Annotated in this window: 36 protein-coding genes; 22 read left to right on the top strand and 14 right to left on the bottom strand. The window is 73.4% G+C overall.

Translation table 11 applies throughout. The annotated features are described in order from the left end of the window. Positions 1-124: 124 nt before the first annotated feature. On the bottom strand, positions 125-1,009 hold the full coding sequence (locus ACFY2L_RS14995) for an alpha/beta fold hydrolase (RefSeq protein ID WP_390822533.1): 885 nt from the start codon (positions 1,007-1,009) through the stop codon (positions 125-127). A gap of 152 nt (positions 1,010-1,161) precedes the next feature. After that, a complete protein-coding gene (locus ACFY2L_RS14990; protein ID WP_390822532.1) occupies positions 1,162-3,921 on the bottom strand; it encodes a DEAD/DEAH box helicase in 2,760 nt (919 codons plus the stop codon). 520 nt (positions 3,922-4,441) lie between these two features. Here ACFY2L_RS14990 and ACFY2L_RS14985 point away from each other — a divergent pair. Next, positions 4,442-5,230 (top strand): ferritin-like fold-containing protein, encoded by a 789-nt coding sequence (locus ACFY2L_RS14985; protein ID WP_390661175.1) that lies wholly within the window; start codon positions 4,442-4,444, stop codon positions 5,228-5,230. A 53-nt stretch (positions 5,231-5,283) separates the two neighbouring features. On the opposite strand, the gene ACFY2L_RS14980 is transcribed toward ACFY2L_RS14985, so the two are convergent. The 4 genes from ACFY2L_RS14980 to ACFY2L_RS14965 form a co-directional block, all read right to left on the bottom strand. Continuing rightward, the gene (locus ACFY2L_RS14980) at positions 5,284-5,553 is read right to left on the bottom strand and encodes a hypothetical protein (RefSeq protein ID WP_390661174.1); all 270 of its coding nucleotides are present in this window, start codon (positions 5,551-5,553) and stop codon (positions 5,284-5,286) included. Between the two features lie 176 nt (positions 5,554-5,729). Further along, the gene (locus ACFY2L_RS14975; protein ID WP_067248221.1) at positions 5,730-5,957 is read right to left on the bottom strand and encodes a DUF3107 domain-containing protein; all 228 of its coding nucleotides are present in this window, start codon (positions 5,955-5,957) and stop codon (positions 5,730-5,732) included. Positions 5,958-6,102: 145 nt separating this feature from the next. Further along, positions 6,103-6,744, bottom strand: a complete 642-nt coding sequence (locus ACFY2L_RS14970) for a TetR/AcrR family transcriptional regulator (protein WP_385061927.1) — start codon at positions 6,742-6,744, stop codon at positions 6,103-6,105. Positions 6,745-6,934: 190 nt separating this feature from the next. Then, the gene (locus ACFY2L_RS14965) at positions 6,935-7,156 is read right to left on the bottom strand and encodes a hypothetical protein (RefSeq protein ID WP_390661173.1); all 222 of its coding nucleotides are present in this window, start codon (positions 7,154-7,156) and stop codon (positions 6,935-6,937) included. A 199-nt stretch (positions 7,157-7,355) separates the two neighbouring features. Here ACFY2L_RS14965 and ACFY2L_RS14960 point away from each other — a divergent pair, with 199 nt between their 5' ends. The 7 genes from ACFY2L_RS14960 to moeZ all read left to right on the top strand — a co-directional run bounded on the left by ACFY2L_RS14960 (position 7,356) and on the right by moeZ (position 16,952). Beyond that, a complete protein-coding gene (locus ACFY2L_RS14960; protein WP_390661172.1) occupies positions 7,356-8,327 on the top strand; it encodes an alpha/beta fold hydrolase in 972 nt (323 codons plus the stop codon). A 7-nt stretch (positions 8,328-8,334) separates the two neighbouring features. Further along, entirely contained in the window at positions 8,335-9,774 is a 1,440-nt protein-coding gene (locus tag ACFY2L_RS14955) for a DUF3152 domain-containing protein (RefSeq protein ID WP_390822531.1), read from the top strand. 238 nt (positions 9,775-10,012) lie between these two features. After that, a complete protein-coding gene (locus tag ACFY2L_RS14950; RefSeq protein WP_390661170.1) occupies positions 10,013-11,749 on the top strand; it encodes a DUF3492 domain-containing protein in 1,737 nt (578 codons plus the stop codon). Then, complete coding sequence (locus ACFY2L_RS14945) at positions 11,746-12,951, top strand: hypothetical protein (protein WP_390822530.1); 1,206 nt, start codon at positions 11,746-11,748, stop codon at positions 12,949-12,951. Before ACFY2L_RS14950 ends, ACFY2L_RS14945 begins: the two co-directional genes overlap by 4 nt. A 1,050-nt stretch (positions 12,952-14,001) precedes the next feature. Then, positions 14,002-14,964 (top strand): NAD-dependent epimerase/dehydratase family protein, encoded by a 963-nt coding sequence (locus tag ACFY2L_RS14940; protein ID WP_390661168.1) that lies wholly within the window; start codon positions 14,002-14,004, stop codon positions 14,962-14,964. Further along, complete coding sequence (locus tag ACFY2L_RS14935; protein ID WP_390822529.1) at positions 14,952-15,710, top strand: spherulation-specific family 4 protein; 759 nt, start codon at positions 14,952-14,954, stop codon at positions 15,708-15,710. The genes ACFY2L_RS14940 and ACFY2L_RS14935 overlap by 13 nt, the downstream gene beginning before the upstream one ends. Before the next feature lie 63 nt (positions 15,711-15,773). Next, on the top strand, positions 15,774-16,952 hold the full coding sequence (gene moeZ / locus ACFY2L_RS14930; protein ID WP_390661166.1) for an adenylyltransferase/sulfurtransferase MoeZ: 1,179 nt from the start codon (positions 15,774-15,776) through the stop codon (positions 16,950-16,952). A gap of 65 nt (positions 16,953-17,017) precedes the next feature. Here the strand turns inward: moeZ and ACFY2L_RS14925 are convergent, their stop codons facing one another. The 3 genes from ACFY2L_RS14925 to ACFY2L_RS14915 form a co-directional block, all read right to left on the bottom strand. Continuing rightward, on the bottom strand, positions 17,018-18,601 hold the full coding sequence (locus tag ACFY2L_RS14925; RefSeq protein WP_390822528.1) for an alpha/beta hydrolase: 1,584 nt from the start codon (positions 18,599-18,601) through the stop codon (positions 17,018-17,020). Positions 18,602-18,740: 139 nt separating this feature from the next. After that, on the bottom strand, positions 18,741-20,285 hold the full coding sequence (locus ACFY2L_RS14920; protein WP_390822527.1) for an alpha/beta hydrolase: 1,545 nt from the start codon (positions 20,283-20,285) through the stop codon (positions 18,741-18,743). Positions 20,286-20,397: 112 nt separating this feature from the next. After that, a complete protein-coding gene (locus ACFY2L_RS14915) occupies positions 20,398-23,115 on the bottom strand; it encodes a lysylphosphatidylglycerol synthase domain-containing protein (protein WP_390822526.1) in 2,718 nt (905 codons plus the stop codon). 185 nt (positions 23,116-23,300) lie between these two features. Between ACFY2L_RS14915 and ACFY2L_RS14910 the strand changes: the two genes are divergently transcribed. The 5 genes from ACFY2L_RS14910 to nudC all read left to right on the top strand — a co-directional run bounded on the left by ACFY2L_RS14910 (position 23,301) and on the right by nudC (position 33,638). Continuing rightward, positions 23,301-23,690 carry an MGMT family protein gene (locus ACFY2L_RS14910; protein ID WP_390661162.1) on the top strand — a complete coding sequence of 130 codons (390 nt, stop codon included), beginning with the start codon at positions 23,301-23,303 and terminating at the stop codon, positions 23,688-23,690. Positions 23,691-23,849: 159 nt separating this feature from the next. Next, positions 23,850-27,410, top strand: a complete 3,561-nt coding sequence (locus ACFY2L_RS14905) for an ATP-dependent helicase (protein ID WP_390822525.1) — start codon at positions 23,850-23,852, stop codon at positions 27,408-27,410. Positions 27,411-27,532: 122 nt separating this feature from the next. Continuing rightward, positions 27,533-31,120 (top strand): UvrD-helicase domain-containing protein, encoded by a 3,588-nt coding sequence (locus ACFY2L_RS14900; protein ID WP_390822524.1) that lies wholly within the window; start codon positions 27,533-27,535, stop codon positions 31,118-31,120. A 10-nt stretch (positions 31,121-31,130) separates the two neighbouring features. Further along, on the top strand, positions 31,131-32,543 hold the full coding sequence (locus tag ACFY2L_RS14895; RefSeq protein WP_390822523.1) for a dipeptidase: 1,413 nt from the start codon (positions 31,131-31,133) through the stop codon (positions 32,541-32,543). Positions 32,544-32,693: 150 nt separating this feature from the next. Next, on the top strand, positions 32,694-33,638 hold the full coding sequence (gene nudC, locus ACFY2L_RS14890; RefSeq protein ID WP_390661158.1) for an NAD(+) diphosphatase: 945 nt from the start codon (positions 32,694-32,696) through the stop codon (positions 33,636-33,638). Positions 33,639-33,708: 70 nt separating this feature from the next. Here the strand turns inward: nudC and ACFY2L_RS14885 are convergent, their stop codons facing one another. Next, positions 33,709-33,951, bottom strand: coding sequence for a mycoredoxin (locus ACFY2L_RS14885; protein WP_382784432.1), 243 nt, complete (start codon positions 33,949-33,951; stop codon positions 33,709-33,711). A gap of 184 nt (positions 33,952-34,135) precedes the next feature. On the opposite strand from ACFY2L_RS14885, the gene ACFY2L_RS14880 reads away from it, so the two are divergent. From ACFY2L_RS14880 to ACFY2L_RS14865, 4 genes are all read left to right on the top strand, one after another. Further along, the gene (locus tag ACFY2L_RS14880) at positions 34,136-36,370 is read left to right on the top strand and encodes an ATP-dependent DNA helicase UvrD2 (protein ID WP_390822522.1); all 2,235 of its coding nucleotides are present in this window, start codon (positions 34,136-34,138) and stop codon (positions 36,368-36,370) included. A gap of 145 nt (positions 36,371-36,515) precedes the next feature. Beyond that, a complete protein-coding gene (locus tag ACFY2L_RS14875; protein WP_390822521.1) occupies positions 36,516-36,839 on the top strand; it encodes a hypothetical protein in 324 nt (107 codons plus the stop codon). Positions 36,840-37,001: 162 nt separating this feature from the next. After that, the gene (locus ACFY2L_RS14870; protein ID WP_005480495.1) at positions 37,002-37,370 is read left to right on the top strand and encodes a WhiB family transcriptional regulator; all 369 of its coding nucleotides are present in this window, start codon (positions 37,002-37,004) and stop codon (positions 37,368-37,370) included. After that, complete coding sequence (locus ACFY2L_RS14865) at positions 37,367-37,690, top strand: hypothetical protein (protein ID WP_390661155.1); 324 nt, start codon at positions 37,367-37,369, stop codon at positions 37,688-37,690. The genes ACFY2L_RS14870 and ACFY2L_RS14865 overlap by 4 nt, the downstream gene beginning before the upstream one ends. 118 nt (positions 37,691-37,808) lie before the next feature. On the opposite strand, the gene ACFY2L_RS14860 is transcribed toward ACFY2L_RS14865, so the two are convergent. Both ACFY2L_RS14860 and ACFY2L_RS14855 read right to left on the bottom strand, forming a co-directional pair. Then, a complete protein-coding gene (locus tag ACFY2L_RS14860; protein WP_390822520.1) occupies positions 37,809-39,188 on the bottom strand; it encodes an ABC1 kinase family protein in 1,380 nt (459 codons plus the stop codon). Next, positions 39,181-40,407, bottom strand: a complete 1,227-nt coding sequence (locus ACFY2L_RS14855; RefSeq protein WP_390822519.1) for a TOMM precursor leader peptide-binding protein — start codon at positions 40,405-40,407, stop codon at positions 39,181-39,183. The genes ACFY2L_RS14860 and ACFY2L_RS14855 overlap by 8 nt, the downstream gene beginning before the upstream one ends. 240 nt (positions 40,408-40,647) lie before the next feature. On the opposite strand from ACFY2L_RS14855, the gene ACFY2L_RS14850 reads away from it, so the two are divergent. The 4 genes from ACFY2L_RS14850 (at position 40,648) to ACFY2L_RS14835 (ending at position 44,531) form a co-directional block, all read left to right on the top strand. After that, the gene (locus ACFY2L_RS14850) at positions 40,648-41,244 is read left to right on the top strand and encodes a M48 family metallopeptidase (RefSeq protein ID WP_390661152.1); all 597 of its coding nucleotides are present in this window, start codon (positions 40,648-40,650) and stop codon (positions 41,242-41,244) included. A 144-nt stretch (positions 41,245-41,388) separates the two neighbouring features. Beyond that, positions 41,389-43,065, top strand: a complete 1,677-nt coding sequence (locus ACFY2L_RS14845) for a TerD family protein (protein ID WP_390661151.1) — start codon at positions 41,389-41,391, stop codon at positions 43,063-43,065. Positions 43,066-43,076: 11 nt separating this feature from the next. Next, complete coding sequence (locus ACFY2L_RS14840; RefSeq protein WP_390661150.1) at positions 43,077-43,757, top strand: AIM24 family protein; 681 nt, start codon at positions 43,077-43,079, stop codon at positions 43,755-43,757. 18 nt (positions 43,758-43,775) lie between these two features. Beyond that, the gene (locus ACFY2L_RS14835) at positions 43,776-44,531 is read left to right on the top strand and encodes an AIM24 family protein (protein ID WP_390822518.1); all 756 of its coding nucleotides are present in this window, start codon (positions 43,776-43,778) and stop codon (positions 44,529-44,531) included. 76 nt (positions 44,532-44,607) lie between these two features. Here the strand turns inward: ACFY2L_RS14835 and ACFY2L_RS14830 are convergent, their stop codons facing one another. Further along, on the bottom strand, positions 44,608-45,123 hold the full coding sequence (locus ACFY2L_RS14830; RefSeq protein WP_390661148.1) for an NUDIX hydrolase: 516 nt from the start codon (positions 45,121-45,123) through the stop codon (positions 44,608-44,610). Then, complete coding sequence (locus ACFY2L_RS14825) at positions 45,120-46,583, bottom strand: zinc-dependent metalloprotease (RefSeq protein WP_390822517.1); 1,464 nt, start codon at positions 46,581-46,583, stop codon at positions 45,120-45,122. Before ACFY2L_RS14825 ends, ACFY2L_RS14830 begins: the two co-directional genes overlap by 4 nt. A gap of 196 nt (positions 46,584-46,779) precedes the next feature. Here ACFY2L_RS14825 and ACFY2L_RS14820 point away from each other — a divergent pair, with 196 nt between their 5' ends. Then, the gene (locus tag ACFY2L_RS14820) at positions 46,780-47,892 is read left to right on the top strand and encodes an SDR family oxidoreductase (protein WP_390822516.1); all 1,113 of its coding nucleotides are present in this window, start codon (positions 46,780-46,782) and stop codon (positions 47,890-47,892) included. The last annotated feature ends 224 nt before the right edge of the window (positions 47,893-48,116 follow it).

The following is a 48,116-nucleotide window of genomic DNA, read 5'->3' as shown; positions in this document are numbered from 1 at the left end:
GGCCGGCCCGCCCGCGGGCGGGCGCGGGGGGCCGTGTTCGGGGACCCCGCCCCCCCCCACTTGGGGGGCCCCCCCCCCCCCCCCCGGGCCCCCGGGGGGGGGGGGGGGCGGGGCCCCCCACGACCTAGCGACGCGGGTGCCGGTCCCAGAAGTCCGCGAGAGCGTGGGCCGTCGGTCCGGGCTGCTCCAGGTTCGGCGAGTGTTCCGCGCCCGGGATGACGGTCCGGGCGGCACGCAGCCGTACGGCCATCTCGTCCAGCAGGGGCACCGGCCAGGTGTCGTCGCGCGCGCCGGACAGGACGTGCAGGGGCAGCGGGACGGCGGCGAGCTCGTCGACGCGGTTCGGCTCCGCGCACAACTGGCGTCCGGTGGCGAGGAGCTGGGCGGGCTTGTGGTTCGTCCAGCGCAGCCGCAGCTGCTCCGGTGCGCCGAAGCCGCGCGCCGGACCGCCGACCTCCTCCGGCGGACCCATCGCCAGGATCGCCTCCCACACCTGCGGCATCGTCATCACGGCGAGCGCGTCGTGCAGCAGCTTCACACGCTGCTTCTGCGACTCCGAGATCTCGGCCGGGCCCGAGGCGACCAGTGTGAACGAGACGAAGGGGGAGTGGTCGAGCAGGACGGCGGCGCGGGCGATCTGGCCGCCCAGGGAGTGCCCGACGAGATGCAGCGGCGTGCCGAGCGCGGCCGCCTGCGCCAGCACGTCCCGTGCCAGCTCCTCCCGGGCGTAGGGGGATTCGTCGTCGGCCGGCCCGTCCGACTCGTTCTGTCCGCGTCCGTCCACGGCGACGGTGCGGTAACCGCGTGCCGCGAGGGTGCCGTGCAGCAGGTGGAAGTCCTCCTTGCTGCCGGTGAACCCGGGCAGCAGCAGCGCGACACCGCGCTGCTCCGCACCGGCCGCCGGGGGTGAGTCGACGACGGCGAAGTCACCGCGCGCGGTCCGCAGCGGGTAGGCGCGGGCGCCGGGGGGCGGAGGGAAGGGGGTCGAGGTGCTGGTCGGCCTGGTCACGTGCCGAGGCTACCCGGCGGGGCGCGGCCGGGATCTCCCGGGCGGGAACGCGGTCCCTCGTGACGGGACCTCACGCAGGCGCGTGGACGAACGCCGACGGCCCGGCCCCTCCGCGCTGGAGGAACCGGGCCGTCGGGCCGTGCTGCGGGCCGTCAGCCGTCCGCGGGCTCCGCGGCGGCCGTCGCCTTGCGGGTGCGGCGCACCCTCGGCTTCGCCTCGGCCGCGTCGGAGGCCTCGGCCCCCGCCGGGGCCGCGACCGCGGTCTTGCGGGTGCGGCGCGGCTTGGCCTCCGCCTCCTGCGTGGCCTGGGCCGGGATCTCGACGGTGGCCGTGGCCGTGGCCGCGGTCTTGCGGGTGCGGCGGGGCTTGGCCTCGGTGGCTTCGGCGGTGTCGACGGCGGCCTCGGCCGGAGCGGTGGCCGTCGTCTTGCGGGTGCGGCGCGGCTTGGCCTCGGCGGTCTCGGCGGTGGCCTCGGCCGGGGCCGCGACCGCGGTCTTGCGGGTGCGGCGCGGCTTGGCCGGGGCCTCCTGGGCCGCTTCCGGGGCCTCGACGGCCTCGACAGCCGCGGCGGCCGTCTTGCGCGTCCGGCGACGAGGCGTGGCCTCGGCGGTCTCGGCGGTGTCGACCGCTGCTTCGGCAGCCGTGGCCGTGGCCGCGGTCTTGCGGGTGCGGCGGGGCTTGGCCTCGGTGGCTTCGGCGGTGTCGACGGCGGCCTCGGCCGGAGCGGTGGCCGTCGTCTTGCGCGTGCGGCGCGGCTTGGCCTCCGTGCCCTCCGCCGTGGCGACGGCGGCCTCGGCGGCGGCCGGAGCCGTGGCCGTGGTCTTGCGGGCGCGGCGCGGCTTGGTCTCCGGCTCCTGCGTGGCCTGGGCCGGGATCTCGGCCGTGGCGGCCGTCTCCGGGGCCTGGGCGGCCTTGCGGGTGGTCCGGCGACGAGGCGTGGCCTCGGCGGTGTCGACCGCTGCTTCGGCAGCCGTGGCCGTGGCCGCGGTCTTGCGGGTGCGGCGGGGCTTGGCCTCGGTGGCTTCGGCGGTGTCCAGGGCGGCCTCGGCCGGAGCGGCGGCGACCTTGCGGGTGCGGCGCGGCTTCGTCTCGGCGGCCTCCTGGGCCGGAACCGTCTCCGCCGTCCGCACCGCGTCGACCGCGTCGACCGCGGCCTCGGCGGCCGGAGCCGTCGTCTTGCGGGTGCGGCGGCGGGGCCTGGCCTCGCCGGCCTCGGCCGTGTCCGCAGCCGTCTCGGCGGCCGGGGCCGCGGGCGGCGTCTGCTCCGCCTCGGGGGCGGCGGCCGGTGCGGCCTCCGCGGACCGGCGGGTGCGGCGGCGGCGCGGCTTGGCCGGGGCCTCGGCGGTCACCGGGGCCTCAGCGGCCGGGGAGGCGTCCAGGGACGGGCCCTCCGCGGTCGCCACGGCCGCTTCCGCGGCCTCCGGGGCGGCGGACGCCACGGCCTCGACGGCCGTCACGGCAGCCGGCTCGGCGGCGGCTCCGCCGCGCGTACGGCGTCGGCGGCGCGGGGTGCGGGACCCTGCGGCCTCCTCGGCCGACGGCGTCTGCTCCGCCGTCGAGACCTCCGGCGTCCCGTCGAGGTCGGCACCGCCGCGCGTACGACGGCGGCGGCGCGGCGTGCGGGCCGGACGCTCGCGCTCGGAACGGTCGGCCGAACGGGACTCGCCGCGGCGGTCGCGGTCGCCCCGGCCGCCGCGGCCGCCGCGTGCACCGCGGCCGCCCGGCTCGCCCAGGTCCTCCAGCTCCTCCGCGTCGAGCCCCGCGCGCGTGCGCTCGGAACGCGGCAGGACACCCTTGGTGCCCGCGGGGATGTTCATCTCCTCGTAGAAGTGCGGGGAGGTGGAGTACGTCTCCGGCGGATCGTTGAACGAAAGCTCCAGCGCCTTGTTGATCAGCTGCCAGCGCGGGATGTCGTCCCAGTCGACGAGCGTGACCGCGATGCCCTTCGCACCCGCGCGGCCGGTCCGGCCGACGCGGTGCAGGTACGTCTTCTCGTCTTCGGGGGACTGGTAGTTGATGACGTGGGTGACGCCCTCGACGTCGATGCCGCGCGCGGCGACATCGGTGCAGACGAGCACGTCCACCTTGCCGTTGCGGAAGGCGCGCAGCGCCTGCTCGCGCGCCCCCTGGCCGAGGTCGCCGTGGACCGCGCCGGAGGCGAAGCCGCGCTGCTGGAGCTGGTCGGCGAGGTCGGCCGCGGTGCGCTTGGTGCGGCAGAAGATCATGGCGAGGCCACGGCCCTCGGCCTGCAGGATGCGCGCGACCATCTCGGGCTTGTCCATGTTGTGCGCGCGGTACACGTGCTGCGAGATGTTCGCGACGGTCACGCCCTCGTCGTCCGGCGCGGTCGCGCGGATGTGCGTGGGCTGCGACATGTAGCGGCGGGCGAGTCCGATGACCGCGCCCGGCATGGTCGCCGAGAACAGCATGGTCTGGCGGCGCGCCGGAAGCATGTTGATGATCTTCTCGACGTCGGGCAGGAAGCCCAGGTCGAGCATCTCGTCGGCCTCGTCGAGGACGAGCGACTTGATGTGCTGCAGGTTGAGCTTCTTCTGGCCCGCGAGGTCGAGGAGCCGGCCCGGGGTGCCGACGACCACGTCGACGCCCTTCTTCAGGGCCTCGACCTGGGGTTCGTAGGCCCGGCCGCCGTAGATCGCGAGGACGCGCACGTTGCGCACCTTGCCCGCGGTCAGCAGGTCGTTGGTGACCTGGGTGCACAGCTCGCGCGTGGGGACGACGACGAGCGCCTGCGGGGCTTCGGTGAGGTCCTCGGGCTTCGCCCGGCCGGCCTCGACGTCGGCGGGGACGGTCACGCGCTCGAGGAGCGGGAGGCCGAAGCCGAGTGTCTTGCCGGTGCCGGTCTTGGCCTGGCCGATGACGTCCGTGCCCGACAGGGCCACGGGGAGCGTCATCTCCTGGATGGGGAAGGGAGCGGTGATGCCGACGGCCTCCAGGGCCTCGGCGGTCTCGGGAAGGATTCCGAGCTCTCGGAACGTCGTAGTCAGGGTGCTGCCTCTTCTGTGTGCGCGGTGCGAGGCGAGCGCGGGGGTCTTTGACGGACCGTGCCGGGGACGTCGGCTGCCTTACGGGCAAACCGCTTGCGGCAAGCCGTATGGCACGGGACCTCTGCCGACGCTCTAGCGCTCGAACCGCTGAGGGGTTCCCTCCGGATGCCGTACGCAATGTGCCGTACGCACCATGAGGGCTGTCGGGTCGGAGCCGATCGGGCCACCGACCGGGCATCCTCATTCGTGCGGCCCGTCGAATACTCGGCAGGCGCATTACCACCATACCCCGGAATCGCGCACACGCGATGGCCGATTCGGTCACGTTGTGGTTGTCACACCGTCGGACGCGGTCGGCCGCGTCGTCGTGGTCACACTGACTGACCAGGGACTTCCACCGTGCGGAGAGCGGGCTATTGTGCGCTGCATGACCACCTCTGACAAGCCTGACAACGCGTCCGACGAGCCTGCCGAATCCCCCGCGTCCACCGCGCCCTCAGCGCCGACGGGGTCTGCCGCCACCGGCATCGCCGCCCAGGACTGGGCCCGGGCCTCCGCCGATCCGCAGTACCGGGCGGCGGTCGTGGACCTGCTCGGTGCCCTGGCGTACGGCGAGCTGGCCGCGTTCGAGCGGCTCGCGGAGGACGCCAAGCTGGCGCCCACGCTGGAGGACAAGGCGGAGCTGGCGAAGATGGCGTCGGCCGAGTTCCACCACTTCGAGCGGCTGCGTGACCGGCTCACCGAGATCGGCGAGGAGCCGACCTCCGCGATGGAGCCGTTCGTCGCCGCCCTCGACGGCTTCCACAAGCAGACGGCGCCCTCGGACTGGCTGGAGGGCCTGGTCAAGGCGTACGTCGGCGACTCGATCGCCAGTGACTTCTACCGCGAGGTCGCGGTCCGCCTGGACACCGACACCCGCGCCCTGGTGCTCGCCGTGCTCGACGACACCGGCCACGCCGGCTTCGCCGTGGACCGGGTCCGTGCGGCGATCGACGCCGACCCGCGCGTGGGCGGACGGCTCGCGCTGTGGGCGCGGCGGCTGATGGGCGAGGCCCTGTCCCAGTCCCAGCGGGTGGTCGCCGACCGGGACGCGCTGTCGACGATGCTCGTGGGCGGTGTCGCGGACGGCTTCGACCTCGCCGAGGTCGGACGGATGTTCTCCCGTATCACCGAGGCCCACACCAAGCGGATGGCGGCCCTGGGGCTGGCGGCCTAGAGCCGCCCGCGGCCTCGCCGCGAGCGGCCGGACAGGTGCTCGGCGCCGGCCTTCTACGCCGGTGCCGAGCGCCGGCGGAGTCTCGCGGCGGGGCGCAGCAGCAGGGAGAGCGAGGCGGCGGAGACGACCGCCGCGCCGATCAGGCTCAGCAGGGGGATGCCGGGGCCCAGCGCGCTGTGGGTGACGAAGTCACCGAACAGGGCTCCGGCGACGCCCGTCGCGAAGACGAGGGTGCGGACCGGCAGGCGGTGGGACAGACGCTGCAGCGCCGCCCAGGCGAGCGCGAGACCGAGCACAGCGGAGCCGAGCGCTTCCAAGATCATGTAGGTCCCTCCCATGGGGCGTGCTGTGCACCAAGGTCGTAGCCCGTCATACCCGTGACCTGCGGAATGCAATCCTCCTGCGGGGACCGCCCGTGCTCCGCCCGGGAAACGTGCGCACGGAGAAGGGGCCCGGCGGTCATGACGGCCTCCGGGCCCCTTCTCTCGTTGCGTGTGCCTTACAGCGCGCCGAAGCCCACCTTGCGCGGGGCGGGCTCGCCCAGCTCGACGTAGGCCAGGCGGTCGGCCGGAACCAGGACCTTGCGGCCGTGCTGGTCCACGAGGCTGAGCAGCTGCGACTTGCCGGCCAGGGCATCGGCCACCACGCGCTCGACCTCCTCGGGCGTCTGACCGCTCTCCAGAACGATCTCGCGGGGCGCGTGCTGCACGCCGATCTTGACCTCCACGGCTATGTCCCTCCGACGGTCATGGGGTGCGCGGGCGTCCGCGCCGTACGCTGCACACATTAGCCCGGTGAGGGGATGTGCACGGCCCGGCCGTCCACGCCACGAGCGAACACCGGGCGGGAACAAACGAGCGGTGGCGCCGTGGTCAGTGCTGATCGGTGCCGTGCAGCGGGAAACCTGCGATGCCCCGCCAGGCCAGCGAGGCCAGCAGCTGCACGGCCTGGTCGCGCGGGACGCTGCGGTCGCTGTGCAGCCAGGAGCGGGCCACCACCTGCGCCAGACCGCCCAGACCGGAGGCGAGCAGCATCGACTCCGCGCGCGAGAGGCCCGTGTCCTCGGCGATGACGTCGCAGATCGCCTCGGCGCACTCGTTGGTGACCTTGTCGACGCGCTCGCGCACCGCGGGCTCGTTCGTCAGGTCCGACTCGAAGACCAGACGGAAGGCCCCGCCGTCGTCCTCGACGTACGCGAAGTAGGCGTCCATCGTCGCGCGGACGCGCTGCTTGTTGTCCGTCGTCGACGCCAGCGCGCTCCGTACGGCCTGGATCAGCGACTCGCAGTGCTGGTCCAGCAGCGCGAGATAGAGGTCGAGCTTGCCCGGGAAGTGCTGGTAGAGCACCGGCTTGCTGACACCGGCCCGCTCGGCGATGTCGTCCATGGCCGCGGCGTGGTAGCCCTGCGCCACGAAGACTTCCTGGGCGGCGCCCAGCAGCTGGTTCCGTCGGGCACGGCGCGGCAGGCGCGTGCCTCGCGGGCGTGCCGCCTCTGTCTGCTCGATGGCTGTCACGCCGCCTCCCAAAGTCGTCCTCATGCGGTGTGCGCCGCGCCGCCATCGTACTTTTCGGTAACCGTGTGGCGCGCGGTGCGAGCGCAGAATTTCACGGACCGGACGATCACAAAAGCGGTACAGATGGTTTCGAAGCGGGGCAGTCCGGGCAGAATGCGGCCTCGCTCCTGTTCAGCGCACCCTCCCGAGGTCAGCGATAGTCGTCCTCGTCCAGGGAGACGACGCGCGCCTGTTCGACGAGATCCGCCTCGTTCGCCCGGGCGGGGTCCACGCCCTCCAGGGGGTCGTCGCGCTCCGGGGTGACATCCGCGTACTGCTCGGCGGCGTCGTTCTCCGGCGCCTCTACGTCGATCTCCCCGAAGTCGTCGTCCTCTTCGGCGAACGTCTCGGGGTCGGTGGGGTCAACGGCCATGACGGGCTCCCTTCCTGCGAACGCCCCCGGAACACACGGGGGCCACTAGCGGGTGCCCTCGATACGAGCCTAGGAGACACCCGTTTCGGACGCTATGCGATGTGCCCACGAATCGCGCCGGTATCGGCACCCGCCCCGCCCCGCTCCTGTGACGCCGAACACACATGGCCGCACGTGATCGTCTCGTAACATTGCCCGCATGTCTTCGACCGAGCTGCCCTCCGTGCCGCCCACCAGTGTGCTGCCGAAGGTGGCCGCCGTCAGGGTCGCGGAGGGTGAGCGGCTGCGGTCGGTCGGTCTGCCGGGCGTCACCCTGACGATCCGGTCCAGGCCGCCCGCGCGCGACGGGCTCGAACCCGCTCTGTTCGTGCACGGCCTCGGCGGTTCCTCGCAGAACTGGTCCGCCCTGATGGCGCTGCTCGACGGGACCCTGGCGAGCGAGGCGCTCGACCTCCCCGGCTTCGGCGACTCCCCGCCGCCGGACGACGGCGACTACTCCGTCACGGCACACGCGCGTGCCGTGATCCGCTACCTCGACGCGGCGGACCGCGGCCCGGTCCACCTCTTCGGCAACTCCCTGGGCGGCGCGGTGTCGACGCGCGTCGCCGCCGTGCGCCCCGACCTCGTGCGCACCCTGACCCTGGTCTCGCCCGCCCTGCCGGAGCTGCGGGTGCAGCGCAGCGCGGTCCCCACGGGTCTGGTCGGCCTGCCCGGCGTGGCCGCGCTCTTCAGCCGGCTCACCCGGGAGTGGACGGCCGAGCAGCGCGTCAGAGGCGTCCTCGGCCTGTGCTACGGCGATCCCGGCCGCGTCAGCCCCGAGGCGTTCCGGCACGCGGTGGAGGAACTGGAGCGGCGGCTCCAGCTGCCGTACTTCTGGGACGCGATGACGCGCTCCACGCGCGGGCTGCTGAACGCCTACACCCTGGGCGGCCAGCACGGGCTGTGGCGCCAGGCCGAGCGCGTCCTCGCGCCCACCCTCCTGGTCTACGGCGGCCGCGACCAGCTCGTCGGCTTCCGCATGGCCCCGCGCGCCGCCCGCGCCTTCCGCGACTCCCGCCTGCTCACCCTGCCGGACGCCGGGCACGTGGCGATGATGGAGTACCCGGACACGGTGGCCAGAGCGGTCCGGGAGCTGCTCGCCGAGACCGCCGACGTGACCCCGAAGGGCTGAGGCGGACGTGGGACGCCGCAGCCGGCGCGGACCGGCACCCAAGAGCGCGCCCAAGCGTTCCTCCGGCACCTCCTCGGGCACCTCCGCCGACCCTTCGGGCGTCGCCTCCGCTCCCTCGGGTGGTGCCTCCTCGCCGCACTCCGACGGCGCGCGCGGAACATCCCGCCTCCCCGACGGGACGCCCCCGTACGGCTTCCCCGGGCTCCCCGGCGGGACGTCCGGCCCAGGGGACTCCGGGTACCCCGACGGAACGCCCGCCCACGGCTTCCCGCGGGTCCGCGGCGGCCACCCCGAGCAGCGGGAGACCGGAGGCGGCTGGGGCGACCTGAGGGGCCGTCAGGCCGGTTCCGGACAGCCGGTGATACCGCGTCAGCGGCCCATGCCCCCGCAGGGGCCGCGGCAGAGCCCCCGGCAGGGCCCGCGTCAGGAGTACCTCGACGCCTTCGAACCGGACGAGGACACCGACGTCTTCACGCGCGCGGGGCGGCCGTTCGCGCCCACGCGCGCGTCCGACCCGTTCGCGGCCACCGCCGCCACGGCCGGGAGCCGCTCCTCCGCGACCGGCCCCGGAGCGGCCGGACGCACGGACGCCGCGGCCGGCGACGACGCCGACGACGCGCCGCCCACCGGCGCGCCGGTGGACCTCAAGGGCGCCAAGGGGCGGACCTTCACCGGTATCGCCGCCGCCGCGGTCACGACCGTGCTGGCCGTCGTGGTGGCCGGTCAGGTGACCGACGCGCGCGACGACGGCCGCGCCCGGTCGCAGTCGGCCGCCGGACAGGCCGGCGGCGCCCTGGAGTCCGCCGCGCCGGGCCCGTCCGTCTCCCCGTCCCAGGCCGCAGTGACGCTGACGTACGCGCAGAAGATGGGCGCCAAGTACCAGCTCGGCGCCAAGCTCGAGGGCTCCGGGAAGTTCGACGCGATCCAGGGCATCGACAAGGCGCCCGGCAAGGGGCAGAAGTACACCTACCGGGTCGACGTGGAGCAGGGGCTCGGGCTCGACGGCGCGCTCTTCGCCGAAGCCGTGCAGAAGACGCTGAACGACGACCGCAGCTGGGCGCACGGCGGAGCGCGCACCTTCGAGCGGATCCACTCGGGCGAGCCGGACTTCGTCATCACCCTCGCCAGCCCCGGCACCACCGCCACCTGGTGCGCCAAGTCGGGCCTGGACACCACCGTCGACAACGTCTCCTGCGACTCGGCCGCCACCGAACGCGTCATGATCAACGCGTACCGGTGGGCGCAGGGATCCGAGACCTACGGCGACGCGATCTACGCGTACCGGCAGATGCTGATCAACCACGAGGTCGGCCACCGGCTCGGCCACCACCACGTGAACTGCGAGAAGGACGGCGCGCTCGCGCCCGTCATGCAGCAGCAGACGAAGTTCCTCGACCACGACGGGATCCACTGTCTGCCCAACCCCTGGCCCTATCCAAGGAGTTGACAGACGGCTCATACGCCGCGTGGGTGTGCGCGTCCAAGAGCGGCGTGACGTTTCGCGGTCAAGTGAACTCTTAGCGCGGTCGAACGCGACCCGCACGGGAAAGTTACGACCGTTCACCCCTTTTGGTGGCGCGATGGACAACCGTCCGTCGCGCCACCGCCTTGTCCGCATACGTTCTTCCCGCTGCGAGCCGCCGGGTCAACGGCGGCTCCCCAAACGGGAGATCGGGGGTGCGTGCGTGCGCATCGGACTGCTGACAGAGGGTGGCTATCCGTATGTGGGCGGAGACACCGGACTCTGGTGCGACCGGCTCGTGCGCGGGCTCGGGCAGCACGAGTTCGACCTCTACGCGCTCAGCAGCGGACCCCATCAGGACGCGTCGGGCTGCGTCGCGCTTCCGCCGCAGGTCAGACGGGTGCGGACGGCGCCGCTGTGGACGGCCGAGGACGACGGGGCCGGGTACGGGCGGCGTGCGCGCCGGCGCTTCACCGAGTGCTACGGCGAGCTGGTGACCGCCGTCTGCGAAGGCTCCTCCGCTCAGGCGGACCGTTTCGCCAACGCGCTCTACGGTCTCGCCGACCTCGCCCGCGACGAGGGCGGACTGGTGGGAGCGCTCCGCTCCGAGGGCGCCGCGCGCGCTCTCGAGCACGCCTGCCACGCGCCCGGCGCACTGCGTGCGGCGCGCGAGGCGCGCGTACCCGAACTGCTGGCCGTGGCCGGCCACCTGGAACGCGCGCTGCGCCCCCTCTCTCTCGACTGGTACGACGACGCCGCCGGCGACGGGGGCACGCTCGGTGCCGTGGACCTGTGCCACGCGGCCTCCGGCGGGGTGGCCGCCCTGCCCGGGCTGCTCGCGCGGCACTTCTTCGACGTGCCGCTGCTGGTCACGGAGTACGGGGTGCGGCTGCGCACGCACTATCTCCACTCCGGGACGCCCGACGCGTCCTCCGCGGAGAACGCCCCCGCCGTACGCGCCCTGCTCGCCGCCTTCCACGGCCTCCTCGCCGGCGAGGTCTACCGCCGGGCCGCCCGCCTCACGCCCGGCAACGCGCACGCCCGCCGCTGGCAGGAACGCTGCGGCGCCGACCGCGCCAAGGTGCGCACGGTCTACCCGGGCATGGACGCCGCGCGCTTCGCGGACGTGGGCGACGCCCCGGACGCCGCCGACCCGCACACGCTGGTCTGGGTCGGCCGGGTGGAACCGGCGAAGGACCTGGTGTCCCTGCTGCACGCCTTCGCCCAGGTCCGCAGGGAGGAGCCGAGAGCCCGCCTGCGGATCATCGGCGCGCCCGCCGGCCCCGAGGGGCAGGCGTACCTCGGCCACTGCGGGATGCTGGCCGCCCAGCTCTTCCCCGACGAGGCGGAGGGGCCGCACTCCGTCGGCGACAACCCGGTGTCCTTCGAGGAGATCGGCGGCCCGGAGGTGCCCGGTCTCGCCGAGGCGTACACCGCGGGCGCCGTCGTCGTCCTGTCCAGCGTCGTCGAGGGGTTCCCGGTCGGGCTGGTCGAGGCGATGTTCTGCGGCCGGGCGACCGTGTCCACGGACGTCGGCGCCGTGGTCGAGGTCATCGGCGGCACCGGACTCGTCGTCCCGCCGCGCAATCCGCGGGCGCTCGCCGAGGCGTGCGGTGCGTTGCTGCGCGACCCCGAGCGCCGTGCGCGCCTGGGCGCGGCAGCCCGCGCCCGCGCGCTGGAACTCTTCACGGTCGAGCAGAACGTCCAGGCATTTCACGGCATTTACCTGGAGATCGTCTCCCAGTGCCCGGCCCGCGCGGCCGCCCTCGACGACGCGGGCGACCCCCGGCCCTTCGCCCTCCCCGCCGAGGCCCGGCTGCCAGGACGCTGGACGGACCTGGGCGCAAGGGCCACCTCCCCGCGCGGACCGGGCTGGACGGCGGGACCGCCGGTACGCGGGACGGCGGCCCGGGGCACCTCGTCCGTCGCCGCCGCTCCCCTCTCCGGGGGCGCGCGATGAGCGGCCTCGGGGAACTGGACCGGCCGGGGGCCCCGGAGAGCGGAGAGGGCTGGGACGAGCGGTCGCAGGAGTGGGCCGTGGGGGAGCGCGCCGGGGGCGCGGCCGCCGGGGCGCGCCCGTCGTCCGCGCCCCGGCGGGGCACCGGAGACCCCGTGAAGGCGCTGATGCACCGGCACCGCGAGCTGTGCGAACGGGCCGTGGACCCGCTGGAGATCGCGGCGGGCCTCGAGGCCCAGGGCGTCACCGACCGCACCGCCGTCCGCTTCCGCCACCGGGACGTCTTCTCCCTGGCCGAGGAGATGTACGCCCGCGTCCCCCGCGGCGACGACCCGAACCCGCGCCCGGCGCCCGCCGCCCTCCCGCGCCCCCGCCCGGACCGGGTCCTGCTCACCCTGCTGCCGGGCGCCCTGTGCGCCGCGACGGTGACCGGCCTGCGGCTCACCCAGGGGCGGACCCGCCTCCTCGTCGGCGCCGTCGGCGTCCTCGCGGTGGCCCTCGCCCTGCGCGCGGTCCTCCGCCGGGGCCCGTTGAGCCGGCGCGGCGGCACCCGGCCCGGTCGGGCCCGGGCCCGTGCCTGGACCTGCTGGCTCGTCGCCTACGCGGCCCTCGGCGACGGCCTCCTGGAGTCCGCCGTCGCAGGAGGCCCGGACGGCCTCTTACCCCTCGCCGCCGCGCCGCTGCTCACCCTCACCCTGGCCTGCGTCCCCGCCGCCTGGTGCGCGCACCTCCTCACCACCCGTGCCCGTCGCCGGCTCGACGCCAGCCGCGGTCTGGAGGAGTTCACCGCATCCGTACAGCCGCTGCTGCTCGGCGTGGTCGCCCTCTTCCTGTGCGCGCTGGGCGCCTTGTCCGCCCTCTGCGCCCTGGTCCTCGACGAACCGGCCGTCCCCGCCCCCACCCTCACCCTGGGTGCGCTCCTCTTCCTCGCCCGCCTCCTCACGGTGCACGGGTTCACCCATGCCCCGGCGGTCGTCCTCGGCGCCGCCGGTACCGCCGAGGCGCTCGCCGTGGCCACGGTCTTCGCGGGACGTCTCCCCGGGTGCGCGTTCCTGTCCGCCCCCGTCGAGACCCTCGTCACGACCTGGGGCCCGGCGAGCGTCCCGGCCCTGCTCTGCGGAGCCGCCGCTCTGGCTCTCCTCGTGCACTCCACCCGCACCCTGACCAGAGCCTCGGCCCACGCACGAACGGCCCAGCCGTGCTGACCCGCCCGGCCTCACCGCCCGGGGCCGGCTGCCCCCCGACCACGGGCCCGCACCCGGCGCGACACACCCGCGCCTCCGCCCCGCCCTCCGGCTCGGGCTCCCCGACACACGACGCCGCCCGAGAGACCCCGACGCCGCGGACGAGGCAAAGCCCCCTGCGGGGGGCAGAGCGAGCGAGGCGCCCGACTTCCACGGAGCCGGCCCGGTGCGGCTGGTGCGGGGGCGCTTCCGCGGGGTCGGCCTGGTGCGGTGGGTGCGTGGGTGCCGCCGTGGGGCTGACCTGGCTTGGCCGGTGCGGGGGCGCTTCCGCGGGGTCGATCAGGTGTGGCCGGAGCTCAGGTGCTTCCGCGAGGTCGCCCCGGTGTTGGCGGTGTGCAGCCGCTTTCGAACGGCCGACGCTCGGTGCCCGGGCCGCCGCGAGGCCGACTCGGCAGCGGGTACTTCGTCGCGCGCCTGCTCCCAGCGCCGGCCGGCGCGAAGGTGCCTCCGCGCGGCCCGCCCGGCTTGGCCTGCGCGGAGGTGTCTCCTTGCGGCCGGTCAGGCCTGGACGACGTGAAGGCGCTGGTGTCTTCGCGTGGCCGGTCTGGCCTGGCCTGTGTGAGGGGGCTGGTGTCTTCGCGTGGCCGGTCTGGCCTGGCCTGTGTGTGGGGGCTGGTGTCTTCGCGTGGCCGGTCTGGCCAGGCCCGCGTGAAGACGCTGGTGCCTTCGCGCTGGCGACGGGAGCGGCCCGGCGGCGCGGATGCGCCTCCGCGGGCAGCGGACGCCTTCGCCGGCAGCGGCCGGCCTCCACCACCCCTCGACCACCGCGCGCAGCGCATCCCCCACCGTGCGCGGACCGCACGACGCACGCGCTCCTCCACCCAACCGCAGGCAACAGCACCACCCTCGAAGGAGAGACCAGATGACCACCTCCCGATCCGGAGCGACCGGAGCCACCGGGGCACCCGCGGTCGCAGGAGCCCCCGCGGTCACAGGAGCAGCCGCAGCACACGGGACGACCGGAGCCCGTGCCGCCCTGACAGCCGAAGCACACACCAAGGGGGCCGCACGATGAGGGTCCTGCTGATCGGAGCCAACGGCTACCTCGGCCGCTTCGTCGCCGACCGTCTGCTCGCCGACCCGGCCGTCCAGCTCACCGCGCTCGGCCGCGGCGACGACGCCGACGTCCGCTTCGACCTCGCGTCCGGCAGCCCCGGCGCACTCACCCGGTTCCTCGACGCGGTCCACCCCCAGGTCGTCGTCAACTGCGCGGGCGCCACCCGCGGCGGCGCCCGCGAACTGACCCGGCACAACACCGTCGCCGTCGCCACCGTCTGCGAGGCCCTGCGCCGCAGCGGCTGCGGCGCCCGTCTGGTGCAGATCGGCTGCGGCGCCGAGTACGGCCCGAGCCAGCCCGGCTCCTCCACCGCCGAGGACGCCGTCCCCCGCCCCGGCGGCCCGTACGGCGTCAGCAAACTCGCCGCCACCGAACTGGTCCTCGGCTCCGGCCTGGACGCCGTCGTGCTCCGGGTGTTCTCCCCGGCCGGTCCGGGCACCCCGGCGGGATCCCCGCTGGGGCGCCTCGCCGAGGCCATGCGGCGCGCCATGCAGTCCGGCGACGGCGAGCTCAAACTCGGCGGTCTCGGTGTCCAGCGCGACTTCGTCGACGTCCGTGACGTCGCCCGCGCCGTGCACGCCGCGTCCCTCTCCGCCGCGCAGGGCGTCATCAACATCGGCTCGGGCCGCGCCGTCCGGCTGCGCGACGCCGCCGCGATCCTCGCGCGCGTGGCCGGATACGGCGGCGCCCTCCACGAACTCGACGGCCCGCCCGGCCCCCACCTGCGCCCGTCCATCGGACACCCGCGCCCCGACTCCGACCACGCGGCCCCGGTCGCGTACCCGTACCCGGACGGCTGCGGCAGCTGGCAGCAGGCCGACGTGCGCACCGCCCGCGACCGGCTCGGCTGGCGGCCCCGGATCAACCTGGAGGAGTCCCTCGCCGACATCTGGATGGAGGCGGCATGTCGTATCTGACGGGCACTCCGGCGGGCACCGCGAGCACCGGGAGCACCGACCTGCGCACCGGCCTCGGCGTGCCCGGCATCGCCCACCCCCTCCTCGCGCCGGCCGAGTGGGGCGACCTCGCCCGCACCGGCTCCCTCCTGCACTGGGTCGTCCTCGACGTCGCCGACGGCCCCGGCGTCCGCCCCGACCCGCACTGCCTCCAGGAGGCGGGCCGGCTGCGCAACGCGGGGGTCCGCGTCCTCGGCCGCCTCGACACCGTCCACGGGGCGCGCGCCTTCGCCGAGCTCGTCTCCGACGCGCAGCGGTACCTCGACTGGTACCAGGTCGACGGCTTCCTCCTGGACCACTGCCCGAGCGGGCGCGCCGGACTCCCGGAGGTCCGCCGTGCGATCGCCACGCTCCGCACCCTGCGTGACTCGCCCCACATCGTCCTCGGGCACGGCATCCATCCGCACCACGGTTACGCCGAGCACGCGGACCAGCTGATCACCTTTTCCGGGCCCTGGACGGACTACCGCTGGTCGCAGGTGGCCGAGTGGACCGCCGACCATCCGCCCGAGCGCTTCTGCCACTTGGTGCACGGCGTACCCCTGGGCCACCTCGGCGAGGCGCTGCGCATCGCCCGCTGGCAGGGCGCGGCCACGATCTGGTTCACCGACCGGGGCGACCGCGGCGGCCTGGACGACCCCTGGGAGACCATGCCCGGCTACTGGGACGAAATCGTCTCGCGGATCGGAACAGGTGTCTCGGAATGAAGAAGCCCATGGCACTGTTACACGGAGAACAACTGTAGTGATCGACCGACCAACGGAGTCCCCGTGTCGTTGCCACCCCTGGTCGAGCCAGCCTCTGAGCTCACCGTAGACGAGGTTCGCCGGTACTCCCGCCACCTGATCATCCCCGATGTGGGGATGGACGGGCAGAAGCGGCTGAAGAACGCCAAGGTGCTCTGTGTGGGCGCCGGCGGCCTGGGCTCGCCGGCGCTGATGTACCTGGCCGCGGCGGGCGTCGGCACGCTCGGCATCGTGGAGTTCGACGAGGTCGACGAGTCGAACCTGCAGCGCCAGATCATCCACAGCCAGGCCGACATCGGCCGCTCCAAGGCCGAGTCCGCGCGGGACTCCGTCAAGGGCATCAACCCGTACGTGAACGTGATCCTTCACGAGGAACGGCTCGAGGCCGAGAACGTGATGGACATCTTCAGCCAGTACGACCTGATCGTCGACGGCACGGACAACTTCGCGACCCGGTACCTGGTCAACGACGCGTGCGTGCTGCTGAACAAGCCGTACGTGTGGGGCTCGATCTACCGCTTCGACGGCCAGGCCTCCGTGTTCTGGTCCGAGCACGGCCCCTGCTACCGCTGCCTCTACCCGGAGCCCCCGCCGCCTGGCATGGTCCCCTCCTGCGCCGAGGGCGGCGTCCTGGGCGTGCTGTGCGCGTCCATCGGCTCCATCCAGGTCACCGAGGCGATCAAGGTCCTCACCGGCACCGGTGAGCCCCTGGTCGGCCGTCTGATGATCTACGACGCCCTGGAGATGCAGTACCGCCAGGTCAAGGTCCGCAAGGACCCCGACTGCGCGGTCTGCGGCGAGAACCCGACCGTCACCGAGCTCATCGACTACGAGGCCTTCTGCGGCGTCGTCTCCGAGGAGGCCCAGCAGGCGGCCGCCGGCTCGACGATCACTCCCAAGCAGCTCAAGGAGTGGATCGACGACGGCGAGAACATCGAGATCATCGACGTCCGCGAGCCGAACGAGTACGAGATCGTCTCCATCCCGGGCGCCAGGCTGATCCCGAAGAACGAGTTCCTTCTGGGCACCGCCCTGGAGGGCCTGCCGCAGGACAAGAAGATCGTCTTGCACTGCAAGACGGGTGTCCGCAGTGCGGAAGTCCTCGCCGTGCTGAAGTCCGCGGGCTTCTCGGACGCCGTGCACGTCGGCGGCGGCGTCATCGGCTGGGTCAACCAGATCGAGCCGAGCAAGCCGGTCTACTGACCCGACCTGCCTCTTCGATCGGCGGGGTCCGCGGGCGCCACGAGCGCCCACGGGCCCCGCCGTCGTCATGAGCAGACCTTGCCGTCCTTCGGCACCGTCCCCTCGAGCAGGTACGCGTCCACCGCCGAGTCGACGCAGTCGCTCCCGCTGCCGTAGGCACCGTGCCCCTCGCCCTTCCAGGTGAGCAGCACACCGACACCCTTGCCGAGTTCGTCCGCCATCTTCCGGGCCCCCTCGTACGGCGTCGCCGGGTCCCCGGTGTTGCCGACCAGCAGGATCGGCGCCGCACCCGGGGCGCTCACCTCCGGGGTGTCGTACTGCCCGGCCACCGGCCAGTCGTGGCACCAGCCGGCCGTGTCCCAGCCCAGGAAGTCGCCGAAGACGGGCGAGATCCTCTCGAACCGCGGCAGCCGCTTCCTCGTCTCCCCGGCGGTCGGCCGCTGCTTGTCGTCCAAGCACGATATGACGCGTTGCGCGTGGGTCGTCGTGCCGTAGCCCCCCGAGGGGTCCCGGTCGTTGTAGGCGTCGGCCAGCGCCAGCAGCTCGGAGCCGTCACCGGCCTCCGCCGACTCCAGGGCGCTGGTGAGGGCCGGCCAGCTCTGCTCGCTGTACAGCGGCAGGACGATGCCGGTGACGGCCAGCGTCTGGTTCAGCTTCCGTCCGCCGGAGGCCGGCAGCGGCCGGCTGTCGAGCCGGTCCAGGAAGTCCGCGATCTTCGCGCTGCCCCGCTCCGGGTCCTGGCCCGTCGACTTCAGGTAGTTGTCGAGGGCCCGCTGGAAACCCCTCGCCTGGTTCTCGGCGTGGCCCACCGCGTCGGCGGTCGGGTCGACCACCGCGTCGAGGATCAGCCGCCCCACGTGCCGCGGGAACAGGTGGGCGTAGACGCCGCCCAGTTCGGTGCCGTAGGAGATGCCGAAGTAGTGCAGCTTCGTGTCGCCGAGGACCTGGCGCATCAGGTCCATGTCGCGCGCGGTGTCGGTGGTCGAGACGTGCGCCAGCAGCGCGCCCGCCGCCTTCTTGCAGCCCTCGCCGAAGTCGGTGGCGTCCTGGAGGTACGCCCGCTCCTCGGCCCGGGTGTCCGGGGTGACGTCGATGGACTCGGCGGCCTGGATGTCCCTGTCACTGCGGCAGCGGATGCCCTCGCTGCCGCCCACCCCGCGCGGGTCCCAGCTGACCAGGTCGTAGCGCTCGCGCAGTGCGGAGAACGTGGCGCCGTACGGCGGAAGCGTGGACACCCCCGAGCCGCCGGGGCCGCCGAAGTTGAACAGCAGCGAGCCGACGCGCTCCGCGCCGCCCCCTCGGGATCTGGTGCGGATCAGCGCGAGACCGATGGTTTCGCCGTCCGGCTTCGACCAGTCCAGCGGCACCTTCATGGTGGCGCACTGCCATGCGCTGCCCGGGGCGTCGGAGTCCGCGTCGGCCTTGCAGCGCCCCCAGTCCAGCTTCTGCCCGGTGAGCGAGGCGGGCGGGGCGGGCGCGGTGGCCGTGCCCGAGGAACGGGCCGAGGGCCGGGGGCTGGTGGCTGCCCTCCCCTTGGCGTCGCCGCCGCTGCCCGACGGACCGCGGCTGCCCGACGGACCGGCGCTGCAGCCCGCCGCGAGCAGCGCGGCGGCGGCGCCCAGTGCCGTCCACCGTGGAAAACGCGCCATGTGCACTTCCCCCCTTGCCGACCGGTCCGCGCCGGGTGGCGGAACGGCTGTCAGGCCATGGTAGGCGGACTGCCGCCGACCCGTCGGAGCCTGTGGATAACTGTGTGACCTGCGGGTTTTCCGGGATTCAGGGGGAGGGTCAGGTGCACACGGTCCCGGCGGCCGGCACCTTGCCGTCCAGCAGATAGCCGTCCACCGCCGCCTGCACGCACTTGTTCTTGCTGCCGTAGGCGCCGTGCCCCTGCCCCCGGTAGGTCAGCTCCACGCCGACGCCCTTGCCCAGCGCGTCCACCATCCTGCGCGCCCCCTCGTACGGGGTCGCCGGGTCGCCGGTGTTGCCCACGACGAGGATGGGCGCCGAGCCGGGCGCGCCGACGTCCGGGTGGTCGGCGGCACCCGGCACGGCCCAGTCGGTGCAGCTGATCATGGACCAGGCCATGAAGTCCCCGAACAGGGGCGAGGCCGCGCGGAACTCCGGCATCCTCGCCTCCACGTGGCCGGCGGAGTAGCGGGGGCTGTCGTCGGAGCAGTTGATGGCGGCGTTGGCGGCGGCGATGTTGCTGTACTCGCCGTTGGAGCTGCGGCCGTTCAGAGAGTCGGACAGCAGCATCAGGATCCTGCCGTCCCCGTCGTAGGCCTGTTCCAGGCCCTCGGTGAGGTACTCCCAGAACTCCTTCGAGTACAGCGCCTGCGCGATGCCGTTGGTGGCGGCGCTCTGGGTGAGGGAACGCGGGAAGACGCCCGGGATCGGCTTGCCGTCGAGTCTCCTCAGCAGCGCCGCGATCCGGTCCTTCACGTCCTGGGCGCTGTCGCCGACCGGACACTCCTCGGCCTTGGACGCGCAGTCCTCGGCGAAGTTGTCGAGCGCGAGCTGGAAGCCCCTGGCCTGGCCGAGGGCTCCCTGCTCGGGCGTCTGCGTGGGGTCGACGACCGCGTCGAAGACGGCGCGCCCGACGTGCCGCGGGAACAGGTGGGCGTAGACGCCGCCCAGTTCGGTGCCGTAGGAGATGCCGAAGTAGTGCAGCTTCGTGTCGCCGAGGACCTGGCGCATCAGGTCCAGGTCGCGGGCCGCGTCGGTGGTGCGCACATGCGGCAGCATCTTCCCCGAGTGCTCCTCGCAGGCCGCGTTGAACTCCTCGGTGTTGTCCAGGAGGGTGCTGCGCTCGGCAGCGTCGTCGGGTGTCATGTCCTGCTGGAAGTACGCGTCGAGCCGCTGGTCGTTCTCGCAGGTCACACCGGCGCTGCGGCCGACCCCGCGCGGGTCGAAGCTCACCAGGTCGTACCGGGTGCGCAGGGTCGCGTAGTCCTCGCCGAAGGCGGGCAGCGCGCTGACGCCCGATCCGCCTGGTCCGCCGAAGTTGAAGACGAGCGAACCGATCCGCCGGCTCGCGTCGCCGTCGGCCTCGGCGCGGATCAGCGCGATCTTGATGGTGTCGCCCTTCGGCTCGGCCCAGTCCCGGGGCACCTTCATGGTCGCGCACTGCCACCGGTCGCCGCCCGGCAGCGGGGACGGGGCGTTGCCGCCGCCCTCGGACCGGGACGGGGCCGGGCAGTCCTTCCAGCTGAGCTTCTGCTCCGTCAGGTCCTCGTCCCCGGCTTCGTCGGCACAGCCGGCCAGGAGAGGGGCCAGCAGAAGGGCGGTCGCGGTCAGGGCGGCGGCGCGCAGCCGGGCGGGGTTCGGCATGATCCCATCGTGGGGGCGTGCCGGCCCGGGCGCGCGGGGCGCGGGCCGTACGAGGTAGCGCCACCGGGCCCTTCCCGAGGGCCCGCTGCGGGCCGGAGGCCGCCTTCGCCGGTTAGAGGGCGCCCTTGCGGGTCAGCTGGTTGAACGCCAGCCAGCCGGGCAGCACCGGAAGCCACAGCGTGAGCAGGCGGAAGAGCAGCACCGCGGGAGCGGCCACTTCCTTCGGCAGGCCGACCGCGATCAGACCGACCGTCAGGGTCGCCTCGACGGCGCCGACACCGCCCGGGGTGGGGGCCGCGGAGCCGAGCGCGTTGCCGGCGAGGAAGACGACGGCGACGCTGGCGATGCTGATGGAGGTCGAGTCCGTGCCGAACGCGCGGATCGACGCGTCCAGGCACATCACGAAGCAGAAGGTCAGCAGCAGCATGCCGCCGATGCCGGTGACCAGCTTCTGCGGCCGTTGCAGCACGTCCAGCATGCGCGGCACGACACCCGCGAACAGTGACCGCACGCGCGTGGAGACGAATTTCCGCAGGAACGGCACCGAGGTCACGACCAGCACGAGCACCGCCACGGTGAGCAGGCCCGCGATGACCGTGCGGGACGGCGACAGCGACGGGGTCTTCTCGGTGCCGGTCAGGTAGCCGAAGGACAGCAGCATCAGGATGTGGCAGCCGAGCCCGAACAGCTGAGACGCCCCGACGCTCGCCACCGCGAGACCGGGACGCACGCCCGAACGCTGCAGGAAGCGCGTGTTGAGCGCGACCCCGCCGACGGCGGCCGGCGCCACGATCTTCACGAAGGACCCGGCGACCTGCGCGGCCACGGTCCGCAGGAACGGCACCCGCTCCGGCACGAACCCCAGCAGGCTCATCGCCGCGGCGACATAGCTCAGCGCCGAGAACAGCACGGCCGCGGCGACCCAGCCCCACTCCGCGTTGGCGATGAGCGGGCCGAACTCGATGTGGGTGAGCTGCGTCAGCAGGAAGTAGGCGCCGATCGCACCGGCGATGAAGCTGATCAGGGTGCGTGGCCGTACCCGCTCCAGCCGCGCGGGCTCGACCGGGGCCTGGGGCCTGATCCGCAGCACCTCGTGCCGGATCTGCGTGAGCAGGTCCTCCTCGCGCGCCTCCTCCACCGCTTCGTCGATGGCCCGCTTCTCGGCCCGCGCCTGCGCGCGTACGGCCTTCTTCCCGGCCTTCTCGGATACCGGCTCCGCCTCCTGCCCGGCCTCCAGGCGGGCCTCCTTGGCCTGCCGGGACGCCTCGAGGACCGCCTCGCGCTCGCGCTGGGCCCGTTCCCGGGCCAGTCTGCGCAGCGTCGCGCGCGTGGAGCGGCTGAGCGCGATGGGCTGCAGCATCGGCAGACAGTCCGCCACCGCGTCCGGGCCGAGCACGCTCACGGCCGAGGCGACCGCGCGCTCGCCGCCCACGCGCAGACCCAGGGTCACGAGCAGCTGGGAGATGTCCATGCGCAGCAGCAGATCGCCGGCCGCGATCTCGCCGACGCGCAGATCGGTGAGGATCACCGTGCCGGAACGATCCACCAAGATCGCGTCACCCACCAGCCTGCGGTGCGCGATGCGGCGGGACTGCAGCGCGCGCACCTGGTCCCAGGTGTCCCGCAGCAGCTCGTCGGTGATCTCCTCGTCCGCCAGCGAGTCGAGCGTGTGCCCGCCGGTGTGCTCGTAGACGAGCATCACGGCGTCGGGTCCTAGCTCGGAGGTGGCGATCAGTTTGGGCGCGTTGGCGCCCGCCGCGATCGCCGCGTAGGCGAGCAGCGCCTCCTGCTCCAGTGCCTGGCGCAGCGACTGGAGACTGCTGCGGGTGGCGAAGCCGCGCAGGGTCAGATTGCGCCACGCGCGGTAGAAGAAGCCCTGTGCCTGCTGCTCCCGGTCGACCACGGTGACGTCCAGCGGCGGGCCGTCCTCCAGGGTGACGAAGTAGCGCCGGCCGCGGTCGCCGGTCTCCGAGGTGTCCGGCGCCTCCTCGCGGGCCGCGCTCACCGGGTGGAAGCCGACGTGCCGCAGGCCCGCCATCAGCGTCCGTCCCGTGGGGCGCACGTTCGGCGAGCCGACCGCGTACAGCGTGCCGTACGCCACGGTCCAGCCGATCAGCACCGTCAGAATGATCGAGAACGGCGTGGTGTACCCGGTGACCAGCATCGAGAACGCGTCGAGGAGCAGCACGATCCACAGCACCGCGCGCCAGCGCGGCCGGCGCGACATGCCGACGGCCGTCATGTACGCGATCACGGGCGCGAGATAGCCGTGCACCGGGTCGGTGAGGGCGTGGATGTCACCGGGGGAGGGCTGGGTGAGGGCCTCCTGGATCGAGTCCGGGGCGGCCTTGGCGACCCACAGGTCGGTGGCGAGTGTCACACCGTGCGCGAGGACTGCGGCGAGCACACCGTCGGCGATCCGCAGCCCGTCGCGCTTGATCAGCCGCTCGATCGCGAAGGCGACCGGCACCAGCAGGATCGCGATGCTGGAGGCGAGCCCGGCGATCTTGATGAGCAGATCGGGCGCCTGTCCCGTGCCCTTGTTGATGTCCTGTTCGAGGCCCGACGTCGTCCCGTGTGCGAACGCGGCGATGCCCAGCAGCACGATGACCGCGAGCACGCCCACCAGGAGCCGCATGAGGTCGGACGGGCGGTGCACGCGCGCGGGGAGCAGCGGTTCGTCGCCCTCGACCTCGTCGACGTGCACCTCCTCCCGCGCCTCGTCGCGCGCCTCGTCCGGGGTCTCGCCCGGACTGTCCGGACCGTCCGGGCGCGACGCAGCGTCAGAGGTGCCCTCCGCGTCCTCGGGATGCACACCCTGCTGCTTCATCGTCTCTTCTTGATCTCGTATCACCGGTCACCGCCCGCACGATGGTGGCATGCTCCACCGACACACGGGGGCATCAGGGTGCAAATGCGGGGCGCACAGTCTGCCCGAAGCACCACCCGGCGGCGAGGATCACGCACGGTCACCGGACGGTCGCGCTGTCGGTGGTGTGGGGCAGGATGGGGCGGATGAGCGAGCAGAGCATCCCGGACGACGAGGCCCGCCGGGAGCACCCGGACGCGCTGCCGGAGTACGCCGAGCGGGTCCTCGAGGTCGCGGAGCTGATCCCGCCCGGGCGGGTCATGACGTACGGGGACGTCGCCGAGTGGCTCGAGGAGGGCGGCCCCCGGCAGGTCGGCCGGGTGATGGCCCTGTACGGCGGCGCCGTGCCGTGGTGGCGCGTGGTGCGCGCCGACGGGGCGCTGCTGCCGGGCCACGAGCTGCGGGCGCTCGGCCACTACCGCGCCGAGGGCACGCCCCTGAAGGAGGCGAGCAGGGCCGCCGAGGGCCACCTGCCCCGCCTCGACATGAGGCGGGCGCGCTGGGACGGCGGCGAACGCGCGGAAGGTCACACCTGACAGCTTCCGCCATCCGACCCGCCGGAGGGGACCCCGTGGCCCGTACGGGGGAAAACCGGTGAACCGGGCACGTCGGTGCCATGGCGTACGTTCGAGGGGCGCGGGGCGGAGAAAACGGCCCTCGATCACCCAGCACACCCACCAGGACCGGCGAACCACGTGAGCTCCTCTTCCTCCACCAGGCGCCTGTCGCACCCCCAGGGGCGACAGGGGAACCGTGGCGCTTACCGACTGGTACGTACCCCGCCGGCCCGGATGGATCCCCCTCGTCTGGACGCCGCACAGCGCTCCGTGGTTGACCACGCCGGCGGGCCGCTGCTCGTGCTCGCCGGACCCGGCACCGGCAAGACCACCACGCTCGTGGAGTCCGTCGCGGCCCGGATCGCCCGCGGCGGCGACCCCGCGCGCGTGCTGGTGCTCACCTTCAGCCGCAAGGCTGCCGTGGAACTGCGCGACCGGATGGCCCTGCGGATGGGCGCCGCCCGAGCTCCCCAGGCGACCACCTTCCATTCGTACTGCTACGCCCTGGTCCGCGCCCACCAGGACAGCGACCTGTTCATGGAACCGCTGCGGCTGCTGTCCGGCCCCGAACAGGACGTCGCCGTCCGCGCGCTGCTCGCCGGCCAGCTCGACCTGCAGCGGCTCGGCCTGGCGCACGTGCGCTGGCCCGACGAGCTGCGTGCCTGCCTCACCACGCGCGGCTTCGCCGACGAGGTCCGCGCGGTGCTCGCCCGCAGCCGGGAACTCGGCCTCGGCCCCGAGGCCCTGGACGCCTTCGCCGCCCGCATCGGCCGCCCCGACTGGCGTGCCGCGGCCGCCTTCCTCGCCGAGTACCTCGACGTCCTCGACCTGCACGGCGTGATCGACTACGCCGAACTCGTCCACCGCGCGGTCCTGCTCGCCCACCGCCCGCGGACCGCCGAGCGGCTCGCCGCGCAATACGACGCCGTGTACGTCGACGAGTACCAGGACACCGACCCGGCGCAGGTACGGCTGCTGCACGCCCTCGCCGGCGGCGGCCGCACCCTCGTCGCCTTCGGCGACCCCGACCAGTCGATCTACACCTTCCGGGGCGCCGACGTGAACGGCATCCTCGACTTCCCGCGGGCCTTCCCGCGTCCCGACGGCAGCCCGGCCCCCGTCGAGGTCCTGCGCACCTCCCGCCGCTCCGGCGCCACCCTGCTCGCCGCCACCCGGCTGCTGACCCAGCGCATGCCCCTGACCCGCCTCCCGGCGGAGAAGGTCCGCGCCCATCGCGAACTCGCCCCCGCGCGCGAGGGCGGCCACGTCGAGGTGTACACGTACCCGACACCCGGCACCGAGCTGGACAACGTCGCCGACATCCTGCGCCGGGCCCACCTGGAGGACGGCGTGCCCTGGGGCGAGATGGCCGTCCTGGTCCGCGCCGGCTCCCGCACGATCCCCACGGTCCGCCGCGCCCTCACGGCCGCCGGCGTCCCCCTCGACATCGACGGCGACGACCTGCCGCTGCGCCACGAACCCGCGGTGGCCCCTCTGCTGACGGCCCTGCGCGCGGTGGCGACGGCGGAGGCGGCGGGACAGCCCGAGGGACCCCGTACCGAGGAGACCGCGGCCGAGGCGCCAGGTCGGCCGGAGGAGCCCGAGGACGAGGAGAGCCCGGCCGAGGCGGTAGCGCAGCCCGGCGGTGAGGGGACGCCGGCCGAGGCGGTAGCGCAGCCCGGCGGTGAGGGGACGCCGACCGAAGCGGGACAGCCCGGCGGTCAGGGCACCCTGGACGACGCGGCGGGACGCGGCGGTCAGCGCACCCCGGACGAGACGGCGGGACCCGACGACGAGGGGACCCGGAACGACGGACCGGGCCCCTGCTGGCTCGACACCGAAACCGCGCTCACCCTCCTCGCCTCCCCGCTCGCCGGCATGGACGCCGCCGACCTGCGCCGCCTGGGCCGCGCCCTGCGGGAGGAGGAGCGCGCCGCGGGCAACCCGCTGCCGCCGCCCTCCGACGAACTGCTCGCGCGCGCCCTGGCCGAACCGGAGCGGCTGGTCACCCACGACCCGGTGTACGCGCGCGGCGCCCAGCGCCTCGGCGCGCTGCTCGCCACGGCCCGGGAGCGCCTCGCGCGCGGCGGTACGGCCGAGGAGGCCCTGTGGGACCTCTGGGAGGGCACCCCCTGGCCCACGCGGCTGGAGCGGGCCGCCCGGCGCGGCGGCGCGGCCGGCCGCAACGCCGACCGCGACCTGGACGCCGTCTGCGCGCTGTTCGCCACCGCCGCGCGCGCGGAGGAGCGCACCGGCGGCCGCGGCGCCCTGAACTTCCTGGCCGAGATCGAGGCCGAGGACATAGCCGCCGACACCCTCACCCGCCGCGCCGTACGCCCCGACGCCGTGCGCCTGATGACCGCCCACCGCGCCAAGGGCCTGGAATGGAGCCTGGTGGTCGTCGCCGGCGTCCAGGAAGGCCTGTGGCCGGACCTGCGCCGCCGCGGCTCCCTCCTGGAAGCCGACCGTATCGGCCGCGACGGGCTCGCCGAACCGCTCACCCCGGGCGCGCTGCTCGCCGAGGAGCGCCGCCTGTTCTACGTGGCCGCCACGCGCGCGCGTGACCGCCTCGTCGTCACGGCCGTGAAGGCGCCCGCCGACGACGGCGACCAGCCCTCCCGCTTCCTCACCGAACTCGGCGTCGAACCCAAGGACGTCACCGGCCGCCCGCGCCGCCCCCTGTCGGTCGCCGCGCTCGTCGCCGAGCTGCGCGCCACCACGGTCGACCCACGCGCCTCCGCCACCCTCCGCGAGGCCGCCGCCCGCCGCCTGGCGCGCCTCGCCGCGCTCGCCGACGAGGAGGGCCGGCCGCTGGTGCCGTCCGCGCACCCCTACCGCTGGTGGGGCATGTTCGAGCCGACCGAGAGCAAGATGCCGCTGCGCGACCGCGACCAGCCCGTCGTGCTCTCCGGCAGCGCCCTCGACCAGCTCGCCAACACCTGCGCCCTGCAGTGGTTCCTGGGCCGCGAGGTGAAGGCCGACGCGCCCGCCACCGTCGCCCAGGGCTTCGGCAACGTCGTGCACGTCCTCGCCGACGAGGTCGCCTCCGGGCACACCCCGGCCGACCTCGACGTCCTCATGGAGCGCCTCGACTCCGTGTGGAACGCGCTCGCCTTCGACGCGCCCTGGAAGTCGGCGCAGGAGAAGGAGCACGCACGCGTGGCGCTCGAACGCTTCCTCCGGTGGCACGTGATGGACCGCACGGGGCGCACGCCCGTCACCAGCGAGCACGACTTCGACGTCACCCTCGAGGCGGGCGACTACGAGGTGCGCATCCGCGGCCAGATGGACCGCGTCGAGGCGGACGGCGAGGGACGCGCCTACGTCGTCGACTTCAAGACCGGCAAGCAGGCGCCGACCGCGCGCGAGGTCGAGCGCCACCCCCAGCTCGCCGTCTACCAGCTCGCCGTCCGCGAGGGCGCCGTCGACGAGGCCTTCGACGGCGTACGCCCCGAACCGGGCGGCGCCGAACTCGTCCAGCTGCGCCAGGGGGCCGCCAAGCGGGACGGCGGCGAGACGCTGCCCAAGGTGCAGGCCCAGCAGCCGCTGGAGGGGGAGTGGGTCGGCGAGATGCTCGCCACGGCCGCCGGCAAGGTCCTGGACGAGCGGTTCACCCCCACCGCCGGCCAGCACTGCACACACTGCGCGTTCCGGGCGTCGTGCAGCGCCCGGCCCGAGGGACGCCACGTGGTGGAGTGAACGCCCGGCACCGTGCGACGGACAGGTGTGACGGACCGCACCACATCCACTGACCTGCGCTTCCCTGCCTCACGGCGGGCGATTTGTCATCGACTGTCAGTGCCCGCCGCTAGCCTCTCCCCATGCCCGCCCGCATCACCGATCCCGAGCAGCTCAAGGAGCTCCTCGGGATCCCCTTCACCCCGGAGCAGACGGCCTGCATCACCGCGCCGCCCGCCCCGCAGGTGATCGTGGCCGGAGCGGGGTCGGGCAAGACGACCGTGATGGCCGCGCGCGTCGTCTGGCTGGTCGGCACCGGCCAGGTCGCCCCGGAGCAGGTCCTCGGCCTGACCTTCACCAACAAGGCCGCCGGCGAGCTCGCCGAACGCGTCCGCAAGGCACTCGTCAGGGCGGGCGTGACCGACCCCGACGTCATCGACCCGGACGATCCGCCGGGTGAGCCGGTGATCTCCACGTACCACGCCTTCGCGGGCCGCCTTCTGGCCGACCACGGCCTGCGCATCGGCCTGGAGCCGACGTCCCGCCTGCTCGCCGACGCCACCCGCTACCAGCTCGCCGCGCGCGTCCTGCGCGAGGCCCCCGGCCCCTACCCGTCGCTCACCCGCTCCTTCGCCGACCTGGTCAGCGACCTTCTGGCACTCGACTCCGAGCTCGCCGAACACCTCGTACGTCCCGAGGACCTGCGCGTCTGGGACACCGGACTGCTGCGCGCCCTGGAGGGTGCCAGGCTGACCAACGCCGACCTGCGCAAGGTGCCCGAGACGGCCGCCGCCCGCCGCGAACTGGCCGACCTGGTGCTGCGCTACCGCGCGGCCAAGCGCGAACGCGACCTGCTGGACTTCGGTGACCAGATCGCCCTGGCCGCGCGGCTGGCGCAGGTCCCCGAGGTGGGCCGGATCCTGCGCGACGAGTTCCGCGTGGTGCTCCTGGACGAGTACCAGGACACCTCCGTCGCCCAGCGCATCCTCCTGGCCGGCCTGTTCGGCGGCGGCACCGGCCACCCCGTGACCGCCGTCGGCGACCCCTGCCAGGCCATCTACGGCTGGCGCGGCGCCTCCGTCGCCAACCTCGACGACTTCCCCGAGCACTTCGCCCACGCCGACGGCCGGCCGGCGACCCGCCAGTCGCTCAGCGAGAACCGCCGCAGCGGCGGCCGTCTCCTCGACCTCGCCAACGGCCTCGCCGAACCCCTGCGCGCCATGCACGCGGGCGTGGAGGCCCTCCGCCCGGCCCCCGGCGCCGAACGCGACGGCCTGGTCCGCTGCGCGCTCCTGACGACCCATGCCGAGGAGATCGACTGGATCGCCGACTCCGTCGCCCACCTCGTCCGCACCGGCAAGGCGCCCGGCGAGATCGCCGTCCTGTGCCGCACGGCCACCGACTTCGCGGAGATCCAGGGCGCCCTGGTCGCCCGTGACGTGCCCGTCGAGGTCGTCGGGCTCTCCGGACTGCTGCACCTGCCCGAGGTCGCCGACCTCGTCGCCGTCTGCGAGGTCCTCCAGGACCCCGGCGCCAACGCCTCCCTGGTCCGGCTGCTCACCGGCCCGCGCTGGCGCATCGGCCCCCGCGACCTCGCCCTCCTCGGCCGGCGGGCGCGGCTGCTCGTCTCCCACGCGCGCGGGGACGACGGCGACGATCCGGACCGGCGTCTCGCCGAGGCCGTCGAGGGGGTCGACCCGTCCGAGGTGATATCGCTCGCGGACGCCCTCGACACCTTCCTGGAAGCCCCCCTGGACCGGGCGGACGACGACGGGCTGCCCTTCTCGCCGGACGCGCGCGTGCGCTTCGCGCGGCTCGCCGCCGAACTGCGCGACCTGCGCCGCTCCCTGTCCGACCCGCTGATGGACGTCCTGCACCGGGTCCTCGCCGTCACCGGCCTCGAGGTCGAACTGTCCGCGTCCCCGCACGCCCTGGCCGCCCGCCGCCGCGAGACCCTGTCGAACTTCCTCGACATCGCCGCCTCCTTCGCCGCCGGCGAGAACGAGGCCAGCCTGCTCGCCTTCCTCGGCTTCCTGCGCACCGCCGCCCAGTACGAGAAGGGCCTCGACAACGCCCTGCCCGGCGGCGAGAACACCGTCAAGGTGCTCACCGCCCACAAGTCCAAGGGCCTGGAATGGGACGTCGTCGCCGTCCCCGGCCTGGTCACCGGCACCTTCCCCAGCGGCCAGGGCCGCGAGAAGTGGACCGCCCAGGCCAAGGTGCTGCCGCACGAGTTGCGCGGCGACGCCGACACCCTGCCCGACATCGACTCCTGGGACTCCCGGGGCATGAAGGCCTTCCACGAGGCCATGAAGGACCACCAGCACACCGAGGAACTCCGCCTCGGCTACGTCACCTTCACCCGCCCCCGCTCCCTGCTCCTCGGCTCCGGCCACTGGTGGGGCCCCACCCAGAAGAAGCCCCGCGGCCCCTCCGACTTCCTGCGGGCCCTCTACGACCACTGCGCGGCCGGCCACGGCGAGATCGAGGCCTGGGCGGACGAACCGGAGGAGGACGAGGAGAACCCCACCCTGCACCGGGCGACCGCCGACCAGGTCTGGCCGCTTCCCCTGGACGACGCCGCGCTCGCCCGCCGCCGTGCCGCCGCCGAGACCGTCCTCGCCCACCTCGACGACCTCGCCCGCCCCGGGGAAGGCCACCCCGCGGCCACGCACGACCCGGACACCTACGACGACCCCGACTGGCCCCCGCCCCCCGACGAGGACGAGCCGCCCTACGACGAGGCCGACCCGTTCGACGACGACCTCGCTGCCGCATTCGACGACGACCCGGACGCCGGATTCGACGACGACCCCGACGCCGGGTACGCCGACGCACCCGCCACCGGCCGCGGCGAGGCGGGCCACGCCGACCGGGACGAGTGGGACACCGCCCGCCCGGCCGTACCCCACCAGGCCACGGCCCCCGAGCTCCGCGCCGTACGCCCCCGGCGGCCTTCCCTCACCCCCGAGGAGGCTCGCACGGTCGCCTCCTGGGACCGCGACCTCGACGCGCTCGCCGGCGAACTCCTGCGCAGCCGCCGGAGCGTCACGGACGTCCCCCTCCCGACGACGCTGACCGCCTCGCAGCTGCTGCGCCTGGCCGCCGACCCCGACGGTCTCGCGCAGGAACTCGCCCGCCCCATGCCCCGCCCCCCGCAACCGGCCGCACGCCGCGGCACCCGGTTCCACGCATGGGTGGAGGCCCGCTTTGAGGAATTGACGCTTCCGCTGCTGGAACCGGACGACCTGCCCGGCGCCGACGCGGAGATCGCCGACGAACACGACCTGGACGCCCTCAAGGAGGCCTTCGAGCGCACCGAGTACGCCCGGCGCACCCCCTACCGCGTCGAGGCCCCCTTCCAGCTCGCCCTCGCCGGGCGCGTCGTACGGGGCCGTATCGACGCCGTCTACAAGGAGGGCGACGGCCCCACGGCGACGTACGAGATCGTCGACTGGAAGACCAACCGAGCCCGCACCGCCGACCCGCTCCAGCTCGCCCTCTACCGGCTCGCCTGGGCCGAGCAGCAAGGGGTGCCCGTGGAATCCGTCACAGCGGCGTTCCTCTATGTGCGCACCGGTGACGTCGTACGACCCGACGGACTGCCCGATCGTGCCGAGCTGGAGCGCCTGTTGACGGGGGAGGAGGCCGCCGCGGACGACCGTGGAGGACGTCCCGCACAGGCAAACCGTGCACAACCGCCCGGCGAGGATGCCGGCGCGGGCCGATAGGCTCGTGACCATGAGCCATCCCGTTGACAGTGCCGTCAGCGCCGTCCGCACGTACATCGAGCGGCATCGCGCCGCCTTCCTCGACGACCTCGCCGAGTGGCTGCGGATCCCGTCGGTGTCGGCGCAGCCCGACCACGCCCCCGACGTACGGCGCAGCGCGGACTGGCTCGCCGCGAAGCTGAAGGAGACCGGCTTCCCCACCGCCGAGGTCTGGCAGACGCCGGGCGCACCCGCCGTCTACGCCGAGTGGCCCTCAGGTGATCCCGAGGCGCCCACCGTCCTGGTCTACGGCCACCACGACGTGCAGCCCGCCGCCCGCGAGGACGGCTGGGACAGCGACCCCTTCGAGCCCGTCGTCCGCGGAAACCGCCTCCACGCGCGCGGGGCCGCCGACGACAAGGGCCAGGTGTTCTTCCACACCCTCGGTGTCCGCGCCCACCTCGCCGCCACCGGTCGCACCGCCCCGGCGGTCAACCTCAAGCTGCTCGTCGAGGGCGAGGAGGAGTCCGGCTCCCCGAACTTCCGTGCCCTCGTCGAGGAGCACGCCGAGCGGCTCGCCGCCGACGCCGTGATCGTCTCCGACACCGGTATGTGGTCCGCGGACACCCCCACGGTCTGCACCGGCATGCGTGGCCTCGCCGAGTGCGAGATCCGGCTCTTCGGCCCCGACCAGGACATCCACTCGGGCTCGTTCGGCGGCGCGGTGCCCAACCCGGCCACCGTGGCTGCGCGCCTCGTGGCCGCCCTGCACGACGAGCACGCGCGCGTGGCCGTCCCCGGCTTCTACGACGGCGTCGTCGAGCTCACCGCACGCGAGCGCGAACTCTTCGCGGAGCTGCCCTTCGACGAGGAGCAGTGGCTGCGCACCGCCAAGTCGCACGCCACCCACGGCGAGGCCGGGCACACCACCCTGGAGCGCATCTGGGCCCGCCCGACCGCCGAGGTCAACGGCATCGGCGGCGGCTACCAGGGCCCCGGCAGCAAGACGATCATCCCGTCCTCGGCCTTCGTGAAGCTGTCCTTCCGGCTGGTCGCCGGACAGGACCCCGAGCGCGTCGAGAAGGCCGTCGGCGCCTGGGCCGCCGACCAGATCCCCGCCGGCATCCGGTTCGAGATCGCGTTCAGCTCGGCCACGCGCCCGTGCCTGACCCCGCTGGACCACCCCGCCCTGGAGTCCGTGGTCCGCGCCATGGGCCGCGCCTTCGAGGGGCCCGTCCGCTTCACCCGCGAGGGCGGCTCGGGACCGGCCGCCGACCTTCAGGAAGTCCTCGGCGCCCCGGTGCTCTTCCTGGGCATCTCCGTCCCCTCGGACGGCTGGCACGCGCCGAACGAGAAGGTCGAGCTGGACCTCCTTCTCAAAGGCGTGGAGACCACCGCGTATCTCTGGGGCGACCTGTCGGAGACCTGGCGCCATGCACCCTGACGCCCCCGCTCGGCCCGGAGCTGGTTTGACCGCGGCGCACACTGGAAAGGCCGCACCGCGACACCGCACCGGACCCGGTCGCCCCCTGCCGCACGTCCCGCTGAACCGCCCGCCGAATCAACCGTTCCACCGGGGGAGTTGGAAGCACCCGTGACCACCTGGACCGACCAGAACGCCGACCGGCCCATCTCGCTCACCGCACCGAGCGGCATCGACCGCGCCGCCCACCACCGGCTCGACGAGGCCTGGCTCGCCGCGGCATGGAGCCACCCGACGACGCGTTGTTTCGTCGTCTCCGGCGGCCAGGTCCTCATCGACGAGACGGCCGACGGCCGGACCGAGCTCGTCATGACGCCCTCCTTCGAGGCCCCTCTCACCGAGGCGCACCGCTACTTCCTCGGCACCGACGAGGACGGAGTCAGCTACTTCGCCCTGCAGAAGGACGCCCTGCCCGGCCGCATCGACCAGTCCGCGCGCCCGGCCGGGCTGCGCGAGGCCGGACTGCTGCTGTCGCCCCGCGACGTCGGCCTGATGGTGCACGCCGTCGGCCTGGAGAACTGGCAGCGCACCCACCGCTTCTGCTCCCGCTGCGGCGAGCGCACCGTCATCGCGGCGGCCGGTCACATCCGGCGCTGCCCCGCCTGCGGCGCCGAGCACTACCCCCGCACCGACCCCGCGGTGATCATGGCCGTGACGGACGAGGACGACCGCATCCTCCTGGGCCGCCAGGTGCACTGGCCCGAGGGCCGCTTCTCGACCCTCGCCGGCTTCGTCGAGCCCGGTGAGTCCATCGAGCAGGCCGTGCGCCGCGAGGTGTTCGAGGAGGCCGGCATCACCGTCGGCCAGGTCGACTACATCGCCAGCCAGCCCTGGCCGTTCCCGTCCAGCCTCATGCTGGGCTTCGTCGCCCGCGCCACCTCCACCGACATCGACGTCGACGGCGACGAGATCCACGAGGCCCGCTGGTTCTCCCGCGACGAACTGGGCGCCGCCTTCGAGTCCGGCGAGGTCCTGCCGCCGTACGGCATCTCGATCGCGGCCCGCCTGATCGAGCTCTGGTACGGCAAGCCGCTGCCCACGCGCAGCTTCGTGTGACGCGCCATGTGACAAAGGACACGGAAAGGGCGGCCTCCGAAGCTCCGGAGGCCGCCCTTTCCGTGCGGGGTCACGCGCCGATCTTCTGCTTCACCTGCGCCAGCGACGGGTTCGTCAGCGTCGAACCGTCGGCGAACAGCACGGTCGGCACCGTCTGGTTTCCGCCATTCGCCTTCTCCACGAACGCCGCGGACTCCGGGTCCTGCTCGATGTTGATCTCGGTGTACGCGATGCCCTCGCGGTCCAGCTGCTTCTTCAGCCGCTGGCAGTAACCGCACCACGTGGTGCTGTACATCGTCACAGTGCCCAGCATGTCTCTCGTGCTCCTTCGGCGGGTGGGGAACAGGTGGTCGCAGGGGGAGAACGTACGTGAAAGGCACACCATTCCCGTGCCGCGAGGACGGCAGAGGGTGACCCTCGCCGCATTGGTACGACTATCGGGGGCCGCCTGTGGACAACCGGCTCACCCGTCTCCGCCGACCTGGCAGCATGGCCGTGTGACAGCAGCAACGCACTCCCCCCTCTTCCCGCAGGCCCCCCGGTCGGCCGACGCGGTGCTCGAAGGGCTCGACCCCGAGCAGCGCGAGGTGGCCACCTCCCTGCACGGTCCGGTGTGCGTGCTGGCGGGAGCCGGCACGGGCAAGACCCGGGCGATCACCCACCGCATCGCCTACGGGGTGCGCGCCGGCATCCTGCAGCCCTCCAGCGTGCTCGCCGTCACCTTCACCAACCGCGCCGCCGGGGAGATGCGCGGCCGGCTGAGGCAGCTCGGCGCCCAGGGCGTCCAGGCCCGCACCTTCCACTCCGCCGCCCTCCGTCAGCTGCAGTACTTCTGGCCGAAAGCCATCGGTGGCGCCCTGCCCCGGCTCGTCGACCGCAAGATCCAGCTCGTCGCCGACGCGGCCGCCGCCTGCCGCATCCGCCTGGACCGGGGGGAGCTCCGGGACGCCACCGCGGAGATCGAGTGGTCCAAGGTCACCCAGACCGTCCCCGCCGACTACGCCCTCGCCGCCGCCAAGGCCGGCCGCGAAGCCCCCCGCGACCCCGCGGAGATCGCCCAGATCTACTCCGCCTACGAGGACCTCAAGCGCGACCGCGGGGTCATCGACTTCGAGGACGTCCTCCTGCTCACCGTCGCCGTCCTCCAGGACCGGCACGACATCGCCGAGCAGGTCCGCGCCCAGTACCAGCACTTCGTGGTCGACGAGTACCAGGACGTCAGCCCCCTCCAGCAGCGCCTGCTGGAGCTGTGGCTCGGCGAGCGCGACAACCTGTGCGTGGTCGGCGACGCCAGCCAGACGATCTACTCCTTCACCGGTGCCACCCCCGACCACCTCCTCGACTTCCGCACCCGCCACCCCGGCGCCACCGTCGTCAAGCTGGTCCGCGACTACCGCTCCACCCCTCAGGTCGTGCACCTCGCCAACGGTCTGCTCTCCCAGGCCCGCGGCCGGGCCGCAGACCACCGCCTGGAGCTGGTGTCCCAGCGCGCCCCGGGACCGGAACCCGTCTACGCCGAGTACACCGACGAGCCCGCCGAGGCCGAGGGCGCCGCCCGCCGCATCCGGGACCTCCTCGCCGCCGGGGTCCCGGCTGCCGAGATCGCCGTCCTGTTCCGCACCAACGCCCAGTCGGAAACCTATGAACAGGCCCTCGCCGACGCCGGCATCCCCTACCAACTGCGGGGCGCCGAGCGCTTCTTCGACCGGCCCGAGGTGCGCAAGGCCGGAGTCGCCCTGCGCGGTGCGGCCCGCTTCGGCGGCAACGACACGCTCCTGGAGGACGCCGTCGACCTGCCCTCGCAGGTGCGTGCCGTCCTCTCCGGCGAAGGGTGGAGTCCACAGCCGCCGGCCGGCTCCGGGGCCGTCAGGGAGCGCTGGGAGTCGCTGGCCGCGCTGGTCAGCCTCGCCCAGGACTTCGAGGCCGCCCGGCCCGGCGCCACCCTCGCCGACCTGGTCGCCGAACTCGATGAACGCGCCAGCGCCCAGCACGCCCCGACCGTCCAGGGCGTCACCCTCGCCTCCCTGCACTCGGCCAAGGGCCTGGAATGGGACGTCGTCTTCCTGGTCGGTGTCGCCGAGGGCATGATGCCGATCACCTACGCCAGGACCGACGAGCAGATCGAGGAGGAGCGCCGCCTCCTCTACGTCGGGGTCACCCGCGCCCGCGAGCGCCTCCATGTCTCCTGGGCGCTCGCCCGCTCACCCGGCGGACGCCCCAGCCGCCGCCCCAGCCGCTTCCTCGACGGACTGCGCCCCGGCTCCGGCACCGGAGCCGCCTGGGGCGGGGGAGCCTCCGGAGGCATCGAGCGCGGCTTCGGCGGGGCCGCCGCGGGCACCCCGGCGGTGGCGCGCCGCACCCAGCGCACCCCGGCCCGCTGCCGGGTCTGCGGTCGCACGCTCACCGACGCCGGCGAGCTGAAGCTGATGCGCTGCGAGGGCTGCCCCTCCGACATGGACGAGGGCGTCTACGAGCGGCTGCGGGAGTGGCGCGCGGCCCAGGCGCGGCGCAACGGACAGCCCGCGTTCTGCGTCTTCACCGACAAGACGCTGATGGCGATCGCCGAGGCCGTCCCCGACGAGCCGGGCGAACTCGCGCGGATCCCCGGGGTCGGCGCGCGCAAGCTCAACCGCTACGGCGCCGACGTCCTGGCCATCTGCGCAGGCCAGTCGCTCACGGACGAGGACGAGGGGGAGGGCGGGGGGACGGATGCGAACTCGTCGAAAAAATAGTTTGCGCATGCCCCAGCAATCCCCATAGGTTCTTAGACACGGAAGCGGCGGCCTTCTCCAAGGCCCTGGTTCCGTGCTCTACTTACATATCCGTTGGACTGGGCTCACCCCCGGTCCCCCGAGACGCCGAGAGGAGGCGATTCCAGTGATCATCATCAACAGCAGCTCCATCAGCACCGCCAAACTGACCGATCGCTCGACCGTCTCCGCGTGCATGCTCGGCGCCTCGACCCTGGGCACCGGTCTGTCCGGCATTCGTGCCGGCCGGCTGGCGTCCTCCTCCGTTGCCCCCGCGGGCCTTCCCGTCCGCGAGCGCAATGAGCGACCGACCAAGGCACTGGAAGCAGTAGAGGCACAGGCGCAGGCCTATGCCTTTACGGCGGCCGGTGCCGGATTCCGGAAGCAGACGACGCAGCACCACCTGATGTGGGCCTTCCGTGGGCCAGAACCCTGGAGTGATCCAGCCTGATCTAGATCAGGCCGGCGCCTTCAGGGCCGCGGAACCCCATCCGGGATCCGCGGCCCTTCTGTTTGTCCCCGTACCGGGGACAGACGGGCGAAGGGGCCTCGGGACAAGAAACGCCGACACCCGGTCCAACAGGACCGGACCGACAGACGAGGAAGACGAACCGTGCAACTCGAAGCGCACGCCCCGTCCGTACCGCCTTCCGAAACGATCCCCCCGCCCGGCCTCACGGAGGACTCCACCTTGACCCCGCTCACCGCGCTCACCGCGCTCGACGACGCCATCGAGAACCTCGGCGTACCCGTCCCCTGCCGCTCCTACGACCCGGAGGTCTTCTTCGCCGAGTCGCCCGCGGACGTCGAGTACGCCAAGTCCCTGTGCCGCACCTGCCCGCTGATGGAGGCCTGCCTCGCCGGCGCCAAGGAGCGGCGTGAGCCCTGGGGCGTCTGGGGTGGCGAGCTGTTCGTCCAGGGCGTCGTCGTCGCCCGGAAGCGGCCCCGTGGCCGCCCGCGCAAGAACCCGGTCACGGCATGAACACCGCAGGAACGATCGACCGCCCCCTCACGCAAGACCCCACGAAGCAGGCCCCGATGAAGCCGTTCACCAGCGAGCCCGAAGGCTCCGCGACCGAAGACGTCACCACCACCGGCGCGATCGACTCGCGTCAGAACAGGACCCGAGAGATGCAACTCATTCCAGAAGCCCTGGCCCGTGCGCATATGCATGAGCGACTGCAGGAGGCCGAGCGGGACCGTCAGGCCGTGCGCCTGGTGGCGGCCCGCCGGATGCAGCGCAGGGCCGAGCGCGCGTCGATGCGTGCCCGCCGGGCGCTCGCCATGGCCGTGATGCAGTAACCCACACCCACCGGAAGCGGTGGCCTCCCCGCGAGGGAGGCGGAAACTGTCCCCGCGGGGGCCGGTCCGTCCGAACGGACCGGCCCCCGCGGTGCGTTGTGCCCGTGGCCGCCGGCTGTCAGGCCTCCGCCACAGACTCTCCCGCGTCGAACTCGGCCAGGTCCTCGGCGAGGACGAATCCCGGCAGCCACTCCTCCAGTTCGTCCCGCAGCCGCACCGTCGCGCCGAGCTGGCACAGCACACCGATCGTGCTCAGGGTCACCCGGTGTATGAGCAGATAGGCCGGCGGCAGGTTGAGCTGCTTGCCCAGCTGGTGGGCGGGGAAGCGGGGGTCGGCGATCCGGGCCGCCTGGCTGCGCATCCAGCCGCGGGTGAAGGTGAACTCCTCCGCCTTGGCCGGTTCGATGATCGGCAGCAGGTAGTCGAGAACCGCGTCGGGGTCCAGCTCGATGGACTCCTTGACGAAGCCTTCCGTGCAGAGGAGTTCGTAGACGGCGTCGGCCTCGCCGTCCAGGGTCATGCGCAGGGACTCGCCGATCGATTCCGGCAGGCCGCCGGAGAGCCGGTCGACCGTGCCGAAGTCCAGCACGCCCAGCCGCCAGTCGTCCTCGCCGTCCGGTCCGCCGGGCAGCAGACGGAAGTTGCCGGGGTGCGGGTCGGCGTGCAGCAGGCCGGTGCGGGCAGGACCGGAGAACAGGAAGCGGGCCAGCAACTGACCGGCGCGGTCACGCTGCTCCTGGGTGCCCTCGGAGATCACCTCGGACAGGGGGACGCCGTCGATCCACTCGGTGATCAGGATCTGGTCGCACTGGTGCACCACCGCCGGGACCACCACGTCCGGGTCGTCGGCGAACTCCTCCGCATGGGCCTGCTGGGCCTGTGCCTCCAGGGCGTAGTCCAGTTCCTCGGAGACCCGGTCCCGGAGCTCGGAGATCAGCGGCTTGACGTCCATGCCGGGAATCAGGGGGCCCAACAGGCGTGCGAAGCGGCTGAGTTGGTTCAGGTCGGAGAGCAGGGCCTCACCCGCCCCCGGATACTGCACCTTGACCGCGACCGGCCGGCCGTCGTGCCACACCCCGCGGTGCACCTGGCCGATGGAGGCCGCCGCGGCGGGCTTGTCGTCGAACTCGGCGAACAGGTCGGGCCAGTCCTCGCCGAGCCGCTCCGCGAGCACCGCGTGCACCGTGCGCGTCGGCATCGGCGGCGCCGCGTCCTGGAGCTTCGTCAGCGCCGCGCGGTAGGGGCCGGCGACCTCCTCGGGCAGGGCGGACTCGAAGACGGACAGGGCCTGTCCGAACTTCATGGCGCCGCCCTTCAGCTCGCCGAGGACCTTGAACAGCTGCTCGGCGGTCCGCTGTTGCAGCTCACGGCCGACGATCTCCGCGGACTCACCGACGATTCGCTTGCCCAGGCCCCAGGTCGCCCGCCCGGCGAAGCCGAGCGGCAGCGCGGCGAGCTTGGCGGTCCGGGTGACCGCCTTCCGGGGAAGATCAGACATGCGCCCTCCAAGTCCCAGCCTGCCGCGCCGCCACTGTCGTACGGCGTAAGTCCTTCGAATGCCGTTGCCCTGCCATTGTCGCGTGCGATCCCCCGTCCTCGGGTGTGTGTTCCGCCTTACCTTTCTCCTCACCCTTCCTCGCGGCCCCGCAAGGACACGCGGAATGCGGCCACACCGGCCGGGCGTGCCACTGCAGAGTGGGCAAGGACACCTCCCAGCGGGCTCCCGCGCTGGAGGGGACCCGGCCGTCGAGGAAGGTGAGCGCATGGGTGGCCGCCAGGCCGGCGACCGCCGTGGCCAGGGTCAGGTCGCAGGCCCGCACCGAGCGGCGGCTTCCGGACTGCCACTGCGCGACCAGCCGTGGCCAGGTCTCGTCCCGTTCGGCGCGCGCATGTTGCAGACAGCCCGCGCAGCCCGTCTCGCCGGGCAGGACGAGCGGCCCGACGACACCAGTCGCCTCCACCACCCCGGCGTAGAGGTGTGGAGTGCCCGAGGCCAGCAGGGGTTCGGCCGCAGCCGGGGCCGGGGCGTGCACGGACACGTCGTCCCGTGGCGCGACGACCACCAGGGCGAAGCCGGGGGTCCCCTCCTCGGCCGGTGACCGCGAGCTCCTGCGCGGCGGGCGCTCCGGGGCTGCCCTGCGCACGGCCCGGCGTGCGGCCTCCTCCCGGCGCTCGCCGACCGACTCGGCGGCCAGCCCACCCGGTGCGACGTCCTCCGGCTCCACCAGGCCGCCGTCTCTTACGTCCACCTCGCCGATCCCCGCGCCCGACAGCAGCGCGGCCAGCACCGCCCCGACCCGGCCCGCGCCGCGGACCTGCACCCGCAGCCGCCGCCGGGCCGCGAGGCGCCCGAGCGCGTCGCCCGGAGCCGAGGTGGTCAGCGACAGCGAGGCGAGGTCGGGCCGGAGCCGGTCCAGGACCGCCGTCTTCTCCCGCAGGGCCGCCGCGTCCGGCCCGCCTCCGCGCGCGTCGTCGAGCAGTCCCGCCCGCGCCAGCCGCTCCACGAGCTGGTCGACATGACCGTCCGGCAGGTGCATGCGGCGCCCCTCCTCACGCAGCAGCTCGAGCCCGCGGGTGCCGTCCAGCAGATCGAGGAAACTCCCCGTCGCCGTGTCCACCGGACCGAGTGTCAGCGCGTGCGCCGGAGTCATCCCGAACTGCACGGTGTTGAGGTCCCGCCAGCCGCGCCGCAGCGCGGGCTTCACCCTCGGATGCATCAAAAGCCCCCGTATGCCTGGAAAGTCCCCGTGCGTCGGCGGAGCGGGGGCGTGGGGGCGTCCTCGCTCCGCCGACGAGTGCCAGCATGCCCGGCGCCGCCGAGCCGTGCCGGAAGTTGTCCACAGGCACGGGCATTCGTCGTACAAATCCGTCGTATGAGGCAAACCGGGGGCGCGGGACCGGAACCCGACCGCCTCGGGGTCGGGACTTCCGCCGTGTGCAGCGGGTAACGTCGGGGCGTGCCCGCCGACCCCCTGCACCGCGCCGGAACGCCACAGCGCAGCACGACGAGCCAGCCGCCGAGCGGCTCGGGGGCGAGCCCGATCGAGGTCCGCAGGAGTGCCCGTCGACGCCGGACGGTCTCCGCGTACCGTGAGGGCGATCGCACCATCGTGCTCATCCCCGCCCGGATGTCCGAGGCCGAGGAGCAACGCTGGGTGAGGGTCATGCTCGACAAACTGGCCGCGCAGGAGAGCAGGCGGGTGCCCGGCGACGCCGAACTGGCGGAGCGCGCAGAGCGGCTGTCGGCCCAGTACTTCGGCGGCCGGGCCCGGCCCGCCTCGGTGCGCTGGGTGACCAACCAGAACACCCGCTGGGGCTCCTGCACCCCGGCCGAGCGCAGCATCCGTCTGTCGCACCGTCTGCAGGGCATGCCCGAGTACGTCATCGACTACGTCCTCGCCCACGAACTCGCCCACCTGCTCGTGCCCGGCCACGGTCCCGACTTCTGGCGGCTGCTGGAGGCCTACCCGCGCACGGAGCGGGCCCGGGGCTATCTCGAGGGAGTGGTCGCCGCGGAACGGCTGCCGCACCTGACCGGCGCACGCGAGGAGTGACGCGGGGGGCGCGGAGCGTGCGCGCGACCGGTATCAGGTGCAGCGGGTTGTGTACCGGGTCTGTACCGACATCGTGCGTTGTCGGAGTTTGCCGTTAGCCTGACGCGACGCACTCGCAATCGGGATGGGGGACGGTCGTTACGCATGCCCAGGGAATTCCAACGCGGCCACAAGGCCAGGATCAGTGACCTCACCGCGGGCACCGATCTGTACGTAGGCGTGCAGATCTCCGCCCCCGGCCTGACCTTCGACATCAGCTGCTTCGGCCTCGACGCCGACGAGCGGCTCTCGGACGACCGGTACTTCGTCTTCTTCAATCAGCCGAAGTCCCCCGAGGAGTCCATCCAGCTCCTGGGCACCCAGGCGGGCGACACGGAGTCCTTCCGCATCACCCTGGACCGGATTCCGCCGCAGATCCGCAAGCTGTCCTTCACCGCGACCATCGACGGCGCCGGGCAGATGTCGCAGATCAACCCCGGCTACCTCCGCATCGTCGCGGGCGGCGAGGAGGTGGCCCGGTACGCGTTCAACGGCTCGGAGTTCACCACCGAGCGGGCCGTGATGCTGGGCGACTTCTACCTGAAGGACGTCTGGCGCTTCGCGGCCGTCGGACAGGGCTTCGACGGCGGCCTGGAGGCGCTGCTGAAGAACTTCGGCGGCGAGGTCGCGGAGGAGGAGGCGCCCGCCGCTCCCCAGCAGCCCCAGACCGGCGCCACCCCCGGCTTCGCGCCGCCCGCGTTCGGCGCCCCGTCCGCGCCCGCTCCCGCACCGGCGCCCGTGCCCGCCCCGCAGCAGCCCCAGCCCGCTCCGCAGGGCTTCGCGCCGCCGCCCGCCCCGACCCCGCCGGCGCCCTCGGTGCACGCCGCGCCGACGATCGTCGCGCCCATGCCCACGCCGCCCGGCGGCATCCAGGCCCCGCCGCCCCCGGCACCCCCCGGACCTCCCGGTGGCCCCCAGCCGCCGTACGGCCAGCCGCCGCAGCAGCATTCGTACGGCCAGAGCGTCACCCCGACCGCGCCGATGCCGCCCGGCTACGGGCAGCCCCAGGCACCGCAGGCGCCCCAGGCTCCGATGCCGCCCGGCTACGGCCAGCAGCCCCCGTTCGGACAGGTGCCCGGCCAGCAGGCGTACGGGGTGCCGCAGGGCGCGCCCCAGGGCGGTGCCGGAGTGACCGCCGCTCTCCAGCAGTTCAAGGAGACGCCCACCGGTCAGCGCTGGACGCAGCAGAACAAGAAGCTGATCCGCGTCGACCTCGGCATGGGCGGCCAGCCCGTGCTCGCCCGCCAGGGCAGCATGGTGCTCTACCAGGGCAAGGTCGACTTCAGCTACAAGGGCGCCGGGTTCGCCGGCCGGATCGTGGGCAACGCGACCGGCCAGGAGATGCAGCTGATGCGCTGCACCGGCCAGGGCCAGGTGTTCCTCGCCGACAACTCCACGATGCTGCACCCCATCGAACTCCAGGGCGACGGCATCTGCGTCTCCGCGGAGAACGTCCTCGCCTTCGACGAGAGCCTGCAGTACGAGGTCCGGCGCATCGAAGGGCACGGCATCCCCGGCGGCGCCCTGTTCACCATGCAGTTCACGGGCACCGGCACGATCGTCGTGAAGACGCACGGCACGCCCGTCGTCCTGCCGGTCACCCCCACCACGTTCGCCGACTGCAACGCCGTGGTCGCCTGGTCGTCCGCCGCCCAGGTGGTCGTCTCCAGCCAGGTGCGGATGCGCCGCAACGCCTACCCCGGCGACACCGGGGAGAGCGTCAACCTCCAGTTCCGGGGCGCGCCCGGCAACTTCATCGTCGTCCAGCCGTACGAGGTCTGAGGGAGCCCGTCATGAACCAGCCGCTCGCGGGCTATGCCCCCGCACCCGTCACCGCCCGCATGGAGAACCACGGCAACCACATGCTGAAGGTCGCCATGCAGACCGGCAACGACCTTCTCGCGCGCGTGGGCTCGATGGTCGCCTACGAGGGCTTCGTCCAGTACGAGCCCAACCCGCCGGCCGTGCGCCAGATCGCACGCGACTGGATGACCGGGGAGGGCGCGCCCCTGATGAAGTGCTCCGGCGACGGGCTGCTCTACCTCGCCGACTACGGCGCGAACGTCGTCGTGATCAACCTCAACGGCGACGGCATCTCGGTCAACGCCACCAATCTGCTCGCCTTCGACGCGCACCTCACCTGGGGCGTCGAGCGGGTCAAGGGTCTGGCGAAGTTCGCCGGGCAGGGCCTGTGGAACACCAAGATCTCCGGACAGGGCTGGGTCGCGCTGACCTCCCGCGGCAAGCCGATCGTGGTCGACTGCGGCGGCGGCGAGGACGAGACCTACGTCGACCCCGACGCGCTCGTCGCCTGGTCGCCGAACCTCAAGGTGAAGGGCAAGCGCAGCTTCAAGGCGCAGTCGCTCATCGGCCGCGGCAGCGGCGAGGCCTACCAGATGGCCTTCTCGGGCCAGGGCATCGTCGTCGTCCAGCCCAGTGAGGACAGCACCGACCGCCTCCGGATCCGGGGCTGAGGGGGAGCCAGAAACGCCATGCAGAGCTCACTTTTCGCGCACAACGACTCGCAGACCCAGGAACGCTGGAGCCTGCAGAACAAGCAGATGCTCCGCGTCGTCATGGAGGGCCACGACGACATCCTCGCCCGCAAGGGCACGATGGTCGCCTACCAGGGCCTCGTCGAGTTCGACGCCGAGTACCAGAGCAACCAGCAGGGACGCGCGCGTGCGCACACGGGCGAAGGCCTGGACCTGATGCGCTGTCACGGGCAGGGCACGGTCTACCTCGCCAACCTCGCCCAGTACATCCACCTCGTGGACGTCGAGCAGGACGGGCTGACCGTCGACAGCAGCTACGTCCTCGCCATGGACTCCTCGCTGCACCACGAGGTCATCGCCGTCGACAGCCTCTACGGCATCTCCGGCTCGGGGAAGTACCAGCTCAACATCACGGGCCGCGGCCGGGTCGCCCTGATGACCTCGGGCGCGCCGCTGATGATGCAGGTCACGCCCGACAAGTACGTCAACTGCGACGCCGACGCCATCGTGGCCTGGTCCACCGGGCTGCGGGTGCAGATGCAGGCCCAGACGCACTCCTCCGGGGTGTGGCGCCGGCGCGGCAACACCGGCGAGGGCTGGGAGCTCAGCTTCATGGGCACCGGATTCGCGCTGGTGCAGCCCAGCGAGCTGCTGCCGCCGCAGAACGCCCAGGTCGGGTCCGGCCTCGCCGCCCAGTACGGCATGGGCCAGCACGGGGCACGGGGACAGAACCAGGGCAACGTCTGGAGCTGACCCGTCCGGCGGGGTCCGGAAAGCAGACGTAAGGGGCGGTCACCCTTGGTGACCGCCCCTTACGCACGCCCCGGCCTCACAGCCGCGCGCGGGTCGCCTCCAGCAGCCGTACGACCGACTCGTCCGCCACGGCCGCCACCTCGTCGTAGCCGAACCAGCGCAGGTCCAGGGACTCGTCGCTGATCGCCTCCACGGCCCCCGCCGGAGCGAGCGCCGCGTACTGGACGTCGAGATGCCACGCGCACGGTGTCAGATGCCGGTCCAGGCGCACGGGGCCGCCGGGCAGCAGGCTCAGCCCCGCGATGCCGGACTCCTCCGTCCCCTCCCTCAGGGCGGCCGCGGCCAGCGTCTCGTCGGCAGGCTCGCAGTGGCCGCCCATCTGCAGCCACATCCGGATCTTCTTGTGCAGCGTGAGCAGCACACGCCCGCGTGAGGGGTCGATCACCAGGGCGCTCGCCGTGATGTGCCCGTCCCCGCAGGCCTTCCACAGGCCGTCGGGGTGGGACGCGAGATGGTCCAGGTAGACCTGGCGCAGGTCCGCCTGGTCCTCGTAGCCCTTGAGGACGAGGACCGCGTCGTCGTGGAGACTCACTTGGCGTCGTCGCCCCCGTCGCCGTCCGGGGTGTCGTCATCCTTCTTCAGGTTCGGCTTCTCGGCCGAGCCGCCACCGCTCCCCGCCTCGCCGAGCATCTTCTCCAGCTCGGAGAAGTCCAGCTGCTCGCGGTGCACGAACCCGTCCGGGTCGTCCAGGTCGGAGGCCGTCGGCAGCATGTCGGGGTGCGCCCAGAGGGCGTCACGGCCGTCGACACCGCGCGCGTCCGTCAGCGACGCCCACAGGCGGGAGGCGTCCCGCAGACGCCGCGGGCGGAGCTCCAGACCGATCAGCGTGGCGAACGTCTGCTCCGCCGGGCCGCCCGTGGCACGGCGGCGGCGCAGGGCCTCACGCAGCGCGTCGGCCGACGACAGCCGCGGCTTCGCGGCCGCGTGGACCACCGCGTCCACCCAGCCCTCGACGAGCGCCAGAGCCGTCTCCAGACGGGCCAGGGCGGCCTTCTGCTCCGGCGTGTCCTCCGGCTGGAACATGCCCTGCTGCAGCGCGTCCTGCAGCTGCTCGGGGTTCTGCGGGTCGAACTGGCCGACCACGTCCTCCAGCTTCGCCGTGTCGACCTTGATCCCGCGGGCATAGCCGTCGACCGCCCCGAACAGGTGCGAGCGCAGCCACGGCACGTGCGCGAAAAGGCGCTGGTGAGCGGCCTCACGCAGGGCGAGGTACAGCCGGACCTCGTCCTGGGGGATGCCCAGGTCCTTGCCGAACGCCCCGATGTTCAGCGGCAGCAGCGCCGCCTTGCCGACCGGGCCGAGCGGCAGGCCGATGTCGGTCGAGCCGACCACCTCGCCCGCCAGTACGCCGACGGCCTGGCCGATCTGCGAGCCGAACATCGCGCCGCCCATCGAACGCATCATGCCGATCAGCGGGCCGGCCATGGCCTGCATCTCCTCCGGCAGGACGTCGCCCATGGCCGCGCCGACGCGCTCGGCGACCGGGTCGACGAGCTCCTTCCACGCGGGCAGGGTCGCCTCGACCCACTCCGCGCGCGACCACGCCACGGCCGAGCCCGCGCCGGACGGCAGGGACGTCACGTCGTCCAGCCACAGATCGGCCAGACGGACGGACTCCTGGACCGCGGTGCGCTCCGCCGGGCCGACGCTGGCGTCCTTCACGCCGTCCGACGTGCCCTGGGAGACGGTCTGGCGGGCGATCTGCTTGGCCATGTCCCAGTTCACCGGGCCGCCCTCGTACGAGAGCATCTGGCCCAGCTGCTGGAAGGCGGCGCCCAGGTCGGTGGGGTTCAGGGAACCGAACATGGCCGCGAGCGGATTGTCGGCACCTGGACCGCCCGGACCACCGAAGCCGCCGGCTCCGGGAAACCCGAAACCGAACGGGTTGGCCGGTCCCTGACCACCACCGCTCTGCTGGTCCTTCTTCTTGCCCTCGTCGCCGTCTTCCGGCTCCTCCGGCGGAAGGCCGAATCCGAATGGGGTGTCACTCACGGGGTTCCTCGGCTGGTAAGGCCACCGGTTCTCACCCGGCGGCGCGGCTGCCCTGCAACACCACCCAGCGTAGACACCCCGGGGCTCGATCGGGCCTCGGTGCTTCGCCGACTCTTGGCCTGCGGCAGGATGGATGCCACCTGGTACGTACGCGTCACTCGCGCCCGTATGCCAAGACAACCGCTGGAGACACCTGGTGAGTTCCCCAGATCCGCAGGTTCGCGCAGCGCGAAACCACTCAACCCCGGGCGGTTCGCGCGGGCCCGTCGTCGCCGTGACCGGCGCCGCCACCGGGGTCGGCGCCCTGCTCACCGAGCGGCTCGCCGCATCGGACGAGGTCAAGCAGGTCATCGCCATCGACGAGCGACGGGGCGAGTGCGACGCGGCGCAGTGGCACATCCTCGACGTCCGTGACCCGGCGATCGCCGACAAGCTGCGCGGGGCGGACGTCGTGGTCCACCTCGCGCTCGATCTCGACCTGGGGAGTGACGCCGCCGCCCGGACGGCCTACAACGTGCGCGGGACGCAGACCGTGCTGACGGCCTCCGCGGCGGCCGGGGTGCACCGTGTCGTGCTGTGCACCTCCTCGATGGTCTACGGGGCGCTCCCGGACAACGAGCTGCCGCTCTCGGAGGACGCGGAGCTGCGGGCCACGGCGGAGGCGACCGGCGTCGGGGACCTGCTGGAGATCGAACGGCTGGCGCGGCGGGCGCCCCGCGCGCACCCGGGGCTGAACGTCACCGTGGTGCGGCCGGCGGTGCTGGTGGGGGGTACGGACACGGCGCTGACCCGGTACTTCGAGTCGCCCCGGCTGCTGGTGGTGGCCGGGTCGCGGCCGGCCTGGCAGTTCTGCCACGTCGAGGATCTGTGCAGTGCGCTGGAGTACGCCGTTCTCGAGAAGGTCGACGGGGAGCTGGCGGTCGGGTGCGACGGGTGGCTGGAGCAGGAGGAGGTGGAGGAGCTCAGCGGGATCCGGCGGATGGAACTGCCGTCGGCGGTGGCGCTGGGGGCGGCGGCGCGGCTGCACCGGATCGGGCTGACGCCGTCTCCGGCGGGGGACCTGGCGTACACGATGTACCCGTGGGTGGTGAGCGGGTCGCGGCTGCATGATGCGGGGTGGCGGGCGCGGTGGACCAATGAGGAGGTGCTCGCGGAGTTGCTGGAGGAGGTCGCCGGGCGGCACACGGTCGCCGGGCGGCGGCTGGGGCGGAAGGACGCGACTGCGGCGGGGGCCGCGGGGGCGACGGTGGCTCTGCTGGGTGCGGCGGCTGTGGTGCGGAGGGCTCGGAAGGCGCGACGGCGGGTGTGAGAGCGGGGCGCCCGACGGGAGCCCTTCGCCCCCGCCGCCCCTACCCTTCCCACCCCCAGGGGCTCCGCCCCCGGGCCCCTGGCGGGGCTCTGCCCCTGCACCCCGGCGCCCCTGCACCCCACGGGGCTGCGCCCCTGCACCCCACGGGGCTGCGCCCCTGCACCCCACGGGGCTGCGCCCCTGCACCCCACGGGGCTGCGCCCCTGCACCCCACGGGGCTGCGG

This window comes from Streptomyces sp. NPDC001381 (assembly GCF_042895685.1).
GTDB lineage: Bacteria > Actinomycetota > Actinomycetes > Streptomycetales > Streptomycetaceae > Streptomyces.
This window is presented reverse-complemented; position numbering and strand designations above follow the sequence as displayed.

Bases quoted from the DNA above. Each gene is read 5' to 3' on its own strand.
- ACFY2L_RS14910 (WP_390661162.1), top strand. From the start codon at position 23,301: ATGAGCGAGCAGAGCATCCCGGACGACGAGGCCCGCCGGGAGCACCCG.
- ACFY2L_RS14915 (WP_390822526.1), bottom strand. From the start codon at position 23,115: ATGAAGCAGCAGGGTGTGCATCCCGAGGACGCGGAGGGCACCTCTGAC.
- ACFY2L_RS14940 (WP_390661168.1), top strand. From the start codon at position 14,002: ATGAGGGTCCTGCTGATCGGAGCCAACGGCTACCTCGGCCGCTTCGTC.
- ACFY2L_RS14900 (WP_390822524.1), top strand. From the start codon at position 27,533: ATGCCCGCCCGCATCACCGATCCCGAGCAGCTCAAGGAGCTCCTCGGG.
- ACFY2L_RS14925 (WP_390822528.1), bottom strand. From the start codon at position 18,601: ATGGCGCGTTTTCCACGGTGGACGGCACTGGGCGCCGCCGCCGCGCTG.
- ACFY2L_RS14920 (WP_390822527.1), bottom strand. From the start codon at position 20,285: ATGCCGAACCCCGCCCGGCTGCGCGCCGCCGCCCTGACCGCGACCGCC.
- ACFY2L_RS14895 (WP_390822523.1), top strand. From the start codon at position 31,131: ATGAGCCATCCCGTTGACAGTGCCGTCAGCGCCGTCCGCACGTACATC.
- ACFY2L_RS14935 (WP_390822529.1), top strand. From the start codon at position 14,952: ATGTCGTATCTGACGGGCACTCCGGCGGGCACCGCGAGCACCGGGAGC.
- ACFY2L_RS14990 (WP_390822532.1), bottom strand. From the start codon at position 3,921: ATGACGCTCCCCGTGGCCCTGTCGGGCACGGACGTCATCGGCCAGGCC.
- ACFY2L_RS14885 (WP_382784432.1), bottom strand. From the start codon at position 33,951: ATGCTGGGCACTGTGACGATGTACAGCACCACGTGGTGCGGTTACTGC.
- ACFY2L_RS14965 (WP_390661173.1), bottom strand. From the start codon at position 7,156: ATGGCCGTTGACCCCACCGACCCCGAGACGTTCGCCGAAGAGGACGAC.
- ACFY2L_RS14845 (WP_390661151.1), top strand. From the start codon at position 41,389: ATGCCCAGGGAATTCCAACGCGGCCACAAGGCCAGGATCAGTGACCTC.
- ACFY2L_RS14945 (WP_390822530.1), top strand. From the start codon at position 11,746: ATGAGCGGCCTCGGGGAACTGGACCGGCCGGGGGCCCCGGAGAGCGGA.
- ACFY2L_RS14960 (WP_390661172.1), top strand. From the start codon at position 7,356: ATGTCTTCGACCGAGCTGCCCTCCGTGCCGCCCACCAGTGTGCTGCCG.
- ACFY2L_RS14860 (WP_390822520.1), bottom strand. From the start codon at position 39,188: ATGTCTGATCTTCCCCGGAAGGCGGTCACCCGGACCGCCAAGCTCGCC.
- ACFY2L_RS14980 (WP_390661174.1), bottom strand. From the start codon at position 5,553: ATGATCTTGGAAGCGCTCGGCTCCGCTGTGCTCGGTCTCGCGCTCGCC.
- ACFY2L_RS14835 (WP_390822518.1), top strand. From the start codon at position 43,776: ATGCAGAGCTCACTTTTCGCGCACAACGACTCGCAGACCCAGGAACGC.
- ACFY2L_RS14985 (WP_390661175.1), top strand. From the start codon at position 4,442: ATGACCACCTCTGACAAGCCTGACAACGCGTCCGACGAGCCTGCCGAA.
- ACFY2L_RS14865 (WP_390661155.1), top strand. From the start codon at position 37,367: ATGAACACCGCAGGAACGATCGACCGCCCCCTCACGCAAGACCCCACG.
- ACFY2L_RS14840 (WP_390661150.1), top strand. From the start codon at position 43,077: ATGAACCAGCCGCTCGCGGGCTATGCCCCCGCACCCGTCACCGCCCGC.
- ACFY2L_RS14855 (WP_390822519.1), bottom strand. From the start codon at position 40,407: ATGCATCCGAGGGTGAAGCCCGCGCTGCGGCGCGGCTGGCGGGACCTC.